We start from the raw sequence: 56,591 nt of genomic DNA on the forward strand, positions 1-56,591 counted from the left end.
ATTCCTGGCGTCTGATTTTCATGACTTTCTACGGCAAGCCACGCGCTTCCGCTGAAGTCATGCATCATGTTCATGAATCGCCGCCAGTGATGCTCGTTCCGTTGTTGCTTCTTGCTGTTGGCGCGCTGCTTGCTGGTTTCGTGTTCAAGGAATATTTCTTCGGTCACGAATATGCAGAGTTCTGGAAGGGTGCGATCTACACCGCTCCGGGCAACGAAATCCTGGAACATTATCACCATGTTCCGCTGTGGGTTAAGCTGTCGCCGTTCATCGCAATGCTGATCGGTCTGGTTACGGCCTGGGTGTTCTACATCCGCGCGCCACATATCCCGAAGGCACTCGCAGAGCGTCATCGCGGTCTGTACCAGTTCCTTCTCAACAAGTGGTACTTCGACGAACTTTACGACTACATCTTCGTCCGTCCTGCACGTTGGCTCGGCCGCTTCTTCTGGAAGGTCGGCGATGGCAAGATTATTGACGGATACGGTCCCAACGGTGTCGCCGCGCGCGTTCTTGATGTTACAGGTCGCGTTGTGAAGATGCAGTCGGGTTACCTTTATCACTACGCATTCGCGATGCTTATCGGCGTCGCCGCGCTCGTCACCTGGATGATGCTCGGGAGCTCTCTCTGATGACCGATTGGCCAATTCTTTCTACGGTCACATTTCTGCCGCTCGTCGGCGCCTTGTTGATCCTTCTCATCAAGGATGACAGCGAAGCCTCGCGTCGCAACATCAAGAATGTTGCGCTGCTGACTACGGTTTTCGTTTTCATTCTCTCTCTGGTTATCTGGGCTGGGTTTGATAATTCAAATCCGGGCTTCCAGATGGTCGAACAGGTTGACTGGCTCGGTGGTGGCATTTCCTACCACATGGGCGTTGACGGCATTTCGATGCTCTTCGTCGTGCTGACTGCTTTCCTCATGCCTTTCTGCGTGCTGGCGAGCTGGGTCTCCATCGACAAGCGTGTCAAGGAATACATGATCGCGTTCCTAATTCTGGAAACGCTCATGATCGGCGTGTTCTGCGCGCTGGATCTGTTCCTGTTTTATGTCTTCTTTGAAGCAAGCCTTATCCCGATGTTCATTATCATCGGCGTCTGGGGCGGCAAGCGCCGCGTTTATGCAAGCTTCAAGTTCTTCCTCTATACGCTGCTCGGCTCGGTGCTGATGCTGATCGCGATCATGGCAATGTACTGGCAGGCCGGTACGCTAAATATCGTTGAACTGCTCAAGTACGACTTCCCGGCAGGCATGCAAACGTGGCTATGGCTGGCATTCTTCGCGTCGTTCGCCGTCAAGATGCCAATGTGGCCGGTTCATACCTGGTTGCCGGATGCGCACGTTGAAGCACCTACGGCAGGCTCGGTCATTCTGGCCGGTATCCTTCTGAAGCTTGGCGGCTATGGCTTCCTGCGTTTCTCGCTGCCTATGTTCCCGCTGGCATCGGCCGATTTTGCACCGTTCGTCTTTGCACTCTCTGCAATTGCTATCGTCTACACCTCGCTCGTGGCTTTGGTGCAGGAAGATATCAAGAAGCTGATTGCTTATTCGTCGGTCGCACACATGGGCTATGTGACCATGGGTATCTTCGCAGCCAATGAGCAGGGCGTGCAGGGTGCAATCTTCCAGATGCTCTCGCATGGTATCGTTTCGGGCGCGCTCTTCCTTTGCGTCGGCGTGATCTATGATCGTATGCATACCCGTGAGATTTCGGCTTTTGGCGGTCTCGTCAACAACATGCCGAAATATGCCGTTGCCTTCCTCATCTTGACGATGGCGAATGTCGGTCTTCCGGGTACGTCAGGCTTTATCGGTGAGTTCCTCACGCTGTTCGGTGTCTTCCGCGTCAATACGTGGGTGGCTCTGTTCGCAACATCAGGTGTGATCCTGTCGGCAGCCTACGCGCTGTGGCTCTATCGCAACGTGGTGTTTGGTGCGCTGACTAAGGAAAGCCTCAAGGGCCTTCTCGATCTCAGCCCGCGTGAAAAGCTGATCCTTTATCCGCTTGTGATCCTCACCATTTTCTTCGGTGTGTATCCGGTGCCGGTCTTCGATGCGACCGCAAGCGCCGTGCATGCACTGGTTAATCATTACGACGCAGCGCTGGCGAATGCCGCTAGCGCTACGCTGGCGCAGTAGTAAAGGCAAAGGCCCGATGCAAACCGACCTGATTGCTTCCCTGTCTCTCGCAGCTCCCGAGGTTCTCCTCGCGCTGAGCGGGCTGGCATTGCTTATGATCGGCGTGTTCTCCGGAGAGCGCGCCTCCACACTCGTCAATGGGCTTGCTGTCGCCGTTCTGATTGCTGCACTGGCTCTTGTCGTTATCTTCCCGCACAACGGTATCGCTTTTGGCGGTAGCTTTGTGAACGATGGTTTTGCACGTTTCATGAAGGCGCTGACATTGATCGGCTCCATTGTGACGCTCGTCATGTCCGTTGGCTTTGCGCGTGAAGAGAAGTTCGACAAATTCGAGTTCCCTGTGCTGATCGTCCTTGCGACACTCGGCATGCTCATCATGGTGTCGGCATCCAACATGCTGACACTCTATATGGGTCTCGAACTGCAGTCTCTTGCACTTTATGTGCTCGCAGCCTTCAATCGTGACAGCGTTCGTTCGACAGAAGCCGGCCTGAAATACTTCGTTCTCGGCGCGCTTTCTTCGGGCATGCTGCTTTACGGCATCAGCCTTGTTTATGGCTACACCGGACATATCGGCTTTGCTGAAATCGCAAGCTCAATTTCCGGTGGCGAGCGTCAGCTCGGCCTGGTCTTCGGCCTCGTGTTTATTCTGGCAGGCCTTTGCTTCAAGATTTCCGCCGTTCCGTTCCATATGTGGACGCCCGACGTCTATGAAGGTTCTCCAACACCTGTAACTGCGTTCTTTGCAGCCGCTCCTAAAATGGCTGCAATGGCTCTGATCGTTCGTGTGGTTGAAGGCGCTTTTGCTCCTGTTACCCATGACTGGCAGCAGGTTATCACTTTCGTTGCTATCGCTTCGATGGTGCTGGGTGCCTTTGCTGCAATCGGCCAGCGCAATATCAAGCGCCTGATGGCTTACTCGTCGATCAGCCACATGGGCTATGCGCTCGTTGGTCTGGCAGCCGGTACGGTTATTGGTGTTCGTGGCGTTGCGCTTTACATGCTGATCTACCTCGTCATGACACTCGGCAGCTTTGCCTTCATCCTGTCCATGCGGACAAAAGAAGGCAATGTCGAACAGATTGAAGATCTGGCAGGTCTGTCGCGTACCAATCCGGTGATGGCAACCATCATGACCATGTTGCTTTTCTCGCTTGCTGGTATCCCGCCGCTCGCTGGCTTCTTCGGTAAGTGGTACACCTTCATGGCAGCAGTTGAAGTAGGCCTTTACCCGCTTGCGATCATCGGTATTGTCGCTTCGGTTGTTGGTGCGTTCTACTACCTGCGCATGATCAAGATCATGTGGTTTGATGAGCCGGTTACGACATTCGTTCCTCCGGCAATCGAGCTTCGCTTGGTATTGCTTGCTTCTGGCGCGTTCGTTCTGTTCTACGGACTGATCGGCGGCTGGCTCAGCGGTCTGGCTGAAACGGCAGCAAAGACGTTCTTCTGAGCATGATAACGAATAAGGCCGCAGGTGATGGCATGGGATTCACGCTGGCACCTGCGGCTTTAGCAGACGGTTATCGACTGGAGTTTTTTCCAGTCATCGGTTCTACAAATGCAGAGGCGCTTGCCCGGGCGAATGCCGGTGATGCCGGGCGCCTCTGGTTCGTTTCTCCCAAGCAGGAGAGCGGACGCGGACGACGCGGTCGCACATGGACTGCGCCCGAAGGCAATCTCGCAGCAACGCTGCTTCTGGTTGATCGTTTTGATCCCAAGATTGCTGCTACTTTAGGTTTCGTGGCAGGTTTGGCTCTGGCTGATGCAGTGGATGCAGTTCTTCCACCAGCAGTAGCGAACCGCGTGAACGTCGCACTCAAATGGCCGAATGATGTTCTCGTTGATGGCGCTAAACTTTCCGGCATTCTCCTTGAATCGACATTGCTGCCAGAGGGCCGTTTTGGTCTGGCTGTTGGTATGGGGACAAACGTTGTCGCCGCTCCGGATGGCTTGCCTTACGCTGCGACTTCCATCAACGGATTGGGCGGCAATGCCGATGCTGCAATGTTGTTTTTGGCGCTGTCCGACGCGTGGTGTCATTATTATCGGATTTGGGATGACGGGCGTGGCCTCAACACCATCCGCGAGCTATGGCTTAAACGGGCACATGGGCTCGGTCAGGCAGTGGTCATGCAGTTGAATGGTCGCATTGTCGAAGGTGTTTTTGAAACTATCGATTCGGATTGTCGCCTTGTCATTCGCGAAGATGACGGTACACGTGTTCCTGTGACGGCTGGTGATGTCTATTTTGGTACAGCTGCATCTGTCAGACCCGTTTTCTGATTGAATATTTGTGCACAATTGATCTCTGTGCGCGGTGTTCCGGGCTTGCAAACTTTCGGTAGCGGGTTCAACAGGGACATAATCAGCGTGTGCTGTTGAAAATTTGGAACTGGCTTTTCCGACATTGACAGGCGCATGAACGAAAACTTAGAGCGCATTCTCCGAAAAGTGCTAGACACTCTTGCAACAGGATATGCGTTAAATCAAAAAGTTAGAGCGTGAAGCTGAATCTATTCGGCAAGTGAGCGCTCTCAATCATGAGTTAGAACAGGGAGGCATAATGCCCCGCTCACCATCGACCCAATTTGTCTTCCTGCCCCTCGGCGGTGTCGGCGAAATCGGCATGAACCTGGCTATGTATGGCTTTGGTCCGGAAGACAATCGTGAATGGATCGTGGTCGACATGGGCGTAAGCTTTGCCGGACCGGAACATCCCGGCGCGGATTTGATCCTGCCGGATATCCGTTTTCTTGAGGCCGAGAAGAACAATCTCCGCGGCATTATCATTACTCACGCACATGAAGACCACTACGGCGCATTGCTCGATCTTTGGCCTCGCTTGAAAGCGCCGGTCTATGCGACGCCATTTACTGCGGGTCTTCTTGAAGCAAAACGCCAGTCAGAATTTGGTGCTCCTGAAATTCCGGTCACGATCTTCAAGGCTGGTGAAACTTTTGAAGTCGGTCCCTTCAAGCTTGAAGCAATTGCGGTTACGCACTCGATTCCTGAACCTGTTTCGCTTGCGATCACCACGCCGCTGGGCACGGTTGTTCATACGGGCGACTGGAAGATGGACCCCGATCCTTCGATGGGCCCGCTCATTGATGAAGCAAGGTTTCGCGCGCTTGGTGATCAGGGTGTTCTGGCACTTATCTGCGATTCCACGAATGCGATGCGTGAAGGTGAATCTCCTTCGGAGCGTCAGGTCGGCGATAGCCTGCGTGAGCTGATCGAGAATGCACGCGGTCGCGTGGCTGTTACAACCTTCTCATCCAATGTCGGTCGTATCCGCTCCATTACGGAAGCTGCACGCGATGCCGGACGGCAGGTGCTGGTGGTTGGTCGCTCGATGAAGCGTACGATCGCCGTGGCAACCGAGCTGGGCTATATGGAAGGCTTGCCGGAGTTCCTCAGCGAAGATGATTACGGCTATATTCCGCGTGAAAATGTCGTGGTTATCCTGACGGGCAGTCAGGGCGAGCCGCGTGCAGCACTTGCCAAACTTGCCCGCGATGAAATGCGCAGTATCGCGTTGTCGGCTGGTGACACGGTGATTTTCTCGTCGCGTCCTATTCCGGGCAACGAAAAAGCTATTCTCGATATTAAGAACAAGCTGATTGATCAGGGTATCAAGCTGATCAGCGATGGTGACGCGCTCGTGCATGTGTCGGGCCATCCGCGCCGCAGTGAACTCAAGCGTATGTATTCATGGGTGCGGCCGAGAATTCTCGTGCCAGTGCATGGGGAGGCAGCACATCTGGTTGCTCAGGGATCGCTGGGTGCAATGGAAGGCATCGAAGAGATTGCCCAGGTCCGCGATGGCGATATGCTCCGTCTTGCGCCCGGTAAAGCTGAAATCATCGATGAAGCGCCGGTTGGCCGTATCTACAAGGACGGTAAGCTGATCGGTGACGAAGACGAGATTGGCATGGTTGAGCGTCGTAAGCTCGCTTTTGTCGGTCATGTCGCTGTTTCGGTGCTGCTTGACCGTGATTTCAAGATTATGGACGAACCCGATCTGGTGGCTTTCGGCTTGCCGGAAGAAGACGCGCAGGGCGACCTGATGGAAGAAATCCTGCTTGATGCCGCAATTGAGGCCATCGACAGCATTCCGCGCGCACGTCGTAAGGATCTTGAAGTGGTACGTGAATCGGTTCGACGTGCTGTTCGTGCTGCGACAAATGAGGCATGGGGCAAAAAGCCGGTAGTGACGGTGTTTATCAACCGGATAAAGTGATTCAACCATCGGGAGGAGGAACACTGATGCTTGAACGCCTGAACCATGTCGCTATCGCGGTTCCGGATATAAAGACTGCTGCCGCAATTTACAGCGGACAGTTGGGCGCGCAGGTAACTGCGCCTCAAGCCCTGCCTGAGCATGGTGTAACGGTGGTTTTTATCGATGTTGGCAATACCAAGATCGAGTTGCTTGAGCCATTGGGCGAGGGGTCGCCCATCGCAGCTTTTCTCGAAAAGAACCCATCAGGCGGCATGCATCACCTCTGCTATGAGGTTTCGGATATCATTGCTGCCCGGGACCACCTCAAAGCTGAAGGCGCACGCATCCTCGGGAATGGTGAGCCGAAGATCGGTGCACATGGCAAACCCGTTCTGTTTTTGCACCCCAAAGACTTCAATGGGACACTGATCGAACTGGAGGAGGTATAATCATGTCCTGGGTTTCAGGGATTGCGATTTATTTTGTCATCTGGTGGACGACGCTTTTTGCGCTTTTACCCGTCGGCCTGCGCACACAAGCAGAAGAAAACGACGTCACGCTGGGTACGGTTGCAAGCGCTCCTGCCAAGCCACGCATAGGGCTCGCATTTCTGCGAACAACCTTTGTGGCTACGGCAATCTTCTGCCTTTACTATTACATGACACAGGTTCAGGGTTTCGGCCTTGATGATATTCCGCACTTCTTTCCTGATTTGAAGTAAAAACGTTTGCTCTATTTCGCGGAATTCAGAGCTCCATAGAGGTATATGCCTAAAAATTAGGCACTCATGTTGTGTAGTGCAATGTGGGGTTTTCACCCATCAATATTCCGTGAATCTAAAACTCATTATTTCAGCATAACTATTTGAATAGATAGAAAATTAGAGAGACGACGCGCTCCATCTTTGCTGTGATTTATCACGACGGAGACGGGGGCTCATTTCGTTTTTGCTCACGAGTTGTGAGTGCTGATCGTCGTTGGAAAAAAGCCAGTAACATCAATGCTTCTCACGGCGAGGTATCACGGTTTCGATAGGAAATCAGTTTCGCGGGTTGCCAACGAATGCGTTGAACCATCATCCGTGAAATAGTAAATAAAAACAGCCAGATAGAGCCATTCTGTTGACTGAGTTTTATTCAAATCTGTTTTGAAGCAAAAAAAAAGCAAGGCTTGCGCCTTGCTAGTCGAATACGCGTTCGACCCGTTTCCATTTTACTGGCGGCGGCGTAATATCGCGCCTGGATCCATCCTCCCAAGACTTTGACCGCGTGAGACAACGGTTCTATTCCGTTGATAGGCTTGTTGATGAAAAAAATAGCGGACTGCACAGCTTTTGTCACCAAAAATCTTTCAAGACGTCATATTTCCTTCGCATTTTTTTCCGTTTTAATATGTCAGATACATAATACATTGAAAATTAAAGTGAATCCCTAAGTAGTCTTCAGATGACTCTTTTAACAAGATCGTCATTGATGGTTGTGGACGGAAAAAATGCTGCTCAGTAAAGCGAGTAGGGGCGGGTTTTCAACAGCGGCATAACCCGATATGAAACCGGCAAGTTTGCTTAATTTCTGCCTGATTCTACACACACTCAGTTGATACTCAGGCAATCTCTCTCTTGATCGGTGGTCACGATGCGTCTGTCGCAGTATTTTATGCCCATTCTGAAAGAAAACCCAAAGGAGGCAGAAATTGTCTCCCACAGGTTGATGCTGCGTGCTGGTATGATCCGTCAGCAGTCGGCAGGCATTTATTCTTGGCTGCCGCTTGGTCTTAAGGTCCTGAACAAGGTCTGCGCCATCATTCGCGAAGAGCAGAACCGTGCAGGTGCCAACGAAATTCTGATGCCGACGATCCAGTCCGCTGATCTGTGGCGCGAAAGCGGTCGTTACGATGCATACGGCAAAGAAATGCTGCGCATTCAGGACCGTCAGGAGCGCGAGATGCTCTTCGGTCCGACCAATGAGGAAATGGTTACGGATATTTTCCGTTCCTATGTGCGCTCCTACAAGGATCTGCCGCTCAACCTCTATCACATCCAGTGGAAATTCCGCGATGAAGTGCGCCCACGTTTCGGCGTAATGCGCTCGCGCGAGTTCCTGATGAAAGACGCTTATTCGTTCGACCTCGACTACGAGGGCGCGAAAATGGCTTACTACCGCATGTTTGTTTCCTATTTGCGCACATTCGCACGCGTTGGCCTGCAGGCGATCCCGATGCGTGCCGATACGGGGCCTATCGGTGGTGATCTTTCTCACGAATTCATCATTCTCGCGGAAACCGGCGAAAGTCAGGTTTATTGCGATAAGGCCTATCTCGATCTGGCTGTGCCGGGTGCAGACACTGATTTCCGCGACGATGCCCAGCTAACGGATATCGTTACGCGCTGGACAACGCCTTATGCGGCCACTGATGAAATGCACGACGAAGCAGAATGGTCTGCGGTGAAAGCCGACGATCAGGTTTCCGCTCGCGGCATCGAAGTTGGTCACATCTTCCATTTTGGCACCAAGTATTCCGAGCCAATGGGTGCGAAGGTACAGGGACCTGATGGCAAGGAGCACTTCGTATCGATGGGCTCTTATGGTATTGGCCCATCGCGTCTGGTTGCTGCTGCAATTGAAGCCTCTCATGATGAAGCAGGCATTATCTGGCCTAAGGCGATCGCGCCGTTCGGCGTTGGCATTGTCAACATGAAGCCGGGCGATGAAGGTTGTGATAGCGTGAGCGAAAAGCTCTATGAAGCCTTCACCAATGCGGGCATAGATCCGCTGCTCGATGACACGGACAACCGTGCGGGTTCCAAATTCGCGGCTCTCGACCTGATCGGTCTGCCTTATCAGGTGATCGTCGGTCCACGTGGCGTTGCTGCGGGTGAAGTCGAAGTCAAGGATCGCAAGACGGGTGAGCGTCAGAACCTCACTGTTGAAGCGGCAATCAACCTGTTGACGGCTTAAACATGAGCAACGCGGCGGCAGCAAAATCTGACGGCAAGCAGAAGGCATCCAGCAAGGCGCCTTCTTCTGGTCCGTTCTCAGCCTTTGAGCGGATGATCGCATGGCGCTATTTGCGAGCGCGCCGCCGCGAGACGTTTATTTCGGTCATTGCCGGGTTTTCTTTCACCGGCATCATGCTTGGCGTTGCCACGCTCATCATCGTCATGGCGGTGATGAATGGGTTCCGGGCGGAGCTTTTGACTCGCATTCTGGGTATCAATGGCCACCTCATCATGCAGCCGATTGATCGGCCTCTTGATGATTATGCGAGCCTTATCCAGCGCATTGATGGTATCAAGGGCGTGCAGTTTGCAATTCCTGTAGTCGAGGGGCAGGCTCTCGTTCAGGGTAACATCGGTGCTGGAACGGGCGCTTTGGTGCGGGGGCTTCGTGAAGAGGACCTCGATAAGCTCAAGCTCGTTTCTACGAATGTGAAGCAAGGCACCCTCGCGGGTTTCGATCAGAGCGGCGGCGTGGCAATTGGCACCCGTATGGCTGAAAATCTGGGTCTTTCCATCGGCGATTCACTGCGCGTTATCTCGCCTGATGGTGATGTGACGCCTTTTGGCGTCAATCCACGCGTCAAAGCCTATCCGATTGTTGCGATATTCGAGATTGGTATGTCCGAGTATGACGCGTCCATTGTGATGATGCCGCTTTCAGAGGCGCAGCTTTTCTTCAATCAGGAAGGAAAGGTGCAGTCGCTGGAGATATTCGTCGATAATCCCGACAAAGTGGACGCAATGCGCGCGCCTGTCGAGGAAGTGGCTGCCCGCCAGATTTCCCTCGTCGATTGGCGCCAGCGCAATCAGACTTTCTTCTCGGCTCTACAGGTCGAACGCAATGTCATGTTCATGATCCTGACTTTGATCGTCCTTGTTGCCGCGCTCAATATTATTTCCGGCCTTATCATGCTGGTAAAGGATAAAGGGCGAGATATCGCGATCCTTAGAACCATGGGGGCAACGCGTGGCGCTGTCATGCGCATATTCCTGATGACGGGCGCTGCTATCGGTGTGACGGGCACGCTTGCAGGTGTCGTTCTGGGTGTTGTGGTATGCCTTAATGTCGAGCGTCTGCGCGAGTTCTTTTCTTGGCTTTCGGGAACAACATTGTTCAATCCCGAACTTTATTTCCTGAGTACACTTCCAGCAAAAATGGACGTCGGCGAGACTGTTTCCGTTATTGCGATGGCTTTGATCCTTTCTTTTATTGCCACCATCTTGCCGGCCTGGCGTGCTGCCAAACTCGATCCGGTCGAAGCACTGAGGTATGAATAATGGCGGCTGAAATCATTCTGCGTCTGGAAAATGTCAGCCGGGCTTATAAGGAAGTTGATCGCGAACTGGTTATCCTGAAGGATGCGAGTTTTACGTTGCGGCGCGGTGAGATGGTTGCACTCGTTGCGCCATCGGGTGCGGGTAAGTCGACTTTGCTCCATACAGCCGGTCTGCTGGAACGCCCTGACAGTGGTGACGTTTTTCTGGATGGTCGCTCGTGCAGCGCGCTATCTGAAGACGAACGTACGGCTATCCGTCGCAATGACGTTGGCTTTGTTTATCAGTTCCATCATCTGTTGCCGGAATTTTCGGCGCTTGAAAATGTGATGATGCCACAGATGATCCGTGGCTTGCCGCAGAAGGCGGCATCGGCACGTGCACAGCAGCTGCTCGATTACATGAAGATTGGAAAGCGTGCTTCCCATCGCCCGTCAGAACTCTCTGGTGGTGAGCAGCAGCGCGTTGCGATTGCTCGTGCGGTTGCCAATGCGCCACTGGTATTGCTGGCTGATGAACCGACAGGTAATCTGGATCCGACGACATCATCTTATGTTTTCGGCGCGCTGGAGGCGCTTGTACGTCAGTCTGGGCTCGCCGCTCTGATCGCGACACATAATCACGAACTGGCACGTCGCATGGACCGTCGTGTGACGCTTCGCGAAGGCAAGGTCGTCGACGTCTGATTCAACATACAGCAAGGCGTGATGCGCAAAGAGCCTCTGCCTTGCTCCGACCTGAGTGAAACGACGGTCGATAAGATTGTACTCTAAATAAAAAGAGTTAGAGCGTCGATTTGATTCAATCAAATCGAAACACGCTTTAAGGTGCTCAAATTCCGTTCACGTTTCGTTTGTTCAACGCCGGTGGCTGTGCTGCCGGCGATTGCACGTTTATTTTTCATAAACCTTAAATACATGCACCTAAAGGAAGGGGTGTTGACATCAGAACAAAAATGGAACAAAAACTAAACATACGTGAACAAAGAGGAGTTATCTCAATGACCGATCTCGTCTACGACGTTTTGTCTTTCGTCTCCGTCAGCCTGTTCGTTGCCACTTTCGCCATCTGGGTAAGTGTAATCTGATAACATGATGGGTTCTTCTGTGAACCCGGTTGATTGTAACGATTGTCGCTCTGGACATCGTTACCGTATTCCCTGAAACTGGCGCAGTGGGCGATAAGAGTCGCCTATAGCTGTGCATCAGTCTCAACGAGATGTGCACGGACGACGCTGAAACATGATTTAGCTATCATGTTGTTGCAGTGTTCAGAGCATTTCCTGCAAAACCGCGCGAGCCTTTTGCGTAGGATTATGCGTTGAAATGTGAGAAGAGCACATCTGCAAAGATCGGGGAATTCGTATGAGTGATACAGCAAGCATTGGCGCGGGCGAGGGCAAGTCGTCACCTCGTTTCGTTCATCTGCGGGTACATTCAGCCTATTCCTTGCTCGAAGGCGCGCTGCCTGTTGGCAAGGTCATCAAACAGGCGATTGCCGATGATGCACCGGCCATCGCGATAACTGACACCAACAATCTTTTTGGTGCATTGGAATTTGCGCAGAAAGCATCGAAAGATGGTTTGCAGCCAATCATTGGTTGCCAGCTGGATATTGGTTTCGGTGACCACAACGATAATAGCCGCAGTGCCAATCGTCGGTTGGTACTTGATCTGGCACCTATCGTTCTGCTCGCTTCGACCGAAGAGGGCTATGCCAATATTGTACGGCTCGTCAGTCGTGCCTTCCTTGATACTCCGTCAGGTGATCCTGTTCATATTGATGCAAGCTGGCTGTCCGGCTTGTCCGACGACATCATTGTGCTTTCGGGTGGACAACTCGGACCAATTGGACGGGCGTTTGCCGCAGATCGCCCCGACCGCGCGGAAACGCGTCTGGCGATTTTGAAAGAAACTTTTGGCAATCGGCTATATGTCGAACTGCAGCGTCAATCGGGTTATGATCGTGCGCTTGAAGCGAAAACAGTCGAACTTGCCTATGCGATGGATTTGCCGCTTGTGGCAACCAATGAGGCATTCTTCCTCAAGGCAGAGGATTTTGAGGCGCATGATGCGCTGCTCGCCATTGCTGAGGGACAAATCATTTCCAACGATGATCGTCGCCGTCTGACGCCCGATCATCATCTCAAAAGCCGCGCAGAAATGGCGGCTCTGTTTGCAGACCTTCCGGAAGCTCTCGAAAACACGATTGAAATTGCCGAGCGTTGCAGCTGGTTCACGCAGACACGCCAACCTATTTTGCCGCGCTTTACCGGTGAGTCCGATGATCCGGAAGCAGGTATCGAGGCTGAAGCGGAAGAGCTGGCCCGACAGGCACGTGATGGCCTGAAGATGCGGTTGGAAACTGCCGGTCTTGCTGAGGGATATACGGAAGAACAATATGCCGAACGTCTCGATTACGAGATTGGCATTATCTCCCGTATGAAATTCCCGGGTTACTTTTTGATCGTTGCCGACTTTATCAAATGGGCGAAGTCGCACGGAATACCGGTAGGACCGGGCCGTGGTTCCGGTGCTGGTTCTCTGGTTGCATATGCGTTGACCATTACCGACGTCGATCCGTTGCGTTTCTCGCTACTGTTTGAGCGCTTCCTCAATCCTGACCGCGTATCGATGCCGGATTTCGATATCGACTTTTGTCAGGAGCGCCGTGAAGAAGTCATTCGCTATGTGCAGGAGAAGTATGGGCGCGATCAGGTCGCACAGATCATAACCTTCGGAACGCTTCAGGCGCGAGCTGTGCTGCGCGACGTGGGCCGTGTTCTCGAAATGCCTTACGGGCAGGTGGATCGGCTTTGTAAGCTCGTGCCGCAAAATCCGGCCAATCCGGTTTCACTCGCACAGGCCATTGAGACAGAACCGAAGATCAATGAGGAGCGCGAGAAAGAACCTGTCGTGGGTCGCCTTCTCGATATGGCGCTTAAGCTTGAGGGGCTGTATCGCCACGCTTCCACACACGCCGCCGGTATCGTAATTGGTGATCGCCCGCTTTCCGAACTCGTACCGATGTATCGCGATCCGCGTTCGGACATGCCCGTTACGCAGTTCAACATGAAGTGGGTTGAGCAGGCCGGGCTGGTCAAGTTCGACTTTCTTGGCCTGAAAACGCTCACGGTATTGGAAACTGCAGTCAAACTCGTTGCGCGCAAGGGCATCGAGATCGATCTTACGCGTCTGCCGTTTGACGATGCGCCGACCTATGAAATGCTGTCGCGTGGCGAAACTGTTGGCGTGTTTCAGGTTGAAAGTGCGGGCATGCGTAAGGCGCTGCTCGGTATGCGCCCTGACCGGATTGAGGATATTATTGCACTTGTGGCGCTTTATCGTCCGGGTCCGATGGAGAATATCCCGACCTATAATGCGCGCAAAAATGGTGAGGAGGAAATCGCCTCCATTCACCCCAAAATTGATGGCCTGATCAAGGAAACGCAAGGCGTTATCGTTTATCAGGAACAGGTGATGCAGATCGCGCAGGTGCTGTCGGGCTACTCGCTCGGTGAAGCTGATCTTCTGCGTCGCGCGATGGGTAAGAAGATCCGTCAGGAGATGGACAAGCAGCGCGTTCGTTTCGTTGATGGTGCGATTGAAGGCGGTGTCGACAAGGCGCAGGCGAATATGATCTTCGACCTGTTGGCTAAGTTCGCCGACTATGGCTTCAACAAGTCTCACGCCGCAGCTTATGCGATCGTGTCCTACCAGACCGCCTATATGAAGGCGCATTATCCGGTCGAATTTCTTGCTGCGTCGATGACCTACGATATGTCCAACGCAGACAAGCTCAACGATTTCCGCCGCGAGGCCAATCGTCTGGGTATTGATGTGGTGACACCTTCCGTCATGACCTCCTTCCGCCCGTTTGAAGTTGGCGAGAGAAAGATTTTCTATTCGCTGGCGGCGATCAAGGGCGTTGGCGAAGCGGCTGTGGACCACATCGTTAATGTGCGGGCCGAGAAGCCGTTTGAAAGCCTTGAAGATTTCTGCGAGCGCATTGATCCGAAAATCGTCAATCGACGCGTGACAGAAAGCCTGATCAATGCTGGAGCGCTCGATTGCTTTGGGCGCGACCGTGCTGCAATGAGCGCTGGCATGGATCGCATTATGGGCTTTGCGCAGCGCACGCAGGAAAATGCGGCCAGCGGCCAGTCGGATATTTTCGGCCTTTCGGGAGTACCAAAGGAACAATTGATCTTGCCACAGGCAGCTCCCTGGTTGCCGTCAGAAAAATTGCACCGTGAATTTCAGGCAGTGGGTTTTTATCTGTCCGCTCATCCGCTGGACGAATATCGTCAGGTTCTCGACCGGATGCGTGTTCAGAGCTGGGCCGATTTCTCGGCGGCTGTGAAGCGCGGTGCCAATGCCGGGCGTCTGGCCGGTACCGTGACGACACGTCAGGAACGCAAGACGCGCACCGGCAACAAGATGGGTATTGTGCAGCTATCTGATGCCAGCGGTCAGTTTGAAGCCGTGCTCTTCTCTGAGGGGCTCGCGCAGTATCGCGATCTTCTGGAAAGCGGTCGATCGGTGGTGATCACGGTAGCTGCGGAAAACCGTCCAGAGGGTATTGGCCTGCGCATCCAGACAGTACAATCGCTGGAGGATGAGGCTTGCCGGATGCAGAAGGCGCTCCGGCTTTATCTGCGTTCTGCTGAAGCGGTGAAACACATCGTGCCACATTTCAATACGCGCGGCGACGGTCAGGTAAGCCTTATCGTGATAAAGGAAGAAGGGCAGCGCGAAGTTGAGATCGAACTTCCGCACCGCTATCGTGTGAGCCCACAGATCGCCAGTGCTATGAAGGCAATTCCCGGAGTCGTGGAAGTCGAGCTGATTTAGAGCACTCCCGAAAAGCGGGAACCGGCTTTCGGAAAATATGTGCGTAAAAACAAAAAAATAGAGAATTTCTGTTGATTCAACTTAATCAAGAAATGCTCCAGAGCTCCGTTCTTATTAAATTTGCTCAGCGCTTTAAATAAGAAGTCGGCCAATTATCCTTGACCGACTTTTCTTCATGCAGATGCATTCAGGTTCAATGCTTTGCGAACCTCCGGTGCAACTTTGGTGCCGAACAACTCTATCGATTTCATTGTATGTTTATGAGACAGATTGCCCAGGGCTGTCTGCAGCAAGAAACGATCATGTTTGAAATAGCTGTGCTGGCTTAGGATCTTGTCGATCACCTGCTGTGGGCTACCGACGAGCAATGAGCCACGTGGCTGGCACATGGCGTCAAACTGTTCTCTTGTGGTTGGTGGCCAGTTGCGCTCGCGCCCCAACTTGCTCATCACATAGGAATAAGAGCCATAAAACTCATCGCCAGCTTGTTGAGAGTTTTCAGCAATATAGCCGTGCGAGTTGATTCCAACTTTGAGCGTTTCAGGCGCATGACCGGCCTTGATACCAGCCTCGCGATAGAAATCGGTCAGCTGTGAAAAGCGTTCCGGGTATCCGCCAATAATGGCAATAGCCAATGGTAAGCCAAGAAGCGCCGCACGACCCACAGAGGCAGGCGTACCCCCAACCGCGAGCCATACTGGCAGCGAACCTGGCAAGGCACGCGGATAGACACCGCGTCCATCGATTGCAGCACGTGTGGTCCCAGTCCAGTTAACGCGTTCATTTTCCCGGATAGTGAGAAGAAGATCGAGTTTTTCTGCAAAAAGCGTGTCGTAATCGTCGAGATTATACCCGAATAACGGGAAGGATTCGATAAACGACCCGCGTCCGGCCATGATTTCAGCCCGACCATTGGAGATGAGATCGAGCGTCGAAAATTGCTGATAAACGCGCACAGGATCGTCGGACGAAAGCACTGTGACGGCACTGGTCAGCTTGATGTTTTTGGTGCGCGATGCGGCTGCCGCTAACACGATAGGCGGCGCAGAAACGGCATAGTCTGGACGATGATGCTCACCCACGCCAAACACATCGAGCCCGACCTGATCGGCGAGCTCAATTTCTTCAATAAGGTTGTTGAGCCGTTGTTGAGGCAAAAGGGGGCGATTGGTTTCGGGATCGGGCCCGATATCGCCGAATGTATAAATACCGAGTTCCATGGCGTTCCATCAATCTGTTGGCGGTTGCAACCTAGTTAAGATGCTTCATGCTGCTTGTTAAGAACGCACTCAAAGGTGATTGGGTTACTTCGAGGAAACTGGCGGTTGCCTGCCCGATACTGGAACATGATCGGACAGGAGTGGAACGATGCTGGATAAAATATAGGTAAAAACAGTTAGATAGAGCGGTTCCAATAATTTAATCTGAACTGGAACCGCTCTGAATGAACTTAGTATGCTGCGGTGAAACGCTTGCGAATATGCCTGGCTTGTTCCGCTTCATCTACGATTGCGACGGCCAGATCTTCGACCGAGATTTTGCTTTCGCCCTTGTCGTCAAACACAGGCTCGTCGGCACCAAGACGATATTTGCCCGTACGTTCGCCGGGCTGAAGAATGATTGCAGGAGAAACGAAGGTCCAATCCAGATCCTTTTCATCGCGCAACTCATTCAATGCCTGGCGTGCGCCAAGCGCGCCTTCTTTCCATTCCGCCGGAAATTCAGGCGAATCCACAAGCTGCTGGCCATTGATCTCAAGGCTACCTGCGCCGCCAACCGCGATCAGACGCTTAACGCCCGCCTTTTTGGCAGCTTCATTGATGGAACGGCTGCCGTTGATGTGGTTCTCGCGAATATTGGCGTCTGCCCAGCCGGGATTGAACGCAGAAATGATAATGTCGCTGCCTGCAATCTGCTTTGCGAGCGCATCAGTGTCGAACACATCCGTCTTCACAGCAGTCACATTATCGAGTTTCGCAACCTTATCCGTATTGCGGACAAGAGCGGTTACGCTATGGCCGCGCGATGCGGCTTCCTTGAGGACGGCAGCGCCAACAAACCCAGTAGCGCCGATCAGTGCGATTTTAGCCATGATATTTTCCTTTCAGTTCCAACTTCAGAAGTGATATTTAATAATCAGGTTCTTTATGGTAACTAGGTAGCCGATACGCAAAGCCTTGTGAAGAACGCACTTTTTCATGATCAGGGTACATGGAAGTAACTGCGTCGACGACAAGTGCGCTCATTTGAGAATGAAACTTTGCAAGCTTGCCCAAGGAGACAGCATGACAATCACTACCCGACCCGATGCCAAAACACCATTATTGTCGTCGACGGCTGCTTTCCAGTCTGACCCACAAGGGGAAGGCTTATGTCCAATCCGCGAAGTGCTCGACCGGGTAGGCGATACGTGGAGCATTCTTGTTGTCTTCAATTTGCAAACCGGTTCGATGCGCTTCAATGCGTTGCGTCGCGCAATTGAGGGGATTTCTCAGCGGATGCTAACCGTTACCTTGCGTTCGCTTGAGCGCGATGGGCTTGTGGCGCGCCATGTTCGCCCGACGTCTCCGCCTGAAGTTGAATATTCGTTGACCGAGCTTGGTCATTCGCTGGCGGTGCCGATTGATGTTCTGGGGCAGTGGGCAGTGAAGAATCGTAAGGAAATGCGCGAAGCACGTTCACGCTTTGATGGCGGTACGGAAGAATAGGGAACCTGATCGCGGTGCACTCGTTACTTTCCCAACCAAGGGAGGAAGAACAATGCCAGCAAAATCACAGGCTCAGCAAAAGGCTGCAGGCGCCGCTCTTGCCGCCAAGCGTGGCGAGATCAAGAAGAGTGAGCTGATCGGCGCTTCAAAAGAAATGTATGAATCGATGACCGAGAAGGAACTGGAGGAGTTTGCCGAGACCAAGCATAAAGGTCTTCCGGAACATGTGTCAGACAAGAAGAGCAACTGATAGCAATTCAGTTGCTCTCACATATTCGGTTGATAACGTTTTTACTTCGCGCCTTTTCCAGGGGCCAATTCGATCGCTTTCAGTTTGCCGCCAGTGATGCCGCAACGCAGGATAACTGTATCCCATTGTGTGCCGCCACTTTTATTGCGGGCCTCTCCGGGTACTGAAATGACGGCAGAAACCTTGCTCGTATCCTTCGCGCTGAACTTCGATGATTTGTCATTGGTCGTGGCGGCAGCGATGTCATCTTTGGTAAATCCGAGGCGGTCATATTTCTTGCTCTTCTTTACGTAATCATAAGCGCTCGCGATGCAATCAGCGACTTGTGGCGAAGCTTGCTGGTCTTTCACGAGGGTCTGATAATTCCCGGTGAAATCCTTTGAGCGCTTCGGTACTGCGTCTGCATGGGCAGTACCCGCGATACCAAGAGTAAAAATTACAGAAAGTATAATTTGGGTCGATTTCATGGATCGCTTCCTTTGAAAGGTCACCGCGCCAAAAAGCGGTGAGCAAAATCGATAATGACGATGCTATTAGAAAGGCAGTTCTGGCTTTTTAATGGTGTTCCCGCCGCGATCCAGAATATCTCATTGGCAGATTCGAGCAAGGCAGGATTTGCCATGGCAACCTTGATCGAGATGCATGTTTGTACGGTGTGCAGCGTCGCCATCGGGACCGATCACGGTCATGAAAAGTTTGCAGCTTGCGCCGTGTACAGCACGCCAGAAAGCTTTCTCTTTTTCTGATCCATTCCAGCCGCTTTCCAGTTCAGTTCTGGACCCATCCGAGAATTTGAACGACATGATATCGAGTGCGTTTGCAAATGCATGCTCAGAAACACGACCCGTTGATGCGCCATTAACGTTGCGGCATTGATAATCTGAACCAGTGCCAATTTCCGTGATTTTGATGCCGTCGCCATACACTTTTCTGGCTGCATCTTTGATGTCTGTAGACCATTCAGCGAGAGTGACAGCCATGGCGCAGTTTGTGGTGACTGCATTGGCAAACTTCAACGGCTCGGTCTTACCGATGGCAGTCAGTGAAAGCGGTGAACGTGCGCTGCATTGTGAACCATCCTCAATTGGTGGCAGAAGCTTTCCCTCCACGTCGCCCGCCATCAATGCAGGACACGATACCTGATAGACACGCTCGCTCTTTTTCGGCGCGAGTTGTTCGTCGGCGGGTTTGGTTTGCTCGACAGGCGGCTCAGGCTTTTTCTCTGGCAGAGGCGCTGCATCGACTGGCGCGGGAACCGGAGCCGCTGGAGCAGGCTCTTTAGCCTCTTCACGTACTGGTGCAGGCGCTGGTACCGGAACTATGTTTGAAGGCGGCAAAGCCTTGCCCTGGTTTGAAGAGGGCGCTTTTGATTGCTGACGCCTGGTATTGCGTTTTTTCTTTGGGCGTTTTTGGGAAGATGGCTGCTTTGCGTTACCACTCAGCACTCTTTCAATAAGGCTTTGTGCATTCGCGGTGGACGGTCCGCTCATATCGACACCGGGAAGCAACGTAATCGCGAGAGCGATAGAACTGATAATAATGCTCTTATGAAAGAAAGAGAAGGAAACGGCCATGTTCACCTCTTTTGATAGCGGGCACTATTGTCTAATGTCGAAGCGGTACTTCTCGTTCCTTCACGCTTGATGGCAGTTCGTTGCATTTGTTATTCAGGCTATGCGTCTTATCCGAAAACCGCTCACACGTTCCGGTATGCGCTATAAACGGTCGAAATGGCTTAAAATCAGGGCTTCAGCCTTGACAAGATGACACCTGCATGACTAAAAGCCGCCATCGCTGGAGCAGCATTGCTCCGGCGTTTCATTTGACGTGTCCCGTGGATGAAGATCGCAGCTGCGCGCTTCATTCTGTCAGTCCTTGAAAACCAAGGGCAGAGGAGGGCGCGTTTCCTATCTGCACCGCAAGGCGCACCAACTTTTTAAAGGAAATGCGATGAGCAAGCGCGAATCCGCTAAGTACAAAATTGATCGCCGTCTTGGCGAAAACATCTGGGGCCGTCCGAAGTCCCCTGTAAACCGTCGTGAATATGGCCCAGGCCAGCACGGTCAGCGCCGTAAGGGCAAGCTGTCCGACTTCGGTGTACAGCTCCGCGCAAAGCAGAAGCTCAAGGGCTTCTACGGCGATATATCGGAAAAGCAGTTCCGCAAGACCTATGACGAAGCAGCTCGCCGCAAGGGCGATACCGGTGAAAACCTCATCGGCCTGCTCGAATCGCGTCTGGACGCTGTTGTGTATCGCGCAAAGTTCGTTCCAACGATCTTCGCTGCACGCCAGTTTATCAACCACGGTCACGTGAACGTAAACGGTCGCCGCGTCAACATTCAGTCGTTCCGCCTCAAGGCTGGTGACGTTGTTGAAGTTCGTGAAAAGTCGAAGCAGCTCGTTATCGTTCTCGAAGCAGTTTCGCTCGCAGAGCGTGACGTTCCTGACTACGTTGAAGCTGATCACAACAAGATGGTTGCGACCTTCGCACGCGTTCCAGTTCTGGGCGACGTTCCATACGCTGTTCAGATGGAACCAAACCTCGTCGTCGAATTCTATTCGCGTTAATTCTGAGCCTTTAGCTCAGTTTGCAGAAATAAATGGCCGCCCTTGGTTTCCCCAAGGGCGGCTTTTTTGTATGTAAGTCTGAATTTCTCTCATTCGTAGGAAGCACCATGAACGCTTTCGATCCAAACATTGCTGAAGATGCCGGAACTGACGGTTGTCATCCGCTTTTCCGCGATGTGCCGACCTCTGTCGAATTCAACAAGCTGCGTAAGCGCCTCTTGCGGCTGACACGTCAGGCTATTGATGACTTCGCCATGGCAAAGCCCGGCGAGCGCTGGATGGTGTGCCTTTCAGGCGGCAAGGACTCTTATGGTCTGCTTGCTTTGTTGCTCGACCTTAAATGGCGTGGCCTGCTGCCAGTCGAACTGCTGGCAGTCAATCTGGATCAGGGGCAGCCGAATTTTCCGAAGCATATTCTGCCTGAATTCCTGAACAATTACGGCATTGAGCACCGCATCGAATATAAGGATACTTATTCGATTGTGACTGAGAAACTGCCTGAAACGAGCACTTATTGCTCGCTTTGTTCGCGCTTGCGTCGTGGCAACCTATATCGCATCGCGCGCGAAGAGGGATGCTCCGCAATCGTTCTCGGGCATCATCGCGAAGACATTCTCGAAACCTTCTTTATGAACCTTTTCCACGGCGGTCGTCTTGCGGCCATGCCGCCGAAGCTTCTCAATGATGAAGGCGATCTGATGGTGTTCCGCCCGCTTGCTTACGCGGCAGAGGAAGATCTCGAAAAATTTGCAACGGCAATGCAGTTTCCGATCATTCCGTGCGATCTGTGTGGCAGTCAGGAAGGCCTTCAGCGCAATGCAATGAAAGCAATGCTGACGGATATCGAAAAGCGCATGCCCGGCCGCAAGGATACGATGATCCGCGCTATGACCAATGTGCGACCAAGCCATCTGCTTGATCGTAATTTGTTTGATTTCGCTGGCCTGATGGCAAATTCTGACGTGGAGAATGACAGTGCAGTTTGATGAGAAGCAGATTGATTGGCTGGCTGACCTTTTGGCGGAAGCCGCAAATCAGGAAATCATGCCGCGCTTTCGGCGATTGGGTCAGGGCGATATTCGCCAGAAAACCTCTCCGGCCGATCTGGTTACTGAAGCAGATGTAAATGCAGAGCATTATATAACTGCACGTCTCAAAGAGCGCTTTCCCAATGCGCTGATTGTTGGCGAAGAAGCCTGCTCCGAAGATGAAACGCTATTGAACGGTCTTGGCGATGCAGAGCTTGCATTCACTATTGATCCGGTTGACGGCACTTTTAACTTTGCATCAGGTGTTCCGCTGTTTGGCGTGATGCTTGCAGTAGTAGCGAAGGGCGAAACGGTTGCCGGTATCATTTATGATCCGGTTGGCAAGGATTGGATATTGGCCGCAAAAGGCGGTGGTAGTCATATCCGCTACGCGAACGGTTCTAAGAGCCCTGTTAACGTGGCAGCAGCTGCGGATATCTCGCAAATGACAGGATCGGTTTCCTGGCAATACACCGCTGAGCCAGTGCGGTCGCGCCTTGCGCGCAATCACACGAAATTCCTGTCACAGATTGGTTATCGCTGCGCTGCACATGAATATCGCATTATCGCAACCGGTGGCGCGCATTTCGCGGTCTATAACAAGCTGATGCCTTGGGACCATTTGCCGGGTGCACTCATTCATCAGGAAGCAGGCGGATATCTCGCACGCTGGGATGAAAGTCCATATCTGCCGTCGCATACAGGGGGCGGGATATTGGTTGCGCCTGACAAGGAAAGCTGGAAAGCAATTCAGGCAGCCCTTTGGGAAGCATAAAGAAAAGCCCGGAAATTGTTTCCGGGCTTTTTATTTGAATGCTCAATGATCAGATCGGTTTGTTGTGCGGCTTGAACATTTTGCCACGCTCGGCAATCAACACGCAGATGAACGCGATGAAGCCCAAGACACAATAGCCAGCAGCAACTGGTGTCGTTGTTCCATCGAAGGACTGCCCAATAACAGCACCAAGTGCTGCACCGATAACTGTCTGTGCGAAGCCCAGAACAGAAGAGGCGGTGCCAGCAACCTCACCGAGCGGCTCCATAGCAAGCGCATTGAAGTTGGCCGTCACGAGGCTGAACGAGAACATGATGGTCATGTAGATCGTCATCAGCATCCAGAACGGTACCGGGTGTGTCATCGTCACGGAAAGCACAACCCAAAGCAGGCTAAAGCCGACAAATACCAGCAACATTGTCTGTGAGATCCGGCGCATTCCGTAACGCCCGACCAGACGTGAATTAAGGAATGAAGCGAGGGCCAACGTCATTGCCACGGCAGCGAATGCCAGTGGAAACATAGTGCCGAGTTGATATATGCCGACGAAAATCTGCTGTGCTGAGTTGATGTAGCCAAACAGCGCGCCGAGGATGAAGGATGTGCCGAGCATATAGAAAAGAGCAACGCGGTTGGAGAGAACGATCCCGAAGCCTCCAATGACGCTCTTGACTGTAAGCGGGCGACGATGTTCGACTGTCAGGGTTTCCGGCAACCGGAGATAGGCCCAGATTGCGACAATGAAAGCCATTATCGCCATCGAAAGGAAAATCAGGTGCCATTCACCAAACAGCATGATCAGCTGTCCTGTGGCGGGTGCTATGACCGGCAGGATCATGAACACCATCATGACAAGCGACATGACCTCAGCCATCTGGCGTCCGGCAAAACGATCACGGACAACTGAAACGGCGATAACACGTGTTGCCGCCGCGCCAAGCCCCTGCAACACGCGTAACACAATGAGCGTCGTAAAATCGGTGGCAACAGCCGCACCCAGAGCTGCGAGAATGTAGATGGCCAGACCACCGAAAAGCGGCAGTCGCCGACCGAAGCGGTCGCTCAGTGGTCCGTAAAACAACTGTGATACGCCAAAGCCAAGCAGATAGGCTGTGATGACAAACTGGGCGTGGTTTTCAGATAGAACACCAAGGCTCGCGCCAATCTGTGGCAGGCCAGGCAACATGATATCAACTGCAAGCGCATTGATAGCCATAATTGCGGCGATGAGAGCGATAAATTCGGTGCGTCCGCGCATGGATGCTTTCTGGTCCGGCGAACCGTTCCTGATGTCTAGCGGCATGACTGGTATTCCTTGGCATATTCAGGTGCCACGTGCGGTGCAGGCGGCGCGAGATCGGAGATTTCTAAAACAAGTCTGGCGGGTGAGACCGCTTTGCCTGAATGTCAGGCCAATATAAAAGGCGCAATCAGAGCACATCCCGAAAAGTATAAAACGGTTTCGGACAAAATGCGCATTCGATTAGAATGTTAGAGCGCTGATCTGATCTTATCAGACTTAACGCGCTCTAACGGCACCTTTTAGAAAAAAGGAAAGGCTATTGGCGGCATAAAGGGAAATTAATCCTCAAGCCGCCTTGGTGGCAATGCCCTTGTCAGCAAAAAGTGTCTGCAGTTCGTTTGACTGGAACATTTCGCGCACGATATCACAACCGCCAATGAACTCGCCCTTTACATAAAGCTGAGGGACAGTTGGCCAGTTGGAATAGTCCTTGATGCCCTGACGCATGTCGTCGGAAGCGAGCACGTTAACGCCCTTATAGTCGACACCAAGATAGTCGAGAATCTGCACGACCTGACCGGAAAAACCACACTGTGGGAAACCTGGCGTGCCCTTCATGAATAGCACGACGTCGTTGGTCTTCACTTCATTGTCGATAAAATCGTTGATTCCGGTCATTTTAATTCCTTTCAGGATGCCGGTTCAAATCCCGGCCCGCGTAGGGAGAGGTTCTGCCTCAATATAGTAAGCTGGGCTTTGGTAATCACCCTCTGGAGGTGAAAGCAAGTCAAATTAGCGCGAAAACCGGCCGCATTGGGAGCAGCATCTTGCCGCAGGAAGAAAATCACCGCCCAAATTGCTGCTTCTGATGCCCTTGACGCTTATTATTGCCGGGCTTTTCCGGAAGGTTAATTCAGGCGGTGATGGTCTGATTATTCCGGTACGCTGGTCTGGAGGGCGAGGGCGTGAAGTACGCCGCCCATGTTGCCCTTGAGGGCGTCATAAACCATCTGGTGCTGCTGCACGCGTGACTTGCCACGGAAGCTTTCCGCGACCACTTCAGCAGCGTAATGATCTCCATCTCCGGCAAGGTCGCGGATCGTAACCTTTGCGCCGGGAATCCCTTCGCGTATCAGTTTTTCGATCTCATGAGCGTCCATAGCCATGCAAAAACTCCCGCCATTTTTGGCTTTTTATAGCATTTCCAGCAAACGTGCATAGCGGTGTTGCGTTGGATAATGCGAAGAACAAATAGATATATCGAATCGTAACGTATCATCGTGATACGTCAACGTTGAACTGTCTACAGCATTTCCCGCAAAAGTGCGCAGCGGTATTGCGTTGCATAATGCGAAAAGCAAAGGCTTAAACTGCCGGCAAGCAAACGCCCGGCAAGGTGTTCCCGGCCGGGCGTTAATTGGTAAAAGTTCTAGCTGATAAGGATTAGTTGTCGACGGCAGCTTCACCGCTCATGAAGCCCGGGAACCAGCCTTCAAAAGCCTTATTGAGATCAGCAACAGCAATATCAACGGTTCCAGCGAACTTCAGACGTTCGCCACCAACTGTTCCAAGGACGCGGAATGGAATTCCGACGCCTTCAGCATTTAATGCAATGAGCTTTGCCATTTCCGGCGTTGCGGCAACAACATAACGCGCCTGATCTTCACCGAAGAGAGCTGCATGTGGGAGACCGTCACCTGCATCCAGCACAGCACCCTTGCCGGATTTGATAGCCATTTCCGCAACTGCAACTGCAAGGCCACCATCGGATAGATCGTGACAGGCCGTAACCTGACCATTGCGAATGGCTGAGCGAACAAACTCACCGTTGCGCTTTTCAAATGCAAGATTAACTGTGGGAGCTGGACCATCAGCGCGGTCAAACAGATCGCGCAGATAGACTGACTGACCAAGATGCGAACCGTCTGTGCCGAGAAGGACCAGTGTATCGCCGTCCTGCATACCACCAATCTTGGCCATCTGTGACCAATCCGGGATCAGTCCAACACCAGCAATGGTCGGCGTTGGCAGGATCGCCTGACCATTGGTTTCGTTATAGAGCGAGACATTGCCGGAAACGATCGGGAAGTCGAGAGCACGGCAGGCTTCGCCAATACCTTCGATAGCCTTGACGAGCTGCCCCATGATTTCCGGCTTTTCAGGATTGCCGAAGTTAAGATTGTCGGTTGCTGCAAGTGGCTCAGCACCGGTTGCCGTGATATTGCGCCAGCATTCGGCCACAGCCTGCTTGCCGCCTTCAAAAGGATCAGCTTCGCAATAGCGCGGGGTGACGTCAGACGAGAAAGCGAGGGCCTTTGTGTCGTGGCCTTCAACGCGGATTACACCGGCGTCGCCACCGGGGATCTGCAACGAATTGCCCTGGATGAGCGTGTCATACTGCTCATAAACCCAGCGACGCGATGAGCCATCAGGCGAACCGAGGAGCTTCAACAAGGCTTCTGAATAATCTTCTACCTGTGGCACGTTGCTGGCCGGCAGCGGAGCGTGCTTGCCTGGCTCCATCCACGGACGATCATATTCAGGAGCCTCGTCACCGAGTTCCTTGATCGGCAAATTGGCGACTTCTTCGCCCTGATGGATGACACGGAAGCGCAGATCGTCGGTGGTCTTGCCAACGATTGCGAAATCGAGGCCCCATTTGCGGAAGATTGCCTGCGCTTCTTCTTCCATTTCCGGCTTGAGCACCATGAGCATGCGCTCCTGGCTTTCTGACAGCATCATTTCATACGCCGTCATATTCACTTCGCGTACCGGAACCTGATCGAGAATGAGTTCAACACCAAGGTCGCCCTTAGCACCCATTTCGACAGCCGAGCAGGTGAGGCCAGCAGCACCCATATCCTGAATAGCGATAACTGCGCCCGAAGCCATCAGTTCAAGGCAGGCTTCCAGCAGGCACTTTTCAGTAAATGGATCGCCAACCTGAACTGTAGGGCGCTTTTCTTCGATAGATTCGTCGAACTCAGCCGATGCCATGGTAGCACCACCAACGCCGTCTCGGCCCGTCTTGGCGCCGAGATAGACAACCGGCAGGCCGACGCCCTTGGCTTCTGACAGAAAGATGCCGTCATGCTTGGCAAGGCCAGCAGCAAATGCATTGACGAGAATATTACCGTTATAGCGCTTGTCGAAGTTCACTTCGCCGCCAACGGTCGGAACACCAAACGCATTGCCGTAGCCACCAACACCAGACACAACGCCTGAAACAAGATGGCGGGTCTTCGGGTGATTAGGCTCACCAAAGCGCAGGGCATTCATTGCTGCGACCGGGCGGGCGCCCATTGTGAACACGTCACGCAAAATACCGCCGACGCCTGTTGCCGCGCCCTGATAAGGCTCGATGTAAGACGGGTGATTGTGGCTTTCCATCTTGAAGACGACGCAATCGCCATCGCCGATGTCCACAACGCCAGCATTTTCGCCGGGGCCCTGAATAACGCGTGGGCCGGTGGTGGGGAGTGTACGCAGCCACTTCTTTGACGACTTGTAGGAACAATGTTCATTCCACATGGCCGAGAAAATGCCGAGTTCTGTGAAGCTCGGTTCGCGTCCGATCAGGTCGAGAATGCGCTGATATTCGTCCGGCTTGAGGCCGTGGGCAGAGATAAGTTCCGGCGTGATGTCGCGCTTATTGGAAATAGTCATTGAGCTGAGGGACCCCGTGGCAGGCTGCGGTACCCGAAAACTTCTGCCGAAGGGCGGACACCTAAGGTTTCAAGGGGCCTCTTTAACCTAACTCTGCCGGAAGCGCGACAGGAAAATGCCGATTTCCCGGCTCAAATGCTGCCTTCATAGCCTGCTTGTTCATTTTCCAGCAGTTGTCGCAAAGTTGCAAAGCCATTTTCGACCTGTTTACGGTCGGTCGGTGAGGAAAAAGCGATGCGAACCCGGTGATAGGTACGATCGATGCGCCCGGCTTTGAACTCATCTTCATCATCTATGAGCAGTCCGTTTTCATATGCGGCTGCTTTGAATGTGCTTGTAAGCCAGGGTTCCGGCAATTTCAGCCAGAGAATGGGTACATGGGGCGAAGAAACGAAGTCATAGCCGGCAAAGACTTTGCGGGCCAGTTGTTCACGCCACTCGATTTCAGCCGAGCATTTTTCCAGAAGGGCGTTTGCCTGCCCGGAGAGCACCATTTGAGCGGTCGTTTCAGCAAGCAGAAATGAAACACCACCTGTCATCAGCTTGTGTGTGACACGGAGACGCTGCGCGCAATGCGGAGGGCAGGCGACCCAGCCGCAACGCAAGCCAGCAGTCACAGCTTTTGAAAGACTGCCCAACAGGAATGTGCGTTCTGGTGCGATATCAGCGATTTTCGGAATATTTGACTTCGTCATCACCCCGTAAGTGTCATCTTCAAGAAGCCAGACATTGTGCCGCGCTGCAATATTGGCAATGGCCACTCTGCGCTCATAGGGCATGGTGCCCAGCGTTGGATTGTGAATACTCGGCATCAGAAATGCCATTGTCGGGTGCTGTTGATTGCAGACGCGCTCGAATTCTTCCGGGATCATGCCGTGTTCGTCGCTTGCAGCAATTGCGATGCGTCGTCCGGTTATGCGCACAGAGCGGCTAACCTGCGTATAGGTAAGGTCTTCAAAGACGATCCGATCACCGGGCGCGGTGAACGCTGTGATTGCAGCAATTGCACCTGCATGGGCACCGTTGGTTATTACGATGTTGCTTGCATCTGCGGGCGCGTTTTCCTGATTGAGCCATTGCCGTCCAGCTTCAAGCCAATGCTGCGGGAAATGCCGCGTGTAATTGACCACCTCGTGCGGAAAGTTACGGATGACAGAGGCGATAAGCGGCTCCAGCACAGCATTCTGCCCGACATCAGGCGCAGCAGTCGTATCAAAGCGCCCTTTATCAAGCGGAGCATCTTGAATGCGTGTACCGGCAATGCCATCACTTGAATAGGCTGGGGGTGCATTCTTGCGGTCATGGTTGCCCAGCACATAAGTGCCGCGACCGACTTCACCAGTCACAAGTCCACGCTCATGCGCGAGAGCATAGGCGCGCCCGATTGTACCGATTGTCACCTTGAGATCGTAAGCGAGATTCCGTTGCGGCGGTAGCTTCACTCCCGCAGGCAAGGAGTCATCTGCAATCGCTGCCTCAATGGCATCAGCCAGTTGAAGATAGAGCGGGCCGGATTTATCGGTAAGATCGGGGAGCCAACTTGTCATGGTCACAATATAAGCATTGTATCGATATTTGAGTCAATTGTATTTAGGTCATTGACACAATATGAGCGTTAAATGGCGATCAAAGCCGATTATGAAGGCAATTTGCTATGACATTTGTCCCAGTCAAGCATGACGAAATAGATACAATTGGTACAATTCGAGCGAGGGCGCGAGATGTTTCATATGCGCCGCGCTCCGGATGGCAAAACTTTGTCGAATGGGTTTCTATGCGTCTCACGCTACGCCGAAGCCGTATCCAGTTGATGGAACTTACGGATGAACAGCTCTGCGATATAGGTCTTTCACGCAACGAAGCAGATAAGGAAGCGCGCAAGGTACGCTTCCATATTCGATAGCCGATGTCTTCCAAAAGTTGGAACAGGTTTGGAAGACATGCATATCACGCGCTGGTCTTGAAAAGATCAGCAGTCTTTCTGGCCTGATGCCCAACGGTTGATGTCTTTGGCAATACGACTGCCATGTGCCTGCTGCATCATCGGGCCAAAAGCCTCAATACGTGCCGGGTTGCCCTGTGCCTGAACAACGAGCAGCGGACGTCCTGCCAGATTGCGCGAAGGCACAATCAGAAAGCGTGGGCGTCCCGTAAACGAGTTGAGTTCTGGCGCGAGTGTATAACCGCGGAAGTCCTTATCCCTGGATTTGAACCAGCAACTGTTAGCCCCGGAAGCAATTCGCTCCATGGTTGGGAGTGCTGCTTTATTGGAATCGATGGAAACAGGGCCGGGTGCAGGCTTTGGGGTACAAGCTGCAAACAGTGCAAGCGCCGGAAGAGCTACAAGCGCAATGGTCTTATTCTTCAAGGAAGACTCCATCAGAGCATTTCCGGCAAAAGCTTTATGCAGATGCGCAGGAAAATGCGTAGAAACAAAGCGTTAGAGCGCATCTCAAAAACAGCCAAGCCATTTTCAGATGAGATACGCTTTAAAGGCGGTTGGGATAACTCAGGCAAGCTGTGGCATAAAAGCCTTCAACCCGTCATTCATCTCATTCCAGATAAGTTCGAATACCGGGTCTTGCTTTGCTTTCACCGCATATGTGTCGAATTTGGGGTAAGCTTCCAGCAAATCGGCTTTCCCAGAAAGCTTCTTGAGTGGTTCCATGAGAAAGCGCACAGGCACAAGCCACGCATCTGCAAGTGTCGGCGCATCGCTAAGTGCAAAAGCCTCATCGGTGAGCCGCGATTCAACCACGCTCAGACCTCTGCGAAGCTTTGTAAAGAGCCGATCTATTGTAGCGTCGTCCTTCTCGGGCTTGCTGAGGAGAATGAACAGTTTCATCGCTGGTCCAAGCACTTCCAGCTCGGTTACGCGTGCAAGAAGCCGAATGAGCGCGCGCTCTCGCGGACTCCCGGGCAGAACCGGCATTTCCGGAAAATGGTCCTCCAGATATTCCGCAATCACCGCAGCTTCAAACAGCGTCTCGCCAGACCCGGTTATCAGTACAGGGACGCGCTTCAGCGGTGTCACCTGGCTAAAGTCTGCCGGAAATGGATATGGGAGATTAATAGCCTTGAACGGTAGTTCCTTGAGGTAAAGAACGCCACGTACAAAAGCGGAATAGGGGGAGAGAAGACGTGAGTATAATTGCATCGATATAGTTCCCCGATTCGGTTGCCGCAGGAAGTATCTGGCTCTCAAGCTGCCATGAATTTGCGCGTTACGCTAGGCCCTGAGAACAGAGTTCTCTTTGGGTAGCAGATTTGAAGTCGCTCATTTCAGGCAATAAAAAACGGCCTCCGTTTCGCAACAAAGGCCGTTTGATTTGTGTGATTGGCGGTGTATCACTTGGAGCTTATCCGGGAAAATGCGAAATTTTCTCCGGAAAAGATATGCGTCAAAACAAGAAGATAGACCGATAATCTGATTCAATCAGACAAGAACATGCTCTAAGCAGCAATTCCCAACGCGCCTGCGAAGAGGGCACGGCCATCGTCGCCACCGTGGGCACCTTCAATCAGGTTTTCAGGATGAGGCATCATACCGAGAACGTTGCCGCGAGCATTGACGATGCCTGCGATATCGTTGATCGAGCCATTTGGGTTGGTGCCGTCTGCGTAGCGGAATACAACCTGACCTTCACCTTCGATACGCTTGATCGTTTCAGCGTTGGCGAAGTAGTTGCCGTCATGGTGAGCCACAGGGCAACGGATGATCTGGCCAGGCTGATAGCCACGCGTGAATGCCGTATTGGCGTTGCTGATTTCCAGCTTCACTTCGCGACAGACAAACTTGAGCGAAGTATTACGCATCAAAGCGCCCGGCAGCATGCCAGCTTCAACGAGAATCTGGAAACCGTTACAAACGCCGATCACCATCACGCCCTTATCGGCTTTCTCACGGATTGCCTGCATGACCGGCATGCGTGCTGCAATCGCGCCGCACCGCAGATAATCACCGTAGGAGAAACCACCTGGGATGAGGATCAGATCAACATCGTCAGGAATGCTGGTATCAGTCTGCCAGACGGTTACAGGCGCCTGACCAGAAATCTTGGTTATGGCCGCAATCATGTCGCGGTCACGGTTAAGGCCGGGAAGAAGAACGACTGCTGCTTTCATGGCGTTTACGTCTCTTTGAATTTGAGTGCCTTTCAAAACCGCTCGTTGGCCGTTCTGAAAGCGCGCAAGAAATAGAAAGGCTTCACAGCATGTCGGGAAAGAGCGGAAACCGCTCTCGCGGGAAGATCAGACGATGGACTGATTTTAGTCCCGCTCAATCCGTTGGCAACATGCGCAAAACAAACAATTACCGCAGCGCGTCAGCCAATGACGATCGCGTAATCTTCAATAACCGTGTTGGCGAGCAGCTTCTCGCACATGGCTTTGAGATCGGCTTCAGCTTTAGCTTTGTCCGAGCCTTCGAGTTCGAGATCGAAGACCTTGCCTTGACGTGCGGAGTTAATGCCTTCGAAACCCAGGCTGCCGAGCGCGCCGACAATAGCTTTGCCCTGCGGGTCGAGAACGCCGTTTTTCAGTGTAACGGTGACGCGTGCCTTGATCACTCTGTAGTTCCTGCTGATCTATAGTAACAACAATGAAAACAGCCCGGAACGTGAGTTGCCGGGCTGTGCGGATTTTACTTCACAAGCGTGGGGCCGGAAGGACGGGGCGTTTCGTTCTCGTTCATAATGCCGAGACGGCGCGCCACTTCCTGATAGGCCTCAACCAGTCCGCCCATATCGCGGCGGAAGCGGTCCTTGTCGAGCTTGTCATTCGTGTTGACATCCCAAAGGCGCGCTGAGTCCGGAGAGATTTCGTCAGCAACCACGATACGCATCATGTCGCCTTCAAAAAGACGTCCGCATTCCATCTTGAAGTCGACAAGCTGGATGCCGATACCGAGGAACAGACCGGTAAGGAAGTCGTTGACACGGATGGCGAGAGCCATGATGTCGTCGATTTCCTGCGGGCTGGCCCAGCCGAAAGCAGTGATGTGTTCTTCGGTGACCATTGGGTCGTCGAGGGCATCTGCCTTATAATAGAACTCGATGATCGAGCGTGGCAGGACGGTGCCTTCTTCGAGGCCGAGACGCTTGGACATGGAGCCTGCGGCAACGTTGCGAACAACGACCTCAAGCGGAATGATTTCAACTTCCTTGATCAGCTGCTCACGCATGTTGAGACGGCGGATAAAGTGGGTCGGAATTCCAATGCGGTTAAGCTGGGTGAAAATGTGTTCGGAGATGCGGTTATTCAACACACCTTTTCCGTCAACAATCTCATGCTTCTTCGCGTTAAACGCGGTTGCGTCATCCTTGAAGAATTGGACAAGCGTACCGGGCTCAGGGCCTTCATAAAGAATCTTGGCCTTGCCCTCGTAAATACGGCGGCGACGGTTCATGGCTTTTCTCGGATTTCCAAAAATGTGATGATCGGCTTTTGCCGCTATTCTCGCGGGCTACGTATAGCAATTGTGGGCTTTTAACAATCCTGCTTTGTACCCGTTCCCCCGTTTTAAGCGTTTAAGAGCCATATAAATCAAGAAAGTGCTGTTTGGCTCTTGTATAATCTTGCGCCCCTTGCCAGCTTTAGGCAAGAGAACGGATGACGATCTCGTATAACTTAGAGCGTGTTCAGTTTTGTGATCAATCTGAGGACATGTTCTAAGCAATTGTCTTGTCGCATTGTCCTGCGCAAATGCTGAAAAGCATTTGCTGGAAATGCTTTAAAGTCTTGGGAGCTGTATGAATGACCACTGGCATGGATGACCGCCGCAACGCCTTCGAAAGCAAATTCGCACTTGATGCTGAATTACGTTTCAAAGCAGAGGCTCGCCGCAACAAGATTCTCGGTCTCTGGGCTGCAGAATTGCTTGGCAAGCACGATGCAGACGCTGATGCCTATGCTCGTGAAGTTGTCGCTGCAGATTTTGAAGAAGCAGGCGATGAAGACGTCTTCCGCAAAATTCGCGCCGATTTTGATGCAGCTGGCGTTAAGGTTGCAGATGAAACCATTCGTGAAAAAATGTTTGTTTTCCTTGAGGAAGCAGTCCAGCAAGTACAGCAGGGCTAACTAATATCTGAGGGGCGGAAATGCAAAACGCATTTCCGCCCTTATCATTTGAAGTAGGGGAAATAAGCATGTCTTTGTCTTCGCGTCTTCGTGCCGGAGAAACAGTTCTTTCTGCATGGTCGTCTCTGCCGGAAGTGCTGACTGTTGAAATTTTGGCTCATAGTGCTCTGGACGCCGTAACGCTCGATATGCAGCATGGTGGCCATGATGAGCAAAGTGTGTTGCGCAGCCTCGGGTTAATCCTGAACGCAGGAAAGCCACCCATCGTCCGCATTCCCGTCGGACGCTTTGATATGGCAAGTCGTGCGCTCGACTTTGGCGCGCAGGCTGTTATTGCGCCGATGATCAACTCTGTCGAAGATGCGCGCAGATTTGCGGCCGCGATGAAATATCCGCCGGTTGGCGAGCGTTCCTGGGGCGTTTTCCGTGCTAACGCGGATTACGGCACGCCGGGCTCGAATGATTATCTCGTTACAGCCAATCAGGACACGTTGGCTTTTGCGATGATCGAAACGCGCGACGCTTATGATGCGCTTGATGCGATTCTCGATGTGCGCGGCATTGATGGTGTGTTCGTTGGTCCTGCCGACTTCTCGATTGCCTGGAGCAATGGTCGCGAAGCCAATCCGGATTCCGAAGCAATCATCGAGCCGATTAGCATCATTGCACGTAAGGCTGCGGCTGCAGGAAAATTTGCGGGCATTTATTCGCCTTCGGCCGAATTTGCACGTCGCTATATTCCGCTTGGTTTCCAGTTCCTGACGTTGGGAAATGATGGCGGCTATATCCGGCTCGGCGCAAAAACGCTTGTTGATGCCGTCCGCGCATAAGAAAAAAGCGGCAGATGTCTTTTTCATCTGCCGCATTCAGTTATGCTCTGAATCTATATGATCAGAAAGCAATATAAGACTTTGATTTAATGCTGTTTTATGGGTTGAAGCCGGGTCATGAACTCAGTGAAAACCATTGTGCCTTCCGGCCATGGGCCGTGGCCAGATTCTGAATTGATGTGGCCGGATTCACCCGCATCGATCAACATCGCCCCCCAATCCTTCACGACTTCTTCCGCGGCTTCAAAGCTCGAAAAAGGATCATTGCGGCTAACAACGGTAATCGTTGGGAACGGAAGCGGTTCACGCGGATAAGGACCAAAAGTCAAAAGATGCTTGGGGCGGATTTTTTCATTTGAAACATCCGGCGGTGCTACGAAAAACGCGCCAGCGACCTTATGCTGAATGTGGGGCATGGCATGAAGCGCGGTGGCGACACCAAGCGAATGCGCGACAAGCACAATGGGCTTTGTGGCCTCGTTGGCGGCTTTCACAAGCTGCGCGACCCAATCGTCCTTTACAGGCTTCGACCATTCGGCCTGCTCGACACGCCGTGCCGTCGAGAGCTTGTTCTCCCAACGGGTCTGCCAGTGGTCGGGGCCGGAATTGGTGTAACCGGGTATAATGAGGATATCTGTGTCTTTGACTTTCATGTCCCCTATTTAGAGGCGATTTTGCCCGTCTTCAAGCTCGGTCGTTGTGTACACCAAAAACTATTAAGCGGTTTGGGATAAGACGGTCCCGCGAAGATGATTGACGCAAATGATGAACAGCTTGTTCGCTGATCGCCATCTTGTGAATCGCTCTCGAAGTTGTGATCTTTAGCGGGAAGATAACTATGGAGAGGATTTAACGGCTATGACTATCAGCAGAAGAACTATGCTCGGTTCTGCGGGCGCTGCAGTCATGAGCAATATTCTTTCCGCGCGCGCAGAAGTGCTGCCGAAGGAGAATGATATGACACAGACACTGAAGATGGCGGCTAAAGAACGGGTTGCCTCAACAGGCAATACTGCCAAAAGCGCACCTTTGCCTTTCGCCATGACCACGCCGGTGCGTGTGGCACGTGTTGGCCTGAAGGCCCGCGATGCTGAAGGTCTTGCGGAATATTATCGCAATGTCGTGGGTTTGCGTGAAATGACACGCCGTGGCGCTTCCATTGTATTGGGCGCCGGTGATCGCGAATTGATGGAAATCGAACAGTTTTCTGCAGCAAAGCCCGACGATCCGCGCAGCGCGGGTCTCTATCATACCGCATTTCTGCTGCCAACACGTGGTGATCTTGCACGCTGGTCGCGCCGCGCCATCGACAAGCAACTGCCCGTTGCTGGTGCGTCCGATCACAATGTCAGTGAAGCTATCTATTTGACAGACCCGGAAGGCAACGGCATCGAAATCTATTCCGATCGTCCGCACACGACCTGGCAGTGGCAGGGTGATCGCGTGAAGATGGGTACCGAAGCGCTCGATGTGAAAAATCTTCTCGGTGTTATTGATCGTGAAGGTGGTGAGTGGAATGACGCGCCGCAGAATACTGTGATTGGTCACGTTCACATGCGCGTTGGCAATGCGAAGGACGCTGAAGCTTTCTGGCATCAGCAACTGGGCTTCGATACCGTCCAAACTTATGGCGACAAGGCGGTGTTCCTGTCTACCGGCGGCTATCATCACCATATTGGTGCCAACGCATGGCAGAGCTCAGGTGCTGGTAAACGGGATCAGGACCGTACGGGTCTTGGATGGGTTGAAATGGAAGATACTCGTGGCGGCAATAACCACGTCTTTGAAGATCCATGGGGCAATGTGATCAACACGATCAGAACCAGCATTTAATTCACAATAAAAAATCCCCATGTTTTCAGAAACATGGGGATTTTTTCGGATTCTTTTTATGAAGCCTTATGCTTCACCAAACACACGCTTGAAAATCGTATCCACATGCTTGGTATGATAGCCAAGGTCGAATTTTTCGCGGATTTGCTCTTCAGAGAGAGCTGCACGAACTTCCTGATCAGCCAGAAGTTCTTCCAAAAAGTCTGCACCCTGTTCCCAGACCCGCATGGCGTTACGCTGCACGAGGCGATAGGAATCTTCACGGGATACGCCAGCCTGCGTAAGAGCGAGCAGAACGCGCTGCGAATGCACCAGACCACGGAACTTGTTCATGTTCTTGAGCATGTTGTCGGGATAGATCACGAGCTTTTCGATAACGCCAGCCAGACGGTTCAGCGCGAAATCAAGCGTGATGGTGGTGTCGGGACCAATCGCACGCTCAACACTCGAATGCGAAATATCGCGTTCGTGCCAGAGTGCAACGTTTTCCATAGCAGGCACGACCGACATGCGAACCAGACGAGCAAGGCCCGTCAGGTTTTCGGTCAGAACCGGGTTGCGCTTATGCGGCATTGCCGAAGAACCCTTCTGGCCGGGTGAGAAGAACTCTTCCGCTTCCAGAACTTCAGTGCGCTGCATGTGACGGATTTCGATAGCCACATTCTCGATTGACGATGCAATGACGCCAAGCGTTGCAAAGAACATAGCATGACGGTCACGCGGGATAACCTGCGTCGAAACCGGTTCTGCTTCCAGGCCGAGCTTCTCGCAGACATATTCTTCAACGCGTGGATCAATATTGGCGAATGTGCCAACAGCGCCTGATACGGCACCTGTCGCGATTTCTGCACGTGCTGCAACGAGACGCGAACGGTTGCGGACCATTTCGGCGTAGAAACGCGCGAAGGTCAGGCCCATTGTTGTCGGCTCGGCATGGATGCCGTGGCTGCGGCCGATGCGGACGGTATCCTTATGCTCAAAGGCGCGCTTCTTGAGCGCTGCAAGAACGCGGTCCATATCTGCGAGAAGCAGATCGGCTGCGCGAACGAGCTGTACGTTCAGTGTCGTGTCCAGCACGTCTGAAGAGGTCATGCCCTGATGAACGAAACGGCTGTCTGGGCCGATGAATTCGGCAAGATGCGTCAGGAATGCGATGACGTCATGCTTTGTGACGGCTTCGATTTCATCGATACGTGCGACATCGAATTTCGCAACGTTACCCTTTTCCCAGATGGTCTTGGCAGCTTCCTTGGGGATCACGCCGAGTTCGGCGAGCGCTTCACAGGCATAGGCCTCAATTTCAAACCAGATGCGGAACTTGGTTTCGGGAGACCAGATGGCGACCATTTCTGGCCGGGAATAGCGCGGGATCATGGGCATATCCTGTTTTGGCGGCCCGTCTGCCGGGCTGCAGGTCCTGGGTAAAGGGAATGCGCGGTGTTTAGCAGAGCCTAAGCCTCTGCTCAACGCACAAAAGCCGAGATTTTCGGCTTATCTTGCTGCTTCTGCGGCTTCGCGAATGGCGGTGATGTTGGCGCGATAGGTTTCGACCGAGTTACCCTTGTAGACGGCGGAACCTGCCACAAGAATATTTGCACCTGCAGCCACAACCAATCCAGCTGTTTCAGGCGTAATGCCACCATCCACTTCGATGTCGATTGGACGGTCGCCAACCATCTCGCGCACACGCTTGATCTTGTCGAGCATCGGCGCAATGAATTTCTGGCCACCAAAGCCTGGATTGACTGTCATGACGAGAACGAGATCAACATCGTCGATTACGTTTGTCAGAGCTTCAACTGGGGTTGCAGGGTTAAGCGCCAGACCGGCCTTTTTGCCCATTGCACGAATATTCTGAAGCGAGCGGTGCGTATGTGCTCCAGCTTCGGCATGGATCGTGATCAGATCGCAACCTGCATTGGCAAAGGGTTCAAGATAAGCATCGCAAGGCGCAATCATCAGATGCGTATCGAAGAATGCCTTGGTGCGCGGACGAATTGCTTTTACGACCTGTGGGCCAAACGTGATGTTTGGCACGAAATGGCCGTCCATGACGTCGATGTGGATCCAGTCGGCACCGGCTTCAAGCACGGCATCGACTTCTTCTCCCAGACGCGAAAAGTCAGCCGAAAGGATGGATGGTGCGATAGCGATAGGACGCATGGTGGTCTCCCTTGCAGGATGTTTTGACATCATAAAATAAAAATGCGCCCGACCAGTGTTGGCCGGACGCAGATATTGAGCTTTTAGCCCCAACGCTTGTGGAACCACATCCACTGGCCGGGATATTCCCGCACCCAGCCTTCAACGGTGTCATTGAGAAGCTGTGCAGTCGCGGCGATATCGATTTCGCCTTTTTCGTCGCGTGGCAACTCCATCCGCTCTTTGAGTTCAAGCCGATAGCGACCACCGGGAAGGCGAATGCAGCGTGCCGGATAGACGTCGCAATCATATTGACGCGCGAGCTTTGCCAAAAGCGGATTGGTCTTCACGGGGCGGTCAAAGAAGGTCGATGGAACGCCGCGCTGGAACTTCTGGTCCACCAGCATGCCGACATTGCCGCCACTATCCAGAATACGCGCCAATGACCATGCTGCACCGGCCTTGGATGGCACCAGATGCCCCATATTGGTGTGGCGCGCCTTGAGAACTGTCTTGGCAATATAGGGATTGTTCGGTGGCCGGAAGAGGGCAGTTACGTCGAGGCCGAATGTACCGGCGCAGATCGGGAGAAGCTCAAAATTGCCCGTATGCGCGGTGAAGAAAATATGCGGCTTCTTCTCATCACGCAGGCGTTCAAAAATTGGGATGCCTTCAACCTCAATGAGGCCCGGTTTAGCTGCCGTTGGGTCGAAATCGAAGATTGCGTCGAGAAAGATATATTCCGCGAAAAGGCGGGCCATCGAATCCCACATTTCGATGGCGATCTTTTCGACTTCAGCATCACTCTTTTCTGGATAGGCAAGACGCAGATTGTTTGTCGCGACCTTATGCCGGGGCGTAAGTGGTCCGACCCGACGTGCAAACCATGCCGAAAAGCGAATGGCGCTTTTTGCAGGCAACAGACGCAGCAGAGCCAGAGCGAGAAATACGGCCTGCGCCCAAAGCCAGTAGTTGAACTGCTTGAGCTTGCGTGACCATTTGAAGAGAAGAAGCTTGAACTTGAACATCAAATGCTTAGTCGATCTGCAACACGATTTTGCCGAAGACGTCGCGGCCTTCCATACGCTTCAAAGCGGTATCGATGTCGTCAAAGCCAACGATCGTGTCGATGACCGGATGAACAACACCCTGCGCCATTTTCTGCATCGCATCAGCCATGTTTTCCATGCGGCAGCCGAAGGAGCCGAGGATTTTGAGCTGCTGCTGGAAAAGCTGCATCAGGTTCATGTTGGTTGAAACGCCGGAGGTCGAACCGCAGGTAACGAGACGTGCTCCGCGCTTCATGCAAAGCATCGAACCTGCCCATGTGTCTGCGCCGACATGCTCGAACACAACATCGACGCCCTTCTTTTTGGTGAGCTTGCGCACAACACCTTCAAAGCGGTCAACACGGTAATTGATGACGTGATCGGCACCCAGTGCCTTGGCCTTTTCAATCTTATCATCAGAGCCAACGGTGGTGATGACAGTGCAGCCCATTTTCTTGGCAAGCTGAATTGCAGCCGAACCAATGCCGGAACCGCCAGCCTGAACCAGAACAGTTTCACCCGGCTGAAGTTTCGCATTATCAAACAGCATGTGCTCGACTGTACCGAAAGTCACAGGAGCGACAGCTGCGGCGATAGCATCAACGCCGGGAGGTGCAGGCACCAGAAGACGCGCTGGCAGGTTAACGGCTTCGCAGGCAAAACCATCGAGATGGAAGCCATGAACGCCGCCGACATGTTCGCAAAGATTATCGCGGCCTTCCCGGCAAGCCTTGCAGAGACCGCAAGTGCGTGCACCGTAGATCGAAACGAGCTGTCCCGGCAGGACGTTGGAAACGCCTGGGCCGATTGCATCTACAACGCCGGAAGCTTCTGCACCGATGACCAGCGGCATCTTGCGCTTGGCGAATGCCATGCCGCGCCAGCCCCATACGTCGATATGGTTGAGTGCGACGGCCTTGATACGGACCGTAACTTCGCCATTACCGGGTGCGGCAGGCGCAGCGATATCGGTCATTTCAAGGCGGCGATCGTCGAGAAGCTGTAGGGCGCGCATGAACTTATCCTTTTCAAGACATAATCCCGGAAAGCATTCGGCCTTCCGGGATTACCGAGAATATATAACTTTTAGTCCGATTAATTCGGATTTGCCGTCAAAACAAGGCTGGCATTTTGTCCACCAAAGCCAAATGAGTTTGAAAGCACCGCGGAAACCTGTCCGTCGCGCTTCACATTCGGTACAACATCAAGCGGAATAGCCGGGTCTGGATTATCGTAATTGATGGTTGGCGGCAATGTACCGGTCTGAATCGTCAGCAGTGAAAACACAGCTTCGATAGCACCAGCAGCAGTCAGGGTATGGCCAATCATCGACTTGTTCGATGACACCGGGATCGACGCAATCTGTTCACCAAAGACGCTCGACAAGGCGAGATATTCCATTTTGTCATTCTCCGGCGTCGAAGTGCCATGAGCGTTGACGTAAGAAATCTGGTCTTCAGTCAAACCGGCATCAGCTAGTGCCGCACGTACTGTGCCGATAGCAGGTGAGGCATCCGGCTTGGAACGCGTGCGGTGGAAATCATCGGCCTTTTCGCCACAGCCAGCCAGAATGCCCAGAACCTTTGCGCCACGCGCAACAGCACTTTCAAGCGATTCCATGACGAGCGCGCCAGAACCTTCGGCCATTGCAAAACCGTCACGATCTTTGGAGAAGGGCTTTGAGGCCTTTTCTGGCTTGTCATTCTGGGTCGAAAGCGCTGACAGTAGTGAGAAGCGGATCAGCGATTCAGCTGATACCGAACCGTCTGTGCCGATCGAAAGAACACGGTCGCTTTCGCCGCGACGAATGGCTTCGACACCGAGCTGGATAGCCGTAGCACCCGAAGCGCATGCAGTCGAAAGCGTAACCGGCAGGCCGCGTGTGCCAAAAATTTCTGAAAGGCGCTCGGCGATATAGCCGAACTGGGTCGTATTGAAGAGCTCGTCCTGACGCGCACGACGACAGGCTTCGAGCAGAAGCTGATAGCTGGCCGGGCCTGCGTCCTTGATGCTTGCATCGAGTGCAAAGCGGCTTTTCCAGTCGAGCTCAACGGGAGGTGCTGCAAGGAAAAGCGGGCCACCGAAATTGGTGACAGAAAGACCGGACTGTGCAAGCGCTTCTTCACCGGCAAGACGTGCGAGCGCCTCGGAGAGGGCGGAGGAGCCGACATTGCTTTCAGGCAGAAAGTCGACAGTGCCGGAGAAGCGTGTCTTCAGGCTTTCCGTCGGAAAGCGGGTGATGTCATGAATGCCGGAGCGTCCGCCGGTCAGAGCAGCCCAATTGTCTTCCTTGCCCTGTCCAAGGGAGGAAACAACGCCAGCACCTGTAATTGCAACGATGGGACGGCCGAGATGGTCTGTATATTTGGTCATCTTATGCTCTCACCAGCTTTGCGGCACCCTCAGCGCGAGTTGCACCGATGGTGGTGACTATGGCTTCGCTGATCGGTCCATCAATCGCCTTTTCAGACGGGCTTGTTGGTGCGAAAGCCTCGCCTTTCCAAACAGAAATAGCTGCCAGCGCCAGCGCCAGCGGGAACTGAGCTTCGCGCAAATGTCCGGTTAGCCCGGTAACGCCGCGATAAGCGGCAGAAGCCGCATCAAGTGCAGCTTTTTCGGCGGCGGTTGCGGCATGTGCGCCGGACGAGCCGGAAATGACATATTGAGGTTCTTTGCCGCCATTGGCAGCAAGCACCAGTTCACGCACGGTTTTTTCGAGATCATCTGCATCGCGGCGGATTTGGGCGCTTTCGATGCTCGTAATTTCTGCATAGGCGCGCGCGCCACGCTTTTCAGCATGTTCTGCGCTTTCAAGCACGAGGAACACGCCGCCAGAACCAGAAATCATGCCGCCACCGGCAGTGCCCTCACGTTCCCACAGTGAAGCCCAGCCGTCGTGCTTGAGCAATCCGCCAAGCTCGTGACCGAGAATCATGTCGAAATGCTCGGAATTGTAAGACCCGCCGACCAGCGCATGTGTGCTCTGGCCCGACCGAATACGGGCTGCAGCCGTTTCAATTGCGGCAATGCCGGAGCCTTCTTCGCCCATGAATGTGCGGGAAGAGCCGGTCACTTTATGAACAATGGAGATATTGCCCGCCAGCAGGTTGGAAAGCTGAGCTAGAAACAGGGTGGGGCGAAGTTCCGTCGAGAGCTTCTCGTTGAGCATCACACCGCGATTGTTGCTGTTGCGACCTTCTTCGAGAATCTGCATATCGACAGTGATATCGCGTTCGCCGCCACCGGCACCCACAATCATGTCCATGCTTGCGCACAGTGCTTCGTCATCCTTGATGCCCGCATCGTCAAGCGCGAGGCCTGCCGCATAGGTACCAAGCCGCTGCCATGTTTCCATCTGGCGCTGGTCGCCGCGCTTGGGGATTTGCAAACCCCAGTCGACTTCGCCCAGCGGATGAACTGTGTAGGGCGCAAAGGCTTCCTTTTCGAGGCGCGGCTGACCGTCTGCCGTTGAAAAAGCATTCCAATGCGCATCCAGTCCTTCGCCTAGCGAAGAGATGATGCCAATTCCTGTGATGACGACTTTATTGCTCTGCATAGTTCGGTTCTGCCCGTAAATGCTGTGCTTGTGGATGCTGTGCGTGATCCAGAAACGGAATCAGGGCGAACACGGATGTTCACCCTTTAATACCGTCAGCTTTCGTGGCTGGTCAGCCCTTTTTGGCTGCTACCAGCTCGTCGATCTTGGCGCAGAGATTCTTCAGAACGAAATACTCTTCGGTCGGCGCCTTGCCTTCGTTCACTTCCTGCGTCCACTGTTCAAGCGGAATCTTGATGCCGAATTCTTTGTCGATCGCAAAGACGATGTCGAGGAAATCGAGGCTGTCGATGCCCAGATCATCAATGGTGTGGCTTTCGGGCGTGATGGTGTCACGATCGATTTCACTTGTTTCGGCAATGATGTCGGCGACTTTGTCAAAAGTAGAGGACAAGTTTCGATTCCTTTATTCTTGGCGATGCCACAACAGGCATGCGTCTGAGTATCTGCGCGTATCTAGCGTTTTTCCGGTGACAGGGAAAGTCATAATAGCTTCACGATCACCGAGACTTCGCCGGACTTTAGAGCGCATCCCGAAAAGTGTGAAACGGTTTTCGGAAAAGATGCGCGTGAAAACAAATAATTGAGACGTGTCGATCTGATGAAGTCAGATCGAAACGCGCTCTAATTGCGCATATAAGGTGCACAGCACGCGAAGCGCAACATAGAGCGAATTACAATTTTTTGAAATGTTCTCAAGAAAGAATTGTTCAGGGCTCACTTCTAACCCGCCTTATGAAGTACCAGAGGCCAACAGCGGTACATGCGAGCATGACGATTGCAAGCGCATATTGTACAGGCCCGTTGCCGGAAGCGATCGCTACTATGCCTGATGCGGCACTGCCCAAAGTGCCAAGCGCTTCGGGGTGTTTTAGCACAGTACTAACGGCCGTATCGCTTTGGCGGGCTTTCGGCAGCGGGTCTGCGCTGGGTTCCGCAGGTTGAGTGACGGATGGTTTTGCCGCAAGCGCAAGTGCACGAGATCGGACACGCTCAACCCGTGCAAGCCAGCCACTGCCGAAGGTTGAAGCTGTGGACAATCCTCTCAGCCATGCGGCGCGCGCGTCGCATAGTGCATTGATGATCACGTCTGGTGAGTGATTGGAAAGCGCTACAATGGTTTGGTCGCCTATGACACCATCTTCAGGTAAATTGACGATGCCCTGCAGTGCTTTTGCCGCCCTGCCTGGTCCCGAATTCACTGCGAAGTCGAAAACGGCATAGTCGATACCCGACGGAAGTTCGTCACCATCGATCTTGTCCCAGAACTGCTCTTGATAGATTTTCGTAGCTTCTGCCTGGCTTAGGTCCATTACATCTGACGTTGATATGGCATGTTTTCGCCATGCAGAGAGCGTCGCCATGGTAATTCCCATATTAGTGGCGCCGCCGGGGTCGCGTGGATCGTCAACATATCCGCCTTCTTCACTGAAAATATAAGGTATAACTTTACTGAAATTGATTTCCATTAATGAAACCCCTAATTTATATAATGAAAATATAAATAATACTCATTTTTCCTGATATTATACCGTACAGTAAGTAAATAATATTAATTTGTTTTGCGTTCGACGCAAGGAACGTTGCGTGAAGATACTTTCAACTGGAGCGTATTGGCTCTTGCGCAGCGCGCGCTGATGCGGCTTGATGCGGTTCTATAAAATACATTGGAATAGGCGCACAAAGTGACATCGGAAATATTTGGATATGCACCGGACGGGCAGGCGGTTCATCGGCTCACAATCGCCAATGGTTCGCTTGAAGCAAAGATCATTACATGGGGCGCGGCCGTTCAGGATCTGCGCATGGAAGGGCATGATGCGCCATTGGTCATCGGCTATCGCGATTTTGCCGATTACCCAGCGCATTCGCCTCATTTAGGTGCAATTGCGGGTCGCTTTTCCAACCGTATTCGCAATGCCCGCTTTGAGCTTGATGGAAAGACATACGACGTCGAGGCGAATTTTCAGGGAATTCATAATCTGCATGGTGGCAGCAAAGGTCTTGGAAATCGCGTCTGGAAAGTGACTGGTTCGGGATCCGATTTTGTAACACTCGCGACACTTGCAGCTGATGGCGAAATGGGTTTTCCCGGCAATCTCAATGTAAGCTGTACCTACATGCTGAATGCAAAGGGTACGTTGATTGTGCGTCTTGAAGCCGTGACAGACAAACCAACGGTCTGCAATCTTCTCCATCACAGCTATTTCAATCTGGATGATGGCGGCGAGAGCGATATTCTGGATCACCAGTTAAAGATCGAAGCCTATGCCTATATGCCTGTTGATGAGGCGCTGATTCCAGACGGGCGCATTCTGCCGGTCAAGGACACGCCTTATGATTTCCGCGATTTCCGCCCGATCCGTTTCGAGGAAGACGGCAAGCAGGTCGAATATGACAGCAATTTCTGTATGACGGCAGCACGTGGCCCTTTACGCCCCTGTGCGTCAGTTAAAGGTGCGCAAACTGGCATTCGACTTGATGTCGAGACGACAGAGCCGGGGCTGCAGTTTTATGCTGGAAACACAATGGCCAATGATTGCATTGGTTTGATGGGCAAGCCTTACGGCAAACATGCAGGTTTCTGTCTGGAGCCGCAGGTCTGGCCGGGATCGCTGGAATATTCTTATGTGCCGCAGGCAATCCTGCGTCCGGGCGAAGTTTACGCCCAGACGAGCCATTTCACCTTTAGGCGAGACTAGTGGATTGAATTTGACGTTTGAATCCCGACTGACACAAATGCAGTTTCGAACGTCAAATTTGAAAAATCCACTCGATTCATAAGCTTACTAGTGGTCCTTTTGATTCCGACATTTGTCCAACGCCTGTAACCGAGGGATGCAAATGTCGGAATCAGACCACTAGTCTATTTCAGGTACGCGGCGCGCGCAGTTTCCATTGGAGCAAGCGCGCCGCGAATTTCCACCACGCGAGCGGCAACTGCGTGTGCTTTACGTGCAGCCTCAATGGGCGACAGGCCTTCAATGCGCGCAGCAAGATAACCGCCGTTAAAGCTGTCACCGGCACCAGTCGTATCAATTGCATTGGCTTTTACCGATGGAACGAGGGTCTGCTCTCCGTCTGCAATAATGAGCACAGGCTCGGTGCCGTCCTTGACGACGATTTCCTTTACGCCCAGACCGGCAAGTCTTTCTGCACAGGCTTGTGCGGTCTCATCACCAAACAGAGCTTGTTCATCGGGGAAGGTCGGCAGCGCGATATCGGCGACCTGCATGGCTTCAGTGATGATCTTCTTCGCCACTTCACGATCAGGCCAGAGTTGATGCCGGAAATTTGGATCAAATGCGATTCGTGCGCCGTCCGCGCGGCATTCGCGCAGGATTTCAAACAGAGTTTCGCGATGTTCCGGGAAGACGATGGCGATGGAAATACCCGAAAAATAGATCATGTCGCGGCCAGTCAGGCTGGCTTTCAAGGCATTTCGGTCGCTTGCAAGGCGTCTTGCCGCCGCATCGCTACGCCAATAGGTGAAGGAACGTTCCGCGCCGTTAAGTGTGATTGCATAAAGCCCCGGATGGACGCCCTTGATAATGGGGCTGTGGGCAATGCCAATACCATTCGATGTAAGGAAGGTGCGCTGCTTTTGCGAGAAATCGTCTTCGCCGAATGCGCTGACATATTCAACAGGATAGGATTGATCTGTCAGGGCGCGCATGTACCAGGCGGTATTGAGTGTGTCGCCGGCATATCCCATGCGCCATTGATCGTCGCCATTGCCTGAAAGCTCGATCATGCACTCACCGATCGACGCAAAACCACCCATAGTCATCTCCTCAGTTTTATCCGGAAGTACGCCTACAGCATCGGCCCAAAAATCGGTATCGATTTTTGGCAAACACGATGCGTAGATTAAATGGTTCAGAGCGTGCTTGTGTAGCGCCCAACATGGAGCCCGGCGCTCTATACGAATTTGCCGTGATGTAAAATCCTGTTGTCATCTACCTTTTATCGACTTGCCACATTCCCCGTGTAACGATCCCGCCAAGAGAGGAATCACTATGCGTTACGCGATTTATTTCACGCCGCCTTCAGGCGATGCGCTTTTGAAAGTTGCCGCCAACTGGCTTGGGCGATGTGCGTTTAGCGGCGAACCGGTCAAAGTGCCTGCGATTCGCACGCTTGCAGCCGAAGATATCGTCGCACTGACCGAGGAGCCGCGTCGCTATGGTTTTCATGGGACGCTGAAAGCACCTTTTCGACTGGACGAGACCTATCAGGAAAGCGATCTGCTTTCCGCTCTGATGTATTTTGCTTCATCAAGTGCACCATTCGTCATTCCACGTCTGAAATTGCAGGGCATAGGCCCGTTCTTTGCACTCGTACCGGAAGAGCCGGTGGCTGAGCTCAATCAGCTCGCCAATGACGTGGTCGTTTCGTTCGACAGATTCCGTGCGCCCTTGCGAGACGCAGAAATTGCCAAGCGTCGTCCGGACCGGCTCAGCGAAGCTCAGCGTCAGAACCTTGATCGCTGGGGCTACCCCTATGTTTTCGATGAGTTTCGTTTTCATATGACGCTGACCGGACCCGTCGATGAAAAGCAGCGCCCGCATGTTGAACGTGTGCTTGATGACTTTTTTGCGCCTGTTCTGGATGACCCGGTCGAGGTCGCTAATCTGGCGCTCTTTGTAGAGCCTGAAAAAGGTGCACCATTCGAGATTCATTCGCTGCATCCGATGACTGGTGGTACTAAGGTGTCAAAACGGTCCTCACGGGCTGTGGGAAGGCCTTGAGGGATGACCACGGAAACAGTTCTTAAAAATGCAAATATTGTTCTGCCTGACGAAGTAATCAGCGGAACGGTTAAAATCATTGATGGTATTATCGTCGATATTTCTTCTACCTCGTCCGTGTCCGGTGAGGATATGGAAGGAGACTATCTGACACCGGGGCTGGTCGAATTACATACTGACCATCTCGAAGGTCATTATGCTCCACGCCCGAAAGTACGCTGGAACCCGATTGCTGCTGTTCAGGCACATGATGCTCAGATTGCAGCTTCTGGTATCACGACGGTTTTTGATGCCTTGCGGATTGGCTTCGATGATGAAGCACAGACGGGTATTGATGATATGCGCAAGCTCTCATCCGCAATTGCTGAAGGGCGCGAGGCCGGACGGCTGCGCGCTGACCATTTTCTGCATTTGCGTTGCGAAGTTTCAGCACCTGATTGCCTGAGCGCTTTCGAGCGTTTTGGTGTGCATCCGCTGGTCAAACTGGTTTCATTGATGGATCACGCACCCGGACAGCGTCAGTTCACGGATATTGAGACCTATAAGTCCTACTACATGAGCAAGCTCAGAGTGACGGAAGAGGAATTCATACGCTATTGCGAAAAGCGTATGGGTCAATCTCAGCAATATTCAGCTCCGACCCGCACGGCTATTGCCCATGCCTGCATTGAACGCGGGATTGTATTGGCGAGCCATGATGATGCCACAGCGGGTCACGTCGCAGAAGCAAGTGTACAGGGAATCCGTGTCGCTGAGTTTCCGACGACGCATCTGGCTGCCAAGGCATCTAAGGAAGCGGGTATGTCAGTCCTGATGGGCGCACCCAATGTAGTGCGTGGCGGATCGCATTCCGGGAATGTTTCGGCGCGCGAATTGGCCGAAGCCGGTCATCTCGACATTATCTCGTCTGATTATATCCCGGCAAGCATGATGCAATCGGCATTCTTCATGGCTGATGTGATGGAGCAAATTACGCTGCCGCAGGCGATCAAGCTGGTTTCCAGCAATCCGGCAAAAGCTGTTGGCCTTTCGGATCGCGGAGAAATTGCGATTGGAAAACGTGGTGATCTTGTGCGTGTGCAGATCGCCGAGCACGTTCCGATCATCCGCACAGTCTGGCGCGAAGGACGACGCGTGATTTAACTTATGTAATGCCTTGTCAGAGCGCTACAGGCGCTCTGACATCAGTTTTCTTAATTGTATCAGGCAGAAGCATCTGCCAGCGACAGAACGCCGGTTTCACCATCTACGGACAGTTTAAACTCGCGATAGCTGTTGATGCTTCTATGCGATGTTTCGGGCGAATGGGGATGCGTTGCCGTTACCACAACGACGCTTGCTCCCGCTGTTTCACCGGCAACAATACCAGCGGGTGCATCTTCAAAAACGAGACAGTTGTGCGGGTCAAAACCCAGCCTCTTTGCACCAAGCTGAAAGCATTCAGGGCTTGGTTTGCCGCGTTCCACATCCTCAGCGGAAACAATTGTCTTCGGCATTGGCAACCCAGCGGCCTGCAAACGCCGGCGCGCCAGTTCGATGGGTGCCGAGGTAACGATTGCCCAACGGTCTTCCGGCAGTGCATTGAGGAAATCCAGCACGCCTTCGATTGGTACAATGCCATCCAGATCAGCCATTTCCGCATCAAGCAGGATCTTGGCCTCGGTGTCTGGATCAAGATGCGGTAGGCCCAGTCTGCGCACGGTATCGACGGCACGCACGCCGTGAATGGTCGGAACGAATGTGACCGGATCAATGCCATGACGGATCGCCCATTCGCCCCATACCCGCTCAGTTGCAGCGATAGAACTTAGCACTGTGCCGTCCATATCGAACAGAAAAGCGTCGAATGTTTTGTTGAAGGGAGATAGGTCGGTCAAAATGAAGATCCTCGAATTTTAAGGCCAGAAACGGAAGCCAGAATCAGGTGGGCGTGTTCGGTTTTGATCTTAATGCGGAAAATTGGCTAAAGTCACAGTATTCAACACAATGATTGTCGTTGACTGCCTTTGCGTCTGCCACACCGTGAAAAATCAAATATGCTTCTTATATTGAAAAGCTTGGCCCACTCGACAAAACTTGATCATTTGCTTCGTTTATGGCTTTTTGCGCCACTTGATGCAGCGCGTTTTACCTCGAGCCATACAGGTCGCCAGACATTGGTCGAAAACTTGGATGAATCGCATTCTCAGGATTGTTGTGTAAATGACTGAAATAAAAAATAAAAACCGCAACTATCCGGATCATCGGTTCTCGGTCGCACCTATGCTCGATGGGGTATTGTTTTTTTAAAAGTGATTGTTATTCAAATCGTTATACGAACGGTATATGCGATGTTGTACCGATAACGGTACAACATCAGCCGTGAAATTGTTTGTATTCGCGCATTGCAGCGGTTCGACGGTCATCCAAATAGGACGCTAGATCGTTGATGTGGACGCCTTTTGCGGCCTTCTGGCTTTCTTCAATCCGTACAAGTGGGATTTTAATATCGCCGCAAGTTACCTTGCGGACGAATTTTTCGGGCGTTAGGTGAGGGAAGTAATCACGGCAAAGATCATCGACGGGAATGATTGCTTTGCCGCTGTATTGAGCCATTAGAAGGAAAGCGGTGTTCATTTCAGCACCTCGGAAGGCTTAAGAAAACAGATCCAATGAGTGTTGGCCTGCTTGCCGGAAACGTGACCGACAACTGGCGGCACATCCGTGAGGGCGAGGATTTCCCGCACCTTGATCTGCGTTTCGTTCCATTTGAAAATCAGTGTGCCGTGTGGTTTCAGGACGCGGAAAGCCTCGGCAAATCCCTCACGCAGATCATCGCGCCATGTCTCGCGGTTCAATGCACCATATTTTGCGCGCAACCAGCTTCTCTCACCGGCATTGACCAGATGCGGCGGATCAAAGACGGCAAGGCTGAATGTCTCGTCGTCAAACGGCAGGTTGCGGAAGTCGATAATGCGGTCTGGTGAAATGATCAGCTCGCGGCCGTCGCAAAGGACGTGACTTTCTTCACGAATATCGCCGAAGACAGCCCGGTTATCCTTCTTGTCGAACCAGAACATGCGAGATCCGCAGCACATGTCGAGAATAGGCTTCATGTGTATGCCCTCACGCTGGATATTTTCAAAAACTCACGGAACGGAATGTCGCCCGCGTCCGAAACCTCTAGAAAGACATTGTACCGGGCAGCGGCGCGCGACTTGGCTACTACAATCTTCGACCATTCCCAGTACGACACGACGAAAACCTTATTGTCTGGCAACCGTTTCAGATGATCGGCGAGAGCATGACGGCCAAGGTCTGTGACGGCGAAGAACGCCATGTCGCCGTTCTGTCCGCTTTTCCGCCAGTTCGGGGATCTGGAAAACTTATTCGCTAAGTCGGTGTCCACGTCCGTTGCGAAGTGGTTCCGGGACGTTTCCTTGAGCGGGAATGTCGGACGGCCCAAGGCATGGTCTATATGGTCGATCGCTTTGTCTTTGAGGTATCGATTGACGGTAGGATTATCAATGATGATCATGCCGCGACCTCAAGCTTGCCGTAGATCGTATGGGGCCCGGCGTTGTGCCATTCGACCGTCACTTTCATGGCCGTCACCTCAGGTCACTTGAAGTTCTTGCAGCATGCGCATCACGAACGGTTCGAGATCGGAGGCGGACATATAAACGACCTCGCGCGTCGATCCTCCACAGCCATCAGACACTTCAGCTGTGACGGTCTCGCTGCGTAACGCGTATTCGATTGCATAACGGATTTCGGTTTCGGTAGGCTTTGCTTTGGTCGTCATGGTTTCCGCGCTCCTATCAACGCATTGGCATGATGATGAACAGGGGAGGGTCGCCCGCTTCGGGATATTGAACGGGTGAAATCAGACATGGGCTGTTCGACGCTTCGAGCGCGAACCGTACTTCCTCAGAACCAATCGCACTGAGGACGTTGGTGCAGTATTTGTAGCTAAGGCCGATACTGATCTCTTCCGGATGGCTTTCGGAGAGCGAAACTGCATCCTCCATATTTCCAGCTAATGGATTTTCAATTTCCAGCCGCACATCATCCGCGCCGAATGCGAATTTGATCGCGTCGGATTTCTCACCAACGACCAGACTGACGCGGCCCACGGCTTCAAGCAGCGCTTCACGGTCTACGTGATAGTGCCTGTCGTTGCGGGTTGGGATGATGCGTTGGTAATCTGGATAAGTGCCGTCGACGAGTTTTGAAGTGACAGTCACGCCGTCCTGAAACGCGAAGCGTATCTTTCGATCCGATAGGCTGATGACAGTATCGCCACCCGCTTTCGTGCAGTGTGAAAGAAGATTGAGAATGCCACGTGGAATAATAACTCCCGGCATGCCGTCGCAGCCATCGGGAGCCTGGATTTTCAAATAGGCGAACTGATGTCCATCCGTCGCGACAAAGTTCAGCTTACCTTCATTCCCGTGCATAAATATGCCGTTGAGATAGTATCGCGACTCTTCGGTTGAAACCGCGAACCCAACATTTGAAAGTGCTCGCGATAAGTCATTTGCGGGCAAGTTAAACGAGTGCGGAAAGTTGTTGCCCGGTATCTCCGGGAAATCAGAAGCTGGTAGAACCGGAACTTGAAGCTTCGAGCGACCGGCTCTGATGTTAATAACAGCGTCATCGCCTTCAAACTCAATCTCGCAGCCGTCCGGTAGTTTGCTGACTGCGCTGTGCAGCAGGCCGGAAGAAACCGTAAATGCCGGAAAGTCCGAAATGCCACCCTGCACGGCACGCGCCTTAACTTCCACGTCAAGGTTTGTGCCTGACACTGTCAGATGGCCGTTTTCGCACTGAATCAGTACATTGCCCAGAATTGGGACTGTTGGCTTCTTTTCCACGGCGCGGTTAGCCACAGCAAGAGCCGGAAGGAGGGCGCGTCGCTCTATCGCGAAGTGTATGATTGCTGGCATGAGACTCCCTCTCGCGGGCTAGTTGAAATGCTTGGATTAATCGCTCTGCCGCTATGCGCGGGATCGCCTCGCGCCTTTCCGGCGCGGCAGTATGTGTAATCAGGTCTGCTGTCGCCCGTAGAAGCCCATCAATGAGTGCGTCTAAGGTTTCGTTTGGGGGAAATCCGATTGTCCGTACTTCTCGCCATTGCTCTTGAAATGTGTCGAGCACTGCTTGTCGGGTGTCATCCGCAATCAATTGCAGGGTTGCTGGATTTGGCCCGCCTGCGGACAATTGGTGCGATCAGCCGAAAATGCTTACGGCCAAGATCGCCGCACATACGCTGCCTGCAATCAGCGTGGCAATCGCGACCATATGATCGAGCTGGCGTGCGTGCGATTTGTAAGCGGTAGGAAGATGAAATCCGCCATCAACCTCAGTTTGGAAACGGATTTCGTTATACATGGCTGGCAACCTGACGAACCGATAGGCGGCGTGCAAGCGCAGCTGCGCGAGCACCGAAACGGTCAACCACATCAACGGAAAAGCCGTGATGTCCAAGTGTTTCAGGGGAAACGTTGTCGCCAGAAAATGCCAGCACGCGCATTGCGTCGGCCATTTTGACAATGACATTGTCGCGGCAAGTTGGGGCAGGCTTTGAAATTGCTTTTGGCTGAACTTTAATCATGGCGATCTCCATTGCTGTTAAGCCCAAGGAGGAGAGATCGCGCCGTTACTCACTACTCAACCGGCACGATCTGCTCCGTGGGGGCGAGTAATGGTATAATGGGGACAAATGTCCCCTGTCAACATGAAAAAGGAAATTTGTCCCTAAACGCCGAACAGTTCATTCATGTCCAGCACTTTGTGAACACTTACAATGTCATCTAGCGAGTAGGTGAGGGACATCTCAGGGTTAAGCTTCCCTATGACTAACTGCGTAGCGGTGCGCTTTACGAGGTGCCCAATCATGGCATCGTAAGTAAGGCGTCCATTGTTCTTAATCTGGATAACAATGCTATCGCCAACGCGGGCAGGTTTATGCGGATTAATGAACCGAAGATCGCCATGTTTGTGTTCTGGGTACATCGAAGACCCTTCCACAAAAATTGAATAAATGTCGCGCGAGTTCATAAGAGCCGGGGGTCGTCTAACATAGTCAATAACACCGTCAACCAATTGAAAGGCTCCTTCCATGGACCCCGCAGCGGTTCCAAGTACGGGAACATCATTTGGCATTACTTGCCTTGACGGTGGGTTAACGTTTGCGGTTTTCACGTCATTGTTAGTGAGGTCGCTACTAACCCTTTCCACTGCCGAATCGCCCGTGGATATGAGTTGCGCAATATCAACTTCCAGCGCCTTTGCGAGCGCTTCGAGCGTATTGCCGCGTGGTGATGCGGATGGGCGCTCAAACAATTTGCGCAAATAAGTCTTATCCAATCCAGCTTTTCGACTGGCTTGTTCTGGTGTCAGATCAAGAGCTTCAAGGCGCTCTCGAATGCGCTGTTGAATAGTGTTTTCCATACGGGGATTATCGTCCTCAACGATTTGTCCGTAAGGGGGACAATTATCCGTTGACAATGGGGAAATATGTCCCCTATGTTCCGCATTGTTAGCGGAATGAGGAATGTTGGCGGTGTCATCAGTGAAAAGCAGGCTCATCGAAGATCTCATCTCAGAAGCTGATCGCTATTGCGAATTGGCGGGGGTGTCACGTTCGTCTGTTTCTAAGACACTGTTTGGTCGCGGCGGACATATCGACGATTTGATCGCCGGTAAGCGCGATCTATCAACAGGCATCTTCGAGCGTGCGATGGGGTGGCTGAAAGAACGGTCTGTCGCTGCTCCTGCTAATGACTGCGTTTCGCCTGCTGACCTCCCCAGTGGCGAAGCTGGGGCGCGCTGTAATAATGCTGGGCAGCGCGCCCCGACCGCAAATTCCGATTTGGTGGCAGCGCCATGAAATCATCATTCGTGTCCTTTCATAAGCGTTGGACCTGTGGTCCGCCTCGTTTCGAGTAGATGGTCAAGCTTTAACGGCGCGGCCTGAGAGTTTCACCGAATCCTTTGACGACTTTTTTTCCTTGAAATTTTCAGGGGGGTGTTTCGTGCGCACTATTTCCGAGCAAGAACAGCGTTCGCTTAAGTCTGCAACCGATGGCGCTTATGCGTTGGCGGGTGGCATTAGCTGCATTCTGCCATTTACCCGCGTCGGTACTTCGACGCTTTCCAAGTATGCATCATTCAATGATGAGCATCACGACAGTTTCATGCCGATTGATGTTGCTATCGAGGTTGATCGCAAAGCGAAATCACCGACGATCATTAAGCAAGCTGCGGAACTGCTTGGTTATGAACTGGTTGCTGCCAATGCTGTGATTGACGGTGATCACGCGCCGCTGACGGCAATGGATGCGCACCGCGTTATGTCTGAAACGATGGACGTTTCGCAGGCTGTTCTTGCAGCTCTGGCAGATGGTCGCATCGATGCTGGTGAACGCAAGATCATCGCCAAGGAAGCGCGCGAGGCAATGCGGGCGCTTCAAGACCTGCTGCGCAAGGTAGGGGCATAGCGATGGCTTCCGTCTCAAGCCTTGTTGATCAATGGATCGCTGACAACGGCGCTCCCCGGCGGTTCGAACCGGAAGTAAGCGGGAGCTTTGAATACTTCAACTGCTATCTGCATCGCTTTGGTATCCGCCTGCGCATGCAGGGCTGGCGCTGTCAATACTCGCAAAACGGTGGTCAATGGCGTCCCATTCCTCGCCGCCGGGTGCGGAAACTGGTTGACGAGTTGCGCAAGCTTGAAGGATTGGAACCCCTCCGGGCGGTGCGGCAATGATCAAGCGCCTGCTTAAGCACGATTTTCTTATCCCCGTCATCGTCGCTGTCCTAATCAATCTGATAGCGGCTTCTCCTTTTTTTATAGCCATTTATTTGGCGGAAGGGCGCTGACATGGATGCACCTGTCCATATCAAGATTGCCGATATCGATGTTCGCGACCGCTTGCGCGAGGTCGATGCATCCAAGGTTGAAGCACTCAAGCAATCCTTTGCCGAACTGGGTATGCGCACGCCGATCACGGTTCGGGTCGGTGAGGACGGTTTACCGTTTGTACTATCAGCGGGTGCCCACCGTCTGGAAGCTGCCCGGCAGATGGGCTGGCTGGAAGTTCCCGGCTTCATTCGTGATGAAAGCAAGCTTGATTCCGAGTTGTGGGAAATCGATGAAAATCTAGCACGTTCGGAATTGACGGCTGCTGATCGTGCCGTCTTCACCTTTCGGCGCAAAGAACTTTACCTGCTCAAATATCCGGAAACACAACATGGCGGCGACCGGAAATCAAGCCGCCAACTTGGCGACTTGATCGAACGACAAGAGCGCCGCAGTTTTGTCGCTGCGACGGCGGAACTGACGGGCAAAACCGAGCGGTCTATCCAGCGCGACGCCGAACGCGGTGAGAAGATTTGCGAAGCGGCACTGCGCCTGCTGCGGGGAACGCGTCTCGACAATGGCGTGACACTGGATCGGCTCAAAAAGCTTCCGAACGATTTGGCACAGATCGCCTACATCGAGGGCGCGCTTGCGGATGAAAAGCGTATTCGGGGCGAAAGCAAGGAAATCCGCACGCACCAACAAAAGGTCAAGCATGCTGTTCGCCTGACAAATATGGCGATGATCGCCGATTTGGGAAAAGCAACTGCGCCTGCG

60 protein-coding genes (2 of these 60 cut by a window edge) are annotated in these 56,591 nt (G+C 52.8%); 27 read left to right on the forward strand and 33 right to left on the reverse strand.

What is annotated here, in order from left to right; all coding sequences use genetic code 11:
- The 11 genes from nuoL to dnaE form a co-directional block, all read left to right on the forward strand.
- Window positions 1–632, forward strand: partial view of an NADH-quinone oxidoreductase subunit L gene (gene nuoL / locus CEV32_RS10120; protein ID WP_094576856.1) — the 3' end only. 1,363 nt of this gene lie to the left of the window's left edge; 632 of the gene's 1,995 nt are visible here — the last part of the coding sequence; its start codon lies off the left edge, out of view; it ends in the stop codon at window positions 630–632.
- Window positions 632–2,140 carry an NADH-quinone oxidoreductase subunit M gene (locus CEV32_RS10125; RefSeq protein ID WP_094576859.1) on the forward strand — a complete coding sequence of 503 codons (1,509 nt, stop codon included), beginning with the start codon at window positions 632–634 and terminating at the stop codon, window positions 2,138–2,140. The genes nuoL and CEV32_RS10125 overlap by 1 nt, the downstream gene beginning before the upstream one ends.
- A 16-nt stretch (window positions 2,141–2,156) precedes the next feature.
- Window positions 2,157–3,593 carry an NADH-quinone oxidoreductase subunit NuoN gene (nuoN, locus tag CEV32_RS10130; protein WP_094576862.1) on the forward strand — a complete coding sequence of 479 codons (1,437 nt, stop codon included), beginning with the start codon at window positions 2,157–2,159 and terminating at the stop codon, window positions 3,591–3,593.
- Between the two features lie 32 nt (window positions 3,594–3,625).
- On the forward strand, window positions 3,626–4,426 hold the full coding sequence (locus tag CEV32_RS10135; protein ID WP_094577460.1) for a biotin--[acetyl-CoA-carboxylase] ligase: 801 nt from the start codon (window positions 3,626–3,628) through the stop codon (window positions 4,424–4,426).
- A 280-nt stretch (window positions 4,427–4,706) separates the two neighbouring features.
- Window positions 4,707–6,383, forward strand: a complete 1,677-nt coding sequence (locus CEV32_RS10140; RefSeq protein ID WP_094576865.1) for a ribonuclease J — start codon at window positions 4,707–4,709, stop codon at window positions 6,381–6,383.
- A gap of 26 nt (window positions 6,384–6,409) precedes the next feature.
- Window positions 6,410–6,814 (forward strand): methylmalonyl-CoA epimerase, encoded by a 405-nt coding sequence (gene mce / locus CEV32_RS10145; protein ID WP_094576869.1) that lies wholly within the window; start codon window positions 6,410–6,412, stop codon window positions 6,812–6,814.
- Between the two features lie 2 nt (window positions 6,815–6,816).
- Entirely contained in the window at window positions 6,817–7,086 is a 270-nt protein-coding gene (locus CEV32_RS10150; protein ID WP_094576874.1) for a DUF1467 family protein, read from the forward strand.
- Between the two features lie 913 nt (window positions 7,087–7,999).
- On the forward strand, window positions 8,000–9,322 hold the full coding sequence (gene proS / locus CEV32_RS10155; RefSeq protein WP_094576879.1) for a proline--tRNA ligase: 1,323 nt from the start codon (window positions 8,000–8,002) through the stop codon (window positions 9,320–9,322).
- A 2-nt stretch (window positions 9,323–9,324) separates the two neighbouring features.
- Entirely contained in the window at window positions 9,325–10,641 is a 1,317-nt protein-coding gene (locus tag CEV32_RS10160; RefSeq protein WP_094576882.1) for a lipoprotein-releasing ABC transporter permease subunit, read from the forward strand.
- Window positions 10,641–11,324 (forward strand): ABC transporter ATP-binding protein, encoded by a 684-nt coding sequence (locus tag CEV32_RS10165; RefSeq protein ID WP_094576886.1) that lies wholly within the window; start codon window positions 10,641–10,643, stop codon window positions 11,322–11,324. Before CEV32_RS10160 ends, CEV32_RS10165 begins: the two co-directional genes overlap by 1 nt.
- Window positions 11,325–12,002: 678 nt before the next feature.
- A complete protein-coding gene (gene dnaE / locus CEV32_RS10170) occupies window positions 12,003–15,491 on the forward strand; it encodes a DNA polymerase III subunit alpha (RefSeq protein WP_094576892.1) in 3,489 nt (1,162 codons plus the stop codon).
- 173 nt (window positions 15,492–15,664) lie between these two features.
- Here dnaE and CEV32_RS10175 read toward each other — a convergent pair whose 3' ends face one another.
- Both CEV32_RS10175 and CEV32_RS10180 read right to left on the reverse strand, forming a co-directional pair.
- A complete protein-coding gene (locus CEV32_RS10175) occupies window positions 15,665–16,711 on the reverse strand; it encodes an LLM class flavin-dependent oxidoreductase (protein ID WP_094576896.1) in 1,047 nt (348 codons plus the stop codon).
- 230 nt (window positions 16,712–16,941) lie between these two features.
- A complete protein-coding gene (locus tag CEV32_RS10180; RefSeq protein ID WP_094576899.1) occupies window positions 16,942–17,583 on the reverse strand; it encodes an NAD(P)-dependent oxidoreductase in 642 nt (213 codons plus the stop codon).
- Between the two features lie 193 nt (window positions 17,584–17,776).
- Between CEV32_RS10180 and CEV32_RS10185 the strand changes: the two genes are divergently transcribed.
- Together CEV32_RS10185 and CEV32_RS10190 are read left to right on the forward strand one after the other, a co-directional pair.
- Window positions 17,777–18,199 (forward strand): winged helix-turn-helix transcriptional regulator, encoded by a 423-nt coding sequence (locus CEV32_RS10185; RefSeq protein ID WP_094576903.1) that lies wholly within the window; start codon window positions 17,777–17,779, stop codon window positions 18,197–18,199.
- Window positions 18,200–18,251: 52 nt separating this feature from the next.
- Complete coding sequence (locus CEV32_RS10190) at window positions 18,252–18,449, forward strand: DUF3008 family protein (protein ID WP_094576906.1); 198 nt, start codon at window positions 18,252–18,254, stop codon at window positions 18,447–18,449.
- Window positions 18,450–18,490: 41 nt separating this feature from the next.
- On the opposite strand, the gene bspC is transcribed toward CEV32_RS10190, so the two are convergent.
- A complete protein-coding gene (gene bspC, locus CEV32_RS10195; RefSeq protein WP_094576909.1) occupies window positions 18,491–18,916 on the reverse strand; it encodes a type IV secretion system effector BspC in 426 nt (141 codons plus the stop codon).
- Window positions 18,917–19,036: 120 nt separating this feature from the next.
- A complete protein-coding gene (locus CEV32_RS10200; protein WP_094576914.1) occupies window positions 19,037–20,023 on the reverse strand; it encodes an extensin-like domain-containing protein in 987 nt (328 codons plus the stop codon).
- Window positions 20,024–20,399: 376 nt separating this feature from the next.
- Between CEV32_RS10200 and rpsD the strand changes: the two genes are divergently transcribed.
- The 3 genes from rpsD to CEV32_RS10215 all read left to right on the forward strand — a co-directional run bounded on the left by rpsD (window position 20,400) and on the right by CEV32_RS10215 (window position 22,820).
- Window positions 20,400–21,017, forward strand: a complete 618-nt coding sequence (gene rpsD / locus CEV32_RS10205; RefSeq protein WP_094576917.1) for a 30S ribosomal protein S4 — start codon at window positions 20,400–20,402, stop codon at window positions 21,015–21,017.
- A gap of 107 nt (window positions 21,018–21,124) precedes the next feature.
- Window positions 21,125–22,003 (forward strand): tRNA 2-thiocytidine(32) synthetase TtcA, encoded by an 879-nt coding sequence (gene ttcA / locus CEV32_RS10210; protein ID WP_094577461.1) that lies wholly within the window; start codon window positions 21,125–21,127, stop codon window positions 22,001–22,003.
- Entirely contained in the window at window positions 21,987–22,820 is an 834-nt protein-coding gene (locus tag CEV32_RS10215) for an inositol monophosphatase family protein (RefSeq protein WP_374882478.1), read from the forward strand. The genes ttcA and CEV32_RS10215 overlap by 17 nt, the downstream gene beginning before the upstream one ends.
- A 49-nt stretch (window positions 22,821–22,869) precedes the next feature.
- On the opposite strand, the gene CEV32_RS10220 is transcribed toward CEV32_RS10215, so the two are convergent.
- From CEV32_RS10220 to CEV32_RS10240, 5 genes are all read right to left on the reverse strand, one after another.
- Window positions 22,870–24,123 (reverse strand): multidrug effflux MFS transporter, encoded by a 1,254-nt coding sequence (locus tag CEV32_RS10220; protein WP_094576926.1) that lies wholly within the window; start codon window positions 24,121–24,123, stop codon window positions 22,870–22,872.
- 285 nt (window positions 24,124–24,408) lie between these two features.
- Complete coding sequence (gene grxD / locus CEV32_RS10225; protein WP_094576929.1) at window positions 24,409–24,741, reverse strand: Grx4 family monothiol glutaredoxin; 333 nt, start codon at window positions 24,739–24,741, stop codon at window positions 24,409–24,411.
- 254 nt (window positions 24,742–24,995) lie between these two features.
- On the reverse strand, window positions 24,996–25,229 hold the full coding sequence (locus CEV32_RS10230; protein WP_007874594.1) for a BolA/IbaG family iron-sulfur metabolism protein: 234 nt from the start codon (window positions 25,227–25,229) through the stop codon (window positions 24,996–24,998).
- 277 nt (window positions 25,230–25,506) lie between these two features.
- Window positions 25,507–27,729: a phosphoribosylformylglycinamidine synthase subunit PurL gene (gene purL, locus CEV32_RS10235; protein WP_094576933.1), complete on the reverse strand. Its 2,223-nt coding sequence runs from the start codon at window positions 27,727–27,729 to the stop codon at window positions 25,507–25,509.
- Between the two features lie 131 nt (window positions 27,730–27,860).
- Complete coding sequence (locus CEV32_RS10240) at window positions 27,861–29,276, reverse strand: aminotransferase-like domain-containing protein (RefSeq protein WP_094576935.1); 1,416 nt, start codon at window positions 29,274–29,276, stop codon at window positions 27,861–27,863.
- Window positions 29,277–29,383: 107 nt separating this feature from the next.
- Between CEV32_RS10240 and CEV32_RS10245 the strand changes: the two genes are divergently transcribed.
- Complete coding sequence (locus CEV32_RS10245; protein WP_094576939.1) at window positions 29,384–29,632, forward strand: DUF1127 domain-containing protein; 249 nt, start codon at window positions 29,384–29,386, stop codon at window positions 29,630–29,632.
- Between the two features lie 66 nt (window positions 29,633–29,698).
- Here the strand turns inward: CEV32_RS10245 and CEV32_RS10250 are convergent, their stop codons facing one another.
- The 5 genes from CEV32_RS10250 to purC all read right to left on the reverse strand — a co-directional run bounded on the left by CEV32_RS10250 (window position 29,699) and on the right by purC (window position 33,136).
- Window positions 29,699–30,097, reverse strand: a complete 399-nt coding sequence (locus CEV32_RS10250) for a hypothetical protein (protein WP_094577462.1) — start codon at window positions 30,095–30,097, stop codon at window positions 29,699–29,701.
- 141 nt (window positions 30,098–30,238) lie between these two features.
- Entirely contained in the window at window positions 30,239–30,886 is a 648-nt protein-coding gene (locus CEV32_RS10255; protein ID WP_094576942.1) for a glutathione S-transferase family protein, read from the reverse strand.
- Between the two features lie 296 nt (window positions 30,887–31,182).
- A complete protein-coding gene (gene purQ / locus CEV32_RS10260) occupies window positions 31,183–31,854 on the reverse strand; it encodes a phosphoribosylformylglycinamidine synthase subunit PurQ (protein WP_094576945.1) in 672 nt (223 codons plus the stop codon).
- Window positions 31,855–32,054: 200 nt separating this feature from the next.
- Window positions 32,055–32,297, reverse strand: a complete 243-nt coding sequence (purS, locus tag CEV32_RS10265; protein WP_094576949.1) for a phosphoribosylformylglycinamidine synthase subunit PurS — start codon at window positions 32,295–32,297, stop codon at window positions 32,055–32,057.
- Between the two features lie 74 nt (window positions 32,298–32,371).
- Entirely contained in the window at window positions 32,372–33,136 is a 765-nt protein-coding gene (gene purC / locus CEV32_RS10270; protein ID WP_094576952.1) for a phosphoribosylaminoimidazolesuccinocarboxamide synthase, read from the reverse strand.
- A gap of 347 nt (window positions 33,137–33,483) precedes the next feature.
- On the opposite strand from purC, the gene CEV32_RS10275 reads away from it, so the two are divergent.
- Both CEV32_RS10275 and CEV32_RS10280 read left to right on the forward strand, forming a co-directional pair.
- Window positions 33,484–33,807 (forward strand): DUF1476 domain-containing protein, encoded by a 324-nt coding sequence (locus tag CEV32_RS10275; RefSeq protein WP_094576954.1) that lies wholly within the window; start codon window positions 33,484–33,486, stop codon window positions 33,805–33,807.
- A 62-nt stretch (window positions 33,808–33,869) separates the two neighbouring features.
- Window positions 33,870–34,637 carry an HpcH/HpaI aldolase family protein gene (locus CEV32_RS10280; RefSeq protein ID WP_208620848.1) on the forward strand — a complete coding sequence of 256 codons (768 nt, stop codon included), beginning with the start codon at window positions 33,870–33,872 and terminating at the stop codon, window positions 34,635–34,637.
- An 86-nt stretch (window positions 34,638–34,723) separates the two neighbouring features.
- Here the strand turns inward: CEV32_RS10280 and CEV32_RS10285 are convergent, their stop codons facing one another.
- On the reverse strand, window positions 34,724–35,290 hold the full coding sequence (locus CEV32_RS10285) for an alpha/beta hydrolase (protein WP_094576962.1): 567 nt from the start codon (window positions 35,288–35,290) through the stop codon (window positions 34,724–34,726).
- Between the two features lie 205 nt (window positions 35,291–35,495).
- On the opposite strand from CEV32_RS10285, the gene CEV32_RS10290 reads away from it, so the two are divergent.
- Window positions 35,496–36,470 carry a VOC family protein gene (locus CEV32_RS10290; RefSeq protein ID WP_374882474.1) on the forward strand — a complete coding sequence of 325 codons (975 nt, stop codon included), beginning with the start codon at window positions 35,496–35,498 and terminating at the stop codon, window positions 36,468–36,470.
- Window positions 36,471–36,536: 66 nt separating this feature from the next.
- Here CEV32_RS10290 and purB read toward each other — a convergent pair whose 3' ends face one another.
- The 8 genes from purB to CEV32_RS10330 form a co-directional block, all read right to left on the reverse strand.
- Entirely contained in the window at window positions 36,537–37,844 is a 1,308-nt protein-coding gene (gene purB / locus CEV32_RS10295) for an adenylosuccinate lyase (protein ID WP_094576965.1), read from the reverse strand.
- 117 nt (window positions 37,845–37,961) lie between these two features.
- Window positions 37,962–38,633, reverse strand: coding sequence for a ribulose-phosphate 3-epimerase (gene rpe / locus CEV32_RS10300; protein ID WP_094576968.1), 672 nt, complete (start codon window positions 38,631–38,633; stop codon window positions 37,962–37,964).
- A gap of 83 nt (window positions 38,634–38,716) precedes the next feature.
- The gene (locus tag CEV32_RS10305; protein WP_094576971.1) at window positions 38,717–39,643 is read right to left on the reverse strand and encodes a lipid A biosynthesis lauroyl acyltransferase; all 927 of its coding nucleotides are present in this window, start codon (window positions 39,641–39,643) and stop codon (window positions 38,717–38,719) included.
- A 4-nt stretch (window positions 39,644–39,647) separates the two neighbouring features.
- Window positions 39,648–40,676 (reverse strand): zinc-binding dehydrogenase, encoded by a 1,029-nt coding sequence (locus CEV32_RS10310; RefSeq protein WP_094576975.1) that lies wholly within the window; start codon window positions 40,674–40,676, stop codon window positions 39,648–39,650.
- An 80-nt stretch (window positions 40,677–40,756) separates the two neighbouring features.
- On the reverse strand, window positions 40,757–42,034 hold the full coding sequence (locus tag CEV32_RS10315) for a beta-ketoacyl-ACP synthase (protein ID WP_094576979.1): 1,278 nt from the start codon (window positions 42,032–42,034) through the stop codon (window positions 40,757–40,759).
- A gap of 1 nt (window position 42,035) precedes the next feature.
- Window positions 42,036–43,217, reverse strand: a complete 1,182-nt coding sequence (locus tag CEV32_RS10320; RefSeq protein ID WP_094576983.1) for a beta-ketoacyl-ACP synthase — start codon at window positions 43,215–43,217, stop codon at window positions 42,036–42,038.
- Between the two features lie 112 nt (window positions 43,218–43,329).
- Window positions 43,330–43,611 carry an acyl carrier protein gene (locus CEV32_RS10325; protein ID WP_094506999.1) on the reverse strand — a complete coding sequence of 94 codons (282 nt, stop codon included), beginning with the start codon at window positions 43,609–43,611 and terminating at the stop codon, window positions 43,330–43,332.
- A gap of 316 nt (window positions 43,612–43,927) precedes the next feature.
- On the reverse strand, window positions 43,928–44,686 hold the full coding sequence (locus tag CEV32_RS10330; protein WP_094576987.1) for a glycoside hydrolase family 108 protein: 759 nt from the start codon (window positions 44,684–44,686) through the stop codon (window positions 43,928–43,930).
- 216 nt (window positions 44,687–44,902) lie between these two features.
- On the opposite strand from CEV32_RS10330, the gene CEV32_RS10335 reads away from it, so the two are divergent.
- Window positions 44,903–45,919, forward strand: a complete 1,017-nt coding sequence (locus CEV32_RS10335) for an aldose epimerase family protein (RefSeq protein WP_094576990.1) — start codon at window positions 44,903–44,905, stop codon at window positions 45,917–45,919.
- A 164-nt stretch (window positions 45,920–46,083) separates the two neighbouring features.
- Here CEV32_RS10335 and CEV32_RS10340 read toward each other — a convergent pair whose 3' ends face one another.
- Window positions 46,084–47,001: a sugar kinase gene (locus CEV32_RS10340; protein WP_094576994.1), complete on the reverse strand. Its 918-nt coding sequence runs from the start codon at window positions 46,999–47,001 to the stop codon at window positions 46,084–46,086.
- 235 nt (window positions 47,002–47,236) lie between these two features.
- Between CEV32_RS10340 and CEV32_RS10345 the strand changes: the two genes are divergently transcribed.
- Together CEV32_RS10345 and CEV32_RS10350 are read left to right on the forward strand one after the other, a co-directional pair.
- A complete protein-coding gene (locus CEV32_RS10345; RefSeq protein ID WP_094576999.1) occupies window positions 47,237–47,968 on the forward strand; it encodes a DUF1045 domain-containing protein in 732 nt (243 codons plus the stop codon).
- A gap of 3 nt (window positions 47,969–47,971) precedes the next feature.
- Window positions 47,972–49,111 carry an alpha-D-ribose 1-methylphosphonate 5-triphosphate diphosphatase gene (locus CEV32_RS10350; protein WP_094577004.1) on the forward strand — a complete coding sequence of 380 codons (1,140 nt, stop codon included), beginning with the start codon at window positions 47,972–47,974 and terminating at the stop codon, window positions 49,109–49,111.
- 59 nt (window positions 49,112–49,170) lie between these two features.
- Here the strand turns inward: CEV32_RS10350 and CEV32_RS10355 are convergent, their stop codons facing one another.
- The 9 genes from CEV32_RS10355 to CEV32_RS10390 all read right to left on the reverse strand — a co-directional run bounded on the left by CEV32_RS10355 (window position 49,171) and on the right by CEV32_RS10390 (window position 54,541).
- Window positions 49,171–49,845 (reverse strand): HAD family hydrolase, encoded by a 675-nt coding sequence (locus CEV32_RS10355; RefSeq protein ID WP_094577007.1) that lies wholly within the window; start codon window positions 49,843–49,845, stop codon window positions 49,171–49,173.
- A gap of 478 nt (window positions 49,846–50,323) precedes the next feature.
- The gene (locus tag CEV32_RS10360) at window positions 50,324–50,584 is read right to left on the reverse strand and encodes a pyocin activator PrtN family protein (RefSeq protein WP_094577010.1); all 261 of its coding nucleotides are present in this window, start codon (window positions 50,582–50,584) and stop codon (window positions 50,324–50,326) included.
- Window positions 50,581–51,063 carry a class I SAM-dependent methyltransferase gene (locus CEV32_RS10365; RefSeq protein ID WP_094577012.1) on the reverse strand — a complete coding sequence of 161 codons (483 nt, stop codon included), beginning with the start codon at window positions 51,061–51,063 and terminating at the stop codon, window positions 50,581–50,583. Before CEV32_RS10365 ends, CEV32_RS10360 begins: the two co-directional genes overlap by 4 nt.
- Window positions 51,060–51,485 carry a hypothetical protein gene (locus CEV32_RS10370; protein ID WP_235818789.1) on the reverse strand — a complete coding sequence of 142 codons (426 nt, stop codon included), beginning with the start codon at window positions 51,483–51,485 and terminating at the stop codon, window positions 51,060–51,062. Before CEV32_RS10370 ends, CEV32_RS10365 begins: the two co-directional genes overlap by 4 nt.
- 78 nt (window positions 51,486–51,563) lie before the next feature.
- Window positions 51,564–51,752, reverse strand: a complete 189-nt coding sequence (locus CEV32_RS10375; RefSeq protein ID WP_094577014.1) for a hypothetical protein — start codon at window positions 51,750–51,752, stop codon at window positions 51,564–51,566.
- A 16-nt stretch (window positions 51,753–51,768) separates the two neighbouring features.
- Window positions 51,769–52,896 carry a DNA polymerase III subunit beta gene (gene dnaN / locus CEV32_RS10380; protein ID WP_094577016.1) on the reverse strand — a complete coding sequence of 376 codons (1,128 nt, stop codon included), beginning with the start codon at window positions 52,894–52,896 and terminating at the stop codon, window positions 51,769–51,771.
- Window positions 52,897–53,179: 283 nt separating this feature from the next.
- A complete protein-coding gene (locus CEV32_RS23680; RefSeq protein ID WP_167382787.1) occupies window positions 53,180–53,341 on the reverse strand; it encodes a hypothetical protein in 162 nt (53 codons plus the stop codon).
- Window positions 53,334–53,564 (reverse strand): hypothetical protein, encoded by a 231-nt coding sequence (locus CEV32_RS10385; protein ID WP_094577018.1) that lies wholly within the window; start codon window positions 53,562–53,564, stop codon window positions 53,334–53,336. The genes CEV32_RS23680 and CEV32_RS10385 overlap by 8 nt, the downstream gene beginning before the upstream one ends.
- A gap of 143 nt (window positions 53,565–53,707) precedes the next feature.
- A complete protein-coding gene (locus CEV32_RS10390; RefSeq protein WP_235818790.1) occupies window positions 53,708–54,541 on the reverse strand; it encodes an XRE family transcriptional regulator in 834 nt (277 codons plus the stop codon).
- On the opposite strand from CEV32_RS10390, the gene CEV32_RS10395 reads away from it, so the two are divergent.
- From CEV32_RS10395 to CEV32_RS10410, 4 genes are all read left to right on the forward strand, one after another.
- A complete protein-coding gene (locus CEV32_RS10395; protein ID WP_167382788.1) occupies window positions 54,516–54,842 on the forward strand; it encodes a hypothetical protein in 327 nt (108 codons plus the stop codon). The genes CEV32_RS10390 and CEV32_RS10395 overlap by 26 nt on opposite strands.
- Before the next feature lie 145 nt (window positions 54,843–54,987).
- Window positions 54,988–55,452 (forward strand): phage regulatory CII family protein, encoded by a 465-nt coding sequence (locus CEV32_RS10400; protein ID WP_094577024.1) that lies wholly within the window; start codon window positions 54,988–54,990, stop codon window positions 55,450–55,452.
- A 2-nt stretch (window positions 55,453–55,454) separates the two neighbouring features.
- Window positions 55,455–55,721, forward strand: a complete 267-nt coding sequence (locus tag CEV32_RS10405) for a hypothetical protein (protein ID WP_094577026.1) — start codon at window positions 55,455–55,457, stop codon at window positions 55,719–55,721.
- A gap of 114 nt (window positions 55,722–55,835) precedes the next feature.
- Window positions 55,836–56,591, forward strand: partial view of an MT-A70 family methyltransferase gene (locus CEV32_RS10410; protein WP_094577028.1) — the 5' portion only. It continues 537 nt past the right edge of the window; 756 of the gene's 1,293 nt are visible here — the first part of the coding sequence; its start codon is at window positions 55,836–55,838; its stop codon lies beyond the right edge, outside the window.

Origin of the sequence: Brucella rhizosphaerae (assembly GCF_002252475.1) — a bacterium.
Classification (GTDB): Bacteria; Pseudomonadota; Alphaproteobacteria; order Rhizobiales; family Rhizobiaceae; genus Brucella; species Brucella rhizosphaerae.

Coding starts and splice junctions, on each gene's coding strand:
- CEV32_RS10360 (WP_094577010.1), bottom strand. CDS start 50,584: ATGAACACCGCTTTCCTTCTAATGGCTCAATACAGCGGCAAAGCAATC.
- CEV32_RS10165 (WP_094576886.1), top strand. CDS start 10,641: ATGGCGGCTGAAATCATTCTGCGTCTGGAAAATGTCAGCCGGGCTTAT.
- bspC (WP_094576909.1), bottom strand. CDS start 18,916: ATGAAATCGACCCAAATTATACTTTCTGTAATTTTTACTCTTGGTATC.
- CEV32_RS10275 (WP_094576954.1), top strand. CDS start 33,484: ATGACCACTGGCATGGATGACCGCCGCAACGCCTTCGAAAGCAAATTC.
- CEV32_RS10390 (WP_235818790.1), bottom strand. CDS start 54,541: ATGAGCCTGCTTTTCACTGATGACACCGCCAACATTCCTCATTCCGCT.
- CEV32_RS10365 (WP_094577012.1), bottom strand. CDS start 51,063: ATGAAGCCTATTCTCGACATGTGCTGCGGATCTCGCATGTTCTGGTTC.
- dnaE (WP_094576892.1), top strand. CDS start 12,003: ATGAGTGATACAGCAAGCATTGGCGCGGGCGAGGGCAAGTCGTCACCT.
- CEV32_RS10320 (WP_094576983.1), bottom strand. CDS start 43,217: ATGCAGAGCAATAAAGTCGTCATCACAGGAATTGGCATCATCTCTTCG.
- purB (WP_094576965.1), bottom strand. CDS start 37,844: ATGATCCCGCGCTATTCCCGGCCAGAAATGGTCGCCATCTGGTCTCCC.
- CEV32_RS10315 (WP_094576979.1), bottom strand. CDS start 42,034: ATGACCAAATATACAGACCATCTCGGCCGTCCCATCGTTGCAATTACA.
- CEV32_RS10160 (WP_094576882.1), top strand. CDS start 9,325: ATGAGCAACGCGGCGGCAGCAAAATCTGACGGCAAGCAGAAGGCATCC.
- CEV32_RS10175 (WP_094576896.1), bottom strand. CDS start 16,711: ATGGAACTCGGTATTTATACATTCGGCGATATCGGGCCCGATCCCGAA.
- mce (WP_094576869.1), top strand. CDS start 6,410: ATGCTTGAACGCCTGAACCATGTCGCTATCGCGGTTCCGGATATAAAG.
- CEV32_RS10200 (WP_094576914.1), bottom strand. CDS start 20,023: ATGGCCGTTTCCTTCTCTTTCTTTCATAAGAGCATTATTATCAGTTCT.
- CEV32_RS10340 (WP_094576994.1), bottom strand. CDS start 47,001: ATGGGTGGTTTTGCGTCGATCGGTGAGTGCATGATCGAGCTTTCAGGC.
- CEV32_RS10245 (WP_094576939.1), top strand. CDS start 29,384: ATGACATTTGTCCCAGTCAAGCATGACGAAATAGATACAATTGGTACA.
- CEV32_RS10215 (WP_374882478.1), top strand. CDS start 21,987: ATGACAGTGCAGTTTGATGAGAAGCAGATTGATTGGCTGGCTGACCTT.
- CEV32_RS10190 (WP_094576906.1), top strand. CDS start 18,252: ATGCCAGCAAAATCACAGGCTCAGCAAAAGGCTGCAGGCGCCGCTCTT.
- CEV32_RS10150 (WP_094576874.1), top strand. CDS start 6,817: ATGTCCTGGGTTTCAGGGATTGCGATTTATTTTGTCATCTGGTGGACG.
- proS (WP_094576879.1), top strand. CDS start 8,000: ATGCGTCTGTCGCAGTATTTTATGCCCATTCTGAAAGAAAACCCAAAG.
- dnaN (WP_094577016.1), bottom strand. CDS start 52,896: ATGCCAGCAATCATACACTTCGCGATAGAGCGACGCGCCCTCCTTCCG.
- CEV32_RS10180 (WP_094576899.1), bottom strand. CDS start 17,583: ATGGCTAAAATCGCACTGATCGGCGCTACTGGGTTTGTTGGCGCTGCC.
- CEV32_RS23680 (WP_167382787.1), bottom strand. CDS start 53,341: ATGTATAACGAAATCCGTTTCCAAACTGAGGTTGATGGCGGATTTCAT.
- CEV32_RS10285 (WP_094576962.1), bottom strand. CDS start 35,290: ATGAAAGTCAAAGACACAGATATCCTCATTATACCCGGTTACACCAAT.
- CEV32_RS10135 (WP_094577460.1), top strand. CDS start 3,626: ATGGGATTCACGCTGGCACCTGCGGCTTTAGCAGACGGTTATCGACTG.
- CEV32_RS10385 (WP_094577018.1), bottom strand. CDS start 53,564: ATGATTAAAGTTCAGCCAAAAGCAATTTCAAAGCCTGCCCCAACTTGC.
- ttcA (WP_094577461.1), top strand. CDS start 21,125: ATGAACGCTTTCGATCCAAACATTGCTGAAGATGCCGGAACTGACGGT.
- CEV32_RS10220 (WP_094576926.1), bottom strand. CDS start 24,123: ATGCCGCTAGACATCAGGAACGGTTCGCCGGACCAGAAAGCATCCATG.
- grxD (WP_094576929.1), bottom strand. CDS start 24,741: ATGACCGGAATCAACGATTTTATCGACAATGAAGTGAAGACCAACGAC.
- CEV32_RS10230 (WP_007874594.1), bottom strand. CDS start 25,229: ATGGCTATGGACGCTCATGAGATCGAAAAACTGATACGCGAAGGGATT.
- CEV32_RS10240 (WP_094576935.1), bottom strand. CDS start 29,276: ATGACAAGTTGGCTCCCCGATCTTACCGATAAATCCGGCCCGCTCTAT.
- nuoN (WP_094576862.1), top strand. CDS start 2,157: ATGCAAACCGACCTGATTGCTTCCCTGTCTCTCGCAGCTCCCGAGGTT.
- CEV32_RS10290 (WP_374882474.1), top strand. CDS start 35,496: ATGACTATCAGCAGAAGAACTATGCTCGGTTCTGCGGGCGCTGCAGTC.
- purQ (WP_094576945.1), bottom strand. CDS start 31,854: ATGAAAGCAGCAGTCGTTCTTCTTCCCGGCCTTAACCGTGACCGCGAC.
- CEV32_RS10330 (WP_094576987.1), bottom strand. CDS start 44,686: ATGGAAATCAATTTCAGTAAAGTTATACCTTATATTTTCAGTGAAGAA.
- CEV32_RS10345 (WP_094576999.1), top strand. CDS start 47,237: ATGCGTTACGCGATTTATTTCACGCCGCCTTCAGGCGATGCGCTTTTG.
- CEV32_RS10255 (WP_094576942.1), bottom strand. CDS start 30,886: ATGCAATTATACTCACGTCTTCTCTCCCCCTATTCCGCTTTTGTACGT.
- CEV32_RS10370 (WP_235818789.1), bottom strand. CDS start 51,485: ATGATCATCATTGATAATCCTACCGTCAATCGATACCTCAAAGACAAA.
- purL (WP_094576933.1), bottom strand. CDS start 27,729: ATGACTATTTCCAATAAGCGCGACATCACGCCGGAACTTATCTCTGCC.
- CEV32_RS10375 (WP_094577014.1), bottom strand. CDS start 51,752: ATGACGACCAAAGCAAAGCCTACCGAAACCGAAATCCGTTATGCAATC.
- CEV32_RS10310 (WP_094576975.1), bottom strand. CDS start 40,676: ATGCGCGCCCTACAGCTTCTCGACGATCGCCGCCTTGAAATGACCGAT.
- purC (WP_094576952.1), bottom strand. CDS start 33,136: ATGAACCGTCGCCGCCGTATTTACGAGGGCAAGGCCAAGATTCTTTAT.
- rpsD (WP_094576917.1), top strand. CDS start 20,400: ATGAGCAAGCGCGAATCCGCTAAGTACAAAATTGATCGCCGTCTTGGC.
- CEV32_RS10405 (WP_094577026.1), top strand. CDS start 55,455: ATGGCTTCCGTCTCAAGCCTTGTTGATCAATGGATCGCTGACAACGGC.
- CEV32_RS10140 (WP_094576865.1), top strand. CDS start 4,707: ATGCCCCGCTCACCATCGACCCAATTTGTCTTCCTGCCCCTCGGCGGT.
- CEV32_RS10185 (WP_094576903.1), top strand. CDS start 17,777: ATGACAATCACTACCCGACCCGATGCCAAAACACCATTATTGTCGTCG.
- rpe (WP_094576968.1), bottom strand. CDS start 38,633: ATGCGTCCTATCGCTATCGCACCATCCATCCTTTCGGCTGACTTTTCG.
- CEV32_RS10350 (WP_094577004.1), top strand. CDS start 47,972: ATGACCACGGAAACAGTTCTTAAAAATGCAAATATTGTTCTGCCTGAC.
- CEV32_RS10125 (WP_094576859.1), top strand. CDS start 632: ATGACCGATTGGCCAATTCTTTCTACGGTCACATTTCTGCCGCTCGTC.